General features: G+C 62.4%; 38 protein-coding genes (1 of these 38 running past the window's edge). 26 read left to right on the forward strand and 12 right to left on the reverse strand.

Features of this window, described 5'->3' with window-relative positions:
* Positions 1–152 precede the first annotated feature (152 nt).
* From I2D41_RS07095 to I2D41_RS07110, 4 genes are all read left to right on the forward strand, one after another.
* Complete coding sequence (locus I2D41_RS07095) at positions 153–1,070, forward strand: tetratricopeptide repeat protein (RefSeq protein WP_117564212.1); 918 nt, start codon at positions 153–155, stop codon at positions 1,068–1,070.
* The gene (gene smpB, locus I2D41_RS07100) at positions 1,060–1,530 is read left to right on the forward strand and encodes an SsrA-binding protein SmpB (RefSeq protein WP_195364044.1); all 471 of its coding nucleotides are present in this window, start codon (positions 1,060–1,062) and stop codon (positions 1,528–1,530) included. The genes I2D41_RS07095 and smpB overlap by 11 nt, the downstream gene beginning before the upstream one ends.
* A 206-nt stretch (positions 1,531–1,736) precedes the next feature.
* Complete coding sequence (locus I2D41_RS07105) at positions 1,737–2,240, forward strand: flavin reductase family protein (RefSeq protein ID WP_195364045.1); 504 nt, start codon at positions 1,737–1,739, stop codon at positions 2,238–2,240.
* 89 nt (positions 2,241–2,329) lie between these two features.
* A complete protein-coding gene (locus I2D41_RS07110; protein ID WP_195364046.1) occupies positions 2,330–2,473 on the forward strand; it encodes a rubredoxin-like domain-containing protein in 144 nt (47 codons plus the stop codon).
* 309 nt (positions 2,474–2,782) lie between these two features.
* Here I2D41_RS07110 and I2D41_RS07115 read toward each other — a convergent pair whose 3' ends face one another.
* The gene (locus tag I2D41_RS07115) at positions 2,783–4,039 is read right to left on the reverse strand and encodes an Nramp family divalent metal transporter (protein WP_195364047.1); all 1,257 of its coding nucleotides are present in this window, start codon (positions 4,037–4,039) and stop codon (positions 2,783–2,785) included.
* Positions 4,040–4,114: 75 nt separating this feature from the next.
* The gene (gpmA, locus tag I2D41_RS07120) at positions 4,115–4,888 is read right to left on the reverse strand and encodes a 2,3-diphosphoglycerate-dependent phosphoglycerate mutase (RefSeq protein ID WP_229042249.1); all 774 of its coding nucleotides are present in this window, start codon (positions 4,886–4,888) and stop codon (positions 4,115–4,117) included.
* 379 nt (positions 4,889–5,267) lie between these two features.
* Here gpmA and gltB point away from each other — a divergent pair, with 379 nt between their 5' ends.
* The 5 genes from gltB to I2D41_RS07145 all read left to right on the forward strand — a co-directional run bounded on the left by gltB (position 5,268) and on the right by I2D41_RS07145 (position 15,641).
* Complete coding sequence (gene gltB, locus I2D41_RS07125) at positions 5,268–9,962, forward strand: glutamate synthase large subunit (protein WP_195364048.1); 4,695 nt, start codon at positions 5,268–5,270, stop codon at positions 9,960–9,962.
* 5 nt (positions 9,963–9,967) lie between these two features.
* Entirely contained in the window at positions 9,968–11,449 is a 1,482-nt protein-coding gene (locus tag I2D41_RS07130) for a glutamate synthase subunit beta (protein ID WP_195364049.1), read from the forward strand.
* A gap of 354 nt (positions 11,450–11,803) precedes the next feature.
* Entirely contained in the window at positions 11,804–12,511 is a 708-nt protein-coding gene (locus I2D41_RS07135) for a hypothetical protein (RefSeq protein WP_195364050.1), read from the forward strand.
* Positions 12,512–12,865: 354 nt separating this feature from the next.
* Complete coding sequence (locus I2D41_RS07140) at positions 12,866–13,942, forward strand: hypothetical protein (RefSeq protein WP_195364051.1); 1,077 nt, start codon at positions 12,866–12,868, stop codon at positions 13,940–13,942.
* A gap of 295 nt (positions 13,943–14,237) precedes the next feature.
* Complete coding sequence (locus tag I2D41_RS07145; RefSeq protein WP_195364052.1) at positions 14,238–15,641, forward strand: amidohydrolase family protein; 1,404 nt, start codon at positions 14,238–14,240, stop codon at positions 15,639–15,641.
* Between the two features lie 133 nt (positions 15,642–15,774).
* Here I2D41_RS07145 and I2D41_RS07150 read toward each other — a convergent pair whose 3' ends face one another.
* From I2D41_RS07150 to I2D41_RS10175, 6 genes are all read right to left on the reverse strand, one after another.
* Entirely contained in the window at positions 15,775–16,248 is a 474-nt protein-coding gene (locus tag I2D41_RS07150) for a hypothetical protein (RefSeq protein ID WP_195364053.1), read from the reverse strand.
* A gap of 146 nt (positions 16,249–16,394) precedes the next feature.
* A complete protein-coding gene (locus I2D41_RS07155) occupies positions 16,395–16,667 on the reverse strand; it encodes a metal-sensing transcriptional repressor (RefSeq protein WP_035137388.1) in 273 nt (90 codons plus the stop codon).
* A gap of 48 nt (positions 16,668–16,715) precedes the next feature.
* Positions 16,716–16,937: a heavy-metal-associated domain-containing protein gene (locus tag I2D41_RS07160; RefSeq protein WP_035137387.1), complete on the reverse strand. Its 222-nt coding sequence runs from the start codon at positions 16,935–16,937 to the stop codon at positions 16,716–16,718.
* A 147-nt stretch (positions 16,938–17,084) separates the two neighbouring features.
* Positions 17,085–19,427 carry a heavy metal translocating P-type ATPase gene (locus I2D41_RS07165; RefSeq protein WP_195364054.1) on the reverse strand — a complete coding sequence of 781 codons (2,343 nt, stop codon included), beginning with the start codon at positions 19,425–19,427 and terminating at the stop codon, positions 17,085–17,087.
* Between the two features lie 413 nt (positions 19,428–19,840).
* On the reverse strand, positions 19,841–21,925 hold the full coding sequence (locus I2D41_RS07170; protein ID WP_195364055.1) for a protein kinase domain-containing protein: 2,085 nt from the start codon (positions 21,923–21,925) through the stop codon (positions 19,841–19,843).
* A gap of 171 nt (positions 21,926–22,096) precedes the next feature.
* Complete coding sequence (locus I2D41_RS10175) at positions 22,097–23,059, reverse strand: FHA domain-containing protein (RefSeq protein ID WP_195364056.1); 963 nt, start codon at positions 23,057–23,059, stop codon at positions 22,097–22,099.
* Between the two features lie 507 nt (positions 23,060–23,566).
* Here I2D41_RS10175 and I2D41_RS07180 point away from each other — a divergent pair.
* The 8 genes from I2D41_RS07180 (at position 23,567) to I2D41_RS07215 (ending at position 34,954) form a co-directional block, all read left to right on the forward strand.
* On the forward strand, positions 23,567–25,720 hold the full coding sequence (locus tag I2D41_RS07180; RefSeq protein WP_195364057.1) for a DEAD/DEAH box helicase: 2,154 nt from the start codon (positions 23,567–23,569) through the stop codon (positions 25,718–25,720).
* A 677-nt stretch (positions 25,721–26,397) separates the two neighbouring features.
* Positions 26,398–27,099 (forward strand): 4Fe-4S dicluster domain-containing protein, encoded by a 702-nt coding sequence (locus tag I2D41_RS07185; protein ID WP_271731882.1) that lies wholly within the window; start codon positions 26,398–26,400, stop codon positions 27,097–27,099.
* 340 nt (positions 27,100–27,439) lie between these two features.
* The gene (locus tag I2D41_RS07190; RefSeq protein ID WP_195364059.1) at positions 27,440–29,272 is read left to right on the forward strand and encodes an NAD(P)-binding protein; all 1,833 of its coding nucleotides are present in this window, start codon (positions 27,440–27,442) and stop codon (positions 29,270–29,272) included.
* A complete protein-coding gene (locus tag I2D41_RS07195) occupies positions 29,266–31,077 on the forward strand; it encodes an NADH-dependent [FeFe] hydrogenase, group A6 (protein ID WP_229042251.1) in 1,812 nt (603 codons plus the stop codon). The genes I2D41_RS07190 and I2D41_RS07195 overlap by 7 nt, the downstream gene beginning before the upstream one ends.
* 2 nt (positions 31,078–31,079) lie before the next feature.
* A complete protein-coding gene (locus tag I2D41_RS07200; protein ID WP_195364060.1) occupies positions 31,080–32,135 on the forward strand; it encodes an ABC transporter substrate-binding protein in 1,056 nt (351 codons plus the stop codon).
* Positions 32,136–32,138: 3 nt separating this feature from the next.
* On the forward strand, positions 32,139–33,515 hold the full coding sequence (locus tag I2D41_RS07205; RefSeq protein WP_195364061.1) for an ATP-binding cassette domain-containing protein: 1,377 nt from the start codon (positions 32,139–32,141) through the stop codon (positions 33,513–33,515).
* Between the two features lie 226 nt (positions 33,516–33,741).
* Complete coding sequence (locus tag I2D41_RS07210; RefSeq protein WP_195364062.1) at positions 33,742–33,945, forward strand: hypothetical protein; 204 nt, start codon at positions 33,742–33,744, stop codon at positions 33,943–33,945.
* Between the two features lie 88 nt (positions 33,946–34,033).
* Complete coding sequence (locus I2D41_RS07215) at positions 34,034–34,954, forward strand: CPBP family intramembrane glutamic endopeptidase (protein ID WP_195364063.1); 921 nt, start codon at positions 34,034–34,036, stop codon at positions 34,952–34,954.
* Here the strand turns inward: I2D41_RS07215 and I2D41_RS07220 are convergent.
* The gene (locus tag I2D41_RS07220; RefSeq protein WP_271741677.1) at positions 34,951–37,092 is read right to left on the reverse strand and encodes a YgiQ family radical SAM protein; all 2,142 of its coding nucleotides are present in this window, start codon (positions 37,090–37,092) and stop codon (positions 34,951–34,953) included. The genes I2D41_RS07215 and I2D41_RS07220 overlap by 4 nt on opposite strands.
* Positions 37,093–37,345: 253 nt before the next feature.
* On the opposite strand from I2D41_RS07220, the gene I2D41_RS07225 reads away from it, so the two are divergent.
* From I2D41_RS07225 to I2D41_RS07235, 3 genes are all read left to right on the forward strand, one after another.
* The gene (locus I2D41_RS07225) at positions 37,346–38,062 is read left to right on the forward strand and encodes a YoaK family protein (RefSeq protein ID WP_055310199.1); all 717 of its coding nucleotides are present in this window, start codon (positions 37,346–37,348) and stop codon (positions 38,060–38,062) included.
* 164 nt (positions 38,063–38,226) lie between these two features.
* Positions 38,227–39,393: a lactaldehyde reductase gene (gene fucO, locus I2D41_RS07230; RefSeq protein ID WP_022094861.1), complete on the forward strand. Its 1,167-nt coding sequence runs from the start codon at positions 38,227–38,229 to the stop codon at positions 39,391–39,393.
* A 267-nt stretch (positions 39,394–39,660) separates the two neighbouring features.
* On the forward strand, positions 39,661–40,680 hold the full coding sequence (locus I2D41_RS07235) for a M42 family metallopeptidase (protein WP_195364078.1): 1,020 nt from the start codon (positions 39,661–39,663) through the stop codon (positions 40,678–40,680).
* Positions 40,681–40,816: 136 nt separating this feature from the next.
* On the opposite strand, the gene mnmA is transcribed toward I2D41_RS07235, so the two are convergent.
* Together mnmA and cysK are read right to left on the reverse strand one after the other, a co-directional pair.
* Positions 40,817–42,040 (reverse strand): tRNA 2-thiouridine(34) synthase MnmA, encoded by a 1,224-nt coding sequence (gene mnmA, locus I2D41_RS07240; RefSeq protein ID WP_267471610.1) that lies wholly within the window; start codon positions 42,038–42,040, stop codon positions 40,817–40,819.
* 57 nt (positions 42,041–42,097) lie between these two features.
* Entirely contained in the window at positions 42,098–43,036 is a 939-nt protein-coding gene (cysK, locus tag I2D41_RS07245) for a cysteine synthase A (protein WP_195364066.1), read from the reverse strand.
* A gap of 253 nt (positions 43,037–43,289) precedes the next feature.
* On the opposite strand from cysK, the gene I2D41_RS07250 reads away from it, so the two are divergent.
* Positions 43,290–43,718 (forward strand): RrF2 family transcriptional regulator, encoded by a 429-nt coding sequence (locus tag I2D41_RS07250; RefSeq protein ID WP_055250949.1) that lies wholly within the window; start codon positions 43,290–43,292, stop codon positions 43,716–43,718.
* 136 nt (positions 43,719–43,854) lie between these two features.
* On the opposite strand, the gene I2D41_RS07255 is transcribed toward I2D41_RS07250, so the two are convergent.
* The gene (locus I2D41_RS07255; RefSeq protein ID WP_195364067.1) at positions 43,855–44,220 is read right to left on the reverse strand and encodes a phage holin family protein; all 366 of its coding nucleotides are present in this window, start codon (positions 44,218–44,220) and stop codon (positions 43,855–43,857) included.
* Between the two features lie 323 nt (positions 44,221–44,543).
* Between I2D41_RS07255 and I2D41_RS07260 the strand changes: the two genes are divergently transcribed.
* The 5 genes from I2D41_RS07260 to I2D41_RS07280 all read left to right on the forward strand — a co-directional run.
* On the forward strand, positions 44,544–44,843 hold the full coding sequence (locus tag I2D41_RS07260) for a YerC/YecD family TrpR-related protein (protein ID WP_022094855.1): 300 nt from the start codon (positions 44,544–44,546) through the stop codon (positions 44,841–44,843).
* Positions 44,844–44,998: 155 nt separating this feature from the next.
* Positions 44,999–48,094, forward strand: coding sequence for a PD-(D/E)XK nuclease family protein (locus tag I2D41_RS07265; protein ID WP_195364068.1), 3,096 nt, complete (start codon positions 44,999–45,001; stop codon positions 48,092–48,094).
* Between the two features lie 3 nt (positions 48,095–48,097).
* On the forward strand, positions 48,098–51,730 hold the full coding sequence (locus I2D41_RS07270; protein ID WP_195364069.1) for a UvrD-helicase domain-containing protein: 3,633 nt from the start codon (positions 48,098–48,100) through the stop codon (positions 51,728–51,730).
* A 176-nt stretch (positions 51,731–51,906) separates the two neighbouring features.
* Complete coding sequence (dnaE, locus tag I2D41_RS07275) at positions 51,907–55,710, forward strand: DNA polymerase III subunit alpha (RefSeq protein ID WP_117716861.1); 3,804 nt, start codon at positions 51,907–51,909, stop codon at positions 55,708–55,710.
* Positions 55,711–55,872: 162 nt separating this feature from the next.
* A protein-coding gene (locus I2D41_RS07280) for a DEAD/DEAH box helicase (protein ID WP_195364070.1) crosses the window boundary here: on the forward strand, positions 55,873–57,671 show its 5' portion. The gene runs 1,675 nt beyond the window's last position; 1,799 of the gene's 3,474 nt are visible here — the first part of the coding sequence; its start codon is at positions 55,873–55,875; its stop codon lies beyond the right edge, outside the window.

Raw genomic sequence — 57,671 nt, forward strand, 5'->3', positions numbered from 1 at the left:
GGACGCCGCCCTCTCAAGGCGGAGATCACCAGTTCGAATCTGGTACGGGCTACCAAAATTGAACGCCCGGGCCTCGTAAGAGACCCGGGTTTTGTGTATTGACCGATATTTAAGGCGCGCGTTGAGTCTGCCGCCCGGACCGAGGAGTTGTCATGGACCTGCCTATCAGCTTGGAAGACATCACGTATGCCGAGAACTATCTGGCGCAGGGCGACCTGGCTACGGCGACGCCGCTGCTTGAGCGTCTGGTGGAGCTCGCCGAGGAGTATATCGACGCTGAGTGCAAGACGGAGGAGAAGCGCCAGTACTTTAGCTTCGACAGCAAGTTTGAGCGCCTGGCCTATCGCCGCGTGGAGAAGGATCCGCGCGAGCTGGTGCAGGTCGAGGTTCCCTTTGACCGCCTGTACTCCGACATGGCGTTTGCCTACATTCGCCAGCAGGATTATGTGAGTGCTCGGAATGCCCTGATGCAGGCCGTGCGTTGGGATCCCATGAACTGCAACTATCGCTTGGACTTGGCCGAGCTGTTCCGCGCGCTCGAGGACAAGCAGGAGTGGGCATCGCTCTCGTTCTCGGTGCTGGAGCGCGCGAGTGACGGTAAGTGCGCCGCACGCGCCTACACCAACTTGGGTCAGTACTTCTTGGAGCCCGAGACCGAGAACATTTCGGCTGCCGTGGGCTGCGCACGTCTGGCGCTGCGCCTGGCGCCCAATGATGCGCATACGACGCGCCTGCTCAACAAGATCCATACCACCTATCCGGATGCCGCGGACGAGAGTGACGACCATGTGATGGGTGAGCTCGCCCTGCAGGGCGTGCCGACCTCGCCTTCGGCCGAGATCGCCATCTGCCTGATCATGTGCGCGACCGATGCTGCAAGCGACGGCGACAAGCAGGAGGCTACGCGTCTGACGGTCCGTGCCCGCGACCTGGTGGGCGAGGAGGCATGCGCGGCGATTATCAAGCTGGTGCGCGAGAGCGATGCCGAGCTCAATGCCGAGCGCAGGGCAAAGCGCGAGGCTGCGGGCTCAAACGCCGATGGCGCCAAGGAGGCCGGCGATGCCCAGTAAGCGCGAGCGCAAGCTCATTTCCAAGAATCGCTCGGCACATCACGAGTACTTTATCGATGAGACGTTTGAGTGCGGTATTGAGCTGAGCGGTACCGAGGTCAAGTCGATTCGCGAGCGCGCGTGCCAGATTACCGATACCTTTGCACTGATTCGTGGCGGGGAGTGCTGGCTCGTCGGCCTGCATATCCACCCTTATAGCCATGGTGGCGTGTGGAATCGCGATCCCGACCGTCGGCGCCGTCTGCTGCTGCACCGCAAGGAGATCGACTTTCTTGACGGCAAACTTCGCAACCGTGGTTATGCGCTGGTTCCGTTGGAGCTCTACTTTAATACCGGCGGTCGCGTAAAACTGCTGCTGGGCCTGGGTCGCGGCAAGAAGCTCTACGACAAGCGCGAGGACATGGCCAAGCGTGATGTCCAACGCGAGATCGACCGCGCCCTCAAGGAACGCAACCGCTGACCGTCCTTCATAAGTTGCGGTGGAATACGGACTGTTTTGCCTGTTTGAGGGGCTATTCAGTCCCTATTTCACCGCAACTGCGGGTGTCTTATCTTTCTTACTGTTCTGACACATATGTTTCAAAGGCGGCGTCCGTTATGGGCGCTGCCTTTTTTGTGGGTACATACATCCATGAGGTTCCAACCCGAGTTAGGGGAGTGATCGTTATGGACAAAACTGCGTTCTTTACCATGCCGAGCGGCCTGTACGTGGTGAGCTCCGCTGCAGACGGGCTGCGCGCCGGCTGCGTCATCAACACGGCGGTGCAGGTGACATCCGCCCCGCCGCGCATCTCGATTGCCGTGAACAAGAACAACGTCACCTCGGGCGTCATCGCTTCGGCCAAAGCGTTCGCGCTGACCGTGATCGATCAGACCGCCGACATGCTCTACATCGGTAACTTTGGGTTCCGCACCAGCAGCGATTATGACAAGTTTGCCAAATACGAGACCCGCGAGACGGCTTTGGGCATGCCCTATGTGCCCGAGCACGCGGCGGCCCTGTTTAGCTGCCGTTTGATCGACACTGTGGATGTGGGCACGCATCTACTGTTTATCGGCGAGGTCGAGGATGCCGAGCGCCTGAGCGACGAGACGCCGCTCACCTACGATTACTACCATAAGGTCCTGAAGGGCAAGACGCCTCCGAAGGCGTCCTCGTATCAAGGCTAGAAATGTTTTAAAAAAACTTGCATTATATTATTGAGAATCTATACTAATAGATGAAGTACATCACCAGTCGCGTTCGAGAGGAGAACATCATGACTGAGGAGAAGAAGACGTATAAGTTCGTGTGCATCGTTTGTGGTTACGAGGTTGAGGTCGACACGCCCGAGCTGCCCGAGGATTACGTGTGCCCGGTGTGCGGCGTCGGTCCCGATCAGTTTGAGCTCGTCGAGGAGTAGCTCGTCGGCACGCGGCTCACGGCAACACATAGCTCTGTCCAAGGGTCCCGGTCGGATATCCCGGCCGGGACCCTTTTCCTCCGTCCCCAAGGGATCACGGTTGCTGTTGGCCGATCCTGTCTGTTGTGAGTCCGGCCGACCTTTTGTCTTAATCTGTAACGTCTAACGGTGGAAATTGGGTCCACTTGTTACAGATTGAGACAAACGGAGCTGTCCCTCGGAATGATCTCGATCTGTAACATCTAGACATCAAAAGCGGGTCTAGATGTTACAGATCGAGACGTTTGCCTGGGTAGGTGCCCCGCCCCATTACATCCCTGTCAACAACACGACATCGAGAACCGTTACGATGACGCCGATTCCTACAAGCAGCGCGTTGAGTGGACGCGAGTTGGCGTATTTGCCCATGACGCGGCGTGAGCTGGTGAGCCGTATGAGCACAAAGACCGTAATCGGCAGCTGAAGCGACAGCAGTGCCTGACTCCAGATGAGACCTTCAAAAGGATTTGGGACGACTAGGCACGCCGTCACTGCGCCGACGAAACAGGCCGCCACCCCAATCGATGAGTGTCGGTCGTGGATGTCGTATTCCTCGTCGAACATGCCCGCGGTGATGGTGCCCGCCGCCATGCCCGCCGTCACGCTGCTCGATAGTCCCGCGAACAGCAGCGCTACCGCAAAGATAGTTGAGCTTGCCGGGCCCAAGATGGGGGAGAGCGTGGCCGCTGCGACGGCGAGGTCGTCTACGACAATGCCGTGCGCAAAGAAGGTCGTTGCGGCCAGGATGACCATGGCCGAGTTGATTGCCCAGCCCACGCCCATCGAAAAGAGCGTGTCGAAGAGCTCGTAGCGCAGACGTTCTTCGATAACCTGCTCGCCTTGGCCTTCGAAGTGCATAGATTGGATGACCTCGGAGTGCAGAAAAAGGTTGTGTGGCATAACGACCGCACCCAGGACACTCACGATAATCGCGGCAGAGCCAGTGGGCATACTGGGCGTGATCCAGCTTGCGACGGCTTGCGGCCAGTCGACCTTGACTAGTGCAAGCTCGGCCAAAAACGAGAGTCCTACCACGCCTACGAAGGCGATGATCCAGCGTTCGGCATGCTTGTAGGAGTTCGTCATGAGCATCGCCATCGATACTGCCGCCACGATGACGCAGCCCGCACGCACGGGCAGCCCAAAGAGCATTTGAAGGGCAATCGCGCCGCCCAGGACCTCGGCCATGGCGGTGGCGATGGTCGCGAGATAGGCACTGGCGAGCACCGTGCGCCCGACGAAGCGGGGGAGGTAACGTGTCGTGGCCTCGGCAAGGCAGGCGCCCGTGGCGATACCCAGGTGCGCCGCGTTGTGCTGCAGCACGATGAGCATAATCGTGGACAGCGTGACGATCCACAGCAGCGCGTAGCCAAACTGCGAGCCCGCGGCCATATTGGAGGCCCAGTTGCCCGGGTCGATAAAGCCGACGGTCACGAGCAGCCCGGGGCCGATATGCCGCGCAATGTCTAGGCCTCCGTGACCACCGGTGCGTCGGGAGCCAAAGTGTTGTTTGAGACGGTTGAGCATGGTGCGCTCCTGTGTATGGGCGGCGTGACGTCGCATCTGGGTCGTGCGGCGCCACGCGTCGGATTTGGGTTGGGGCTACTTGTGCGCTTTGCCCTGATTGGCCACGGCGTCGATCTTGGCGGCGATGGTCGCCGGGTCGCCGATGTAGCGCTTGTCGAGGACATTGAAATCGGTATCGAAGGTGTAGACGAGCGGCACGCCGGTGGGGATGTTGACCTTGAGGATCTCCTCGGGCGTGAGGTGCTCGAGCTTCATGACGAGTGAGCGCAGGGAGTTGCCGTGTGCGGCGATGAGTACGCGCTTGCCGGCGAGCATCTGGGGGCGAATCTCATCCTCAAAATAAGGCCAGACGCGGGCTATCGTGTCCTTGAGGCATTCGGTATAGGGCAGCTGGTCGGGCGCGATGTCGCGGTATTGCTCCTGGGTGTGGGGGTCGCGACTGTCGCCCGGCTCGAGTGCCGGCGGGCAGACATCGAAGGAGCGGCGCCAGATGAGCACCTGTTCGTCGCCGTGCTCCGCGGCGGCATCGGCCTTGTTGAGACCCTGCAACGCACCGTAGTGGCGCTCGTTGAGCTTCCAGGATTTGATGACGGGCAGCCACTCGCGATCCATTTGGCCGAGCACGATGTTGAGGGTGTGGATCGCGCGCTTGAGGCGCGAAGTGTAGCAGACGTCAAAGTCGAAACCGGCTTCTTTGAGGGCGCGGCCGCCTGCCGCCGCCTCTTCGCGGCCCGTGTCGGTGAGTTCGACATCGGTCCAGCCGGTGAACAGGTTGAGCTTGTTCCACTCGGACTCTCCGTGACGGATAAGGACGAGTTGCATCGTCTGCTGGTCTGCTTGGTGCGCCATAGGGGTCTCCTTGATCTGGCACGGTGTGCGTGCCGTTTGCTTGACGCCGCAAAGGATACCCGTTTTAGGCCAAAAAGTTAACCAAGACTAACAAAATTGTTCTATTTGAATGGGATGGTGAAGGGGGGCTGCCGAAATGTCTCGATCTGTAACAACTAGGGATGGAAATTGGGTCTTACTGTTACAGATTGAGATGTTTGAAGAGGTGAGTTTGCAGGCCGAACTTGGGGCCTATGTTGTCGCCCTTGAGGTCGGCGGTGTCCACTCGCAGGGCGTGCGTTACGCGATTGTTTCGAAACGGGTGGGAAACACAACGGGTCGGCGATGCTCCTAGTATGCCTATTCAACTGACTGTCTAAATATCTAGGGGAGGATCGCGATGCAGGCAGATTCCGCTCAGCAGCAGGGCCTTTATCGCCCCGAATTCGACCACGATGCATGTGGCATCGGCGCGCTTGCCGATATCAACGGCGAGCGCCATCACCAGATTCTGGACGATGCGCTGTCCATTCTGGTCAACTTGGAGCACCGCGGCGGTACGGGACTCGAGAAGAATACCGGCGACGGCGCCGGCATCCTGTTTCAGGTCCCGCATCACTTTTTCCGCAAAGAGGCTCAAAAGTGCGGCCAGATTCTGCCGGCAGAGGGCGACTATGGCGTGGCCATGCTGTTCTTCCCGCAGGACGACAAGGGCGTAGAGGATGCCCGTCGCGTGTTTGAGGAGGGCTGCGCCGAGGCCGGCGTGCCGCTGCTCTTTTGGCGCGAGGTGCCCGTCGACCCGCACGACCTGGGCGAGACGGCCCGCGCCTGCATGCCTACCATCCTGCAGGCCTTTCTGGGCCGCCCCGACGACACGCCGGCCGGCGACGCATTCGAGCGCCGCCTGTACGTGTGCCGCCGCACCATCGAAAAGAAGGCCGACGCTGAGTTCGCCCTGCGCGACAAGATCTTCTATGTGTGCTCCATGAGCTCGCGCACCATCGTGTACAAGGGCATGCTGGTCGCCACGCAGATGCGCCGCTTCTTCATCGACCTCAACGACGCCGCCGTCAAGACGGCCGTGGCGCTCGTCCACTCGCGCTACTCCACCAACACCACGCCCAGCTGGGAGCGTGCGCACCCCAACCGTTTTATCATTCACAACGGCGAGATCAACACCCTCAAGGGCAACGTCAACTGGATTCGCGCCCGCGAACCCAACCTGTACAGCCCCGTGTTGCAGCACGATCTTGAGCGCGTGATGCCCATCATCAACCGCGAGGGTTCCGACTCCGCGATTCTGGACAACGTGCTTGAGTTTTTGGTCATGAACGGTCGCCCGCTCACGCGTGCCGCGTCCATGTTGCTGCCCGAGCCGTGGGACCACAACGATAGTCTGAGTGAGGAGCGTCGCGCCTACGACGCCTACCAGTCCATGCTCATGGAGCCGTGGGATGGCCCGGCGGCCATCGCCTTTACCGACGGTCGCACGCTGGCCGCCGCCCTCGACCGTAACGGCCTGCGTCCCGCCCGCTACTATGTGACGCGCGACGGTCGCTTTATGCTGGCAAGCGAGGTGGGCACCATCGAGGTGCGTCCCGAGAACATCCTGACGAGCGGCTGCCTGGGACCGGGCCAGATGCTCGAGGTCGACTTTGCCCGCGGCCGCGTGATCTACAACGACGAGCTGCGCGCCCGTTACGCCAAGGAAAAGCCCTACCGTGATTGGATTGCCGAGGAGACGCTAACCGTTGACGCGCTCGATGAGCCCGTTGCGGCAACGCCCGCCGAGGACGCCGAGGTGCCCGCCGCCGTGCGTATGGCCAAGCTTGGCTACCACTGGGATGACGTCGACGAGGTCGTGCGTCCCATGGCCCAGCAGGGCAAGGCACCGCTTGCTTCGATGGGCATCGATGCGCCGCTGGCCTGCCTGTCCAAGAAGACGCGCTCGTTCTACGACTATTTCTATCAGCTGTTCGCTCAAGTCACGAACCCGCCGATCGACGCCCTTCGCGAGCATATGGTCACCTCGACCACGCTCTACCTGGGCAACCACGGCAACCTGCTCGAGGACTCCCGTACGGCCTGCCAGCTGGTGCGCCTGGAGCGTCCGCTGCTGAGCGAGGAGGAGTTTGACCGCATCTGCGCCATCGACCGCGTGGGCTTTAAGACCCGCCGTTTCCGTGCCGTCTACCGCTGCGATGCCGGCGAGGGCGCGCTGCAGGCTGCGCTCAAGCAGCTTGCCGAAGACGTCGAGGCTGCGGTTCGCGATGGCGTGAACATCGTGGTGCTGAGCGATCGCGCCGGAGCGGGCGAGGTGCCCGTGCCGTCGCTGCTCGCCGTGGGCTGCGTGCACAACCACCTGATCCGTGCCGGCGTGCGCACCTTTGCCGATATCGTGGTGGAGTGCGGCGATGCCGTGTCTCCACACGACTTTGCGGCGCTGGTGGGCTACTCCGCAAGCGGCATCTACCCGTACAACGCGCATGCGTGCATCCGCGACTTGGCGGCGCACGGCGATCTGGACGTGACAGCCGAGCAGGGCATCGCCAACTACAACAAGGCCGCGACGGCGGGCATCGTCTCCATCATGTCCAAGATGGGCATCTCCACGGTGCAGAGCTACCACTCCGCGCAAATCTTTGAGGCCGTTGGCTTTACGCCGGAGTTCGTCAACGCGTACTTCGCCGGCACGGTGAGCCGTGTGGGCGGTATGGGTGTCGAGGACGTTGAGCGCGAGCAAAACGAGCGCTACGACGCCGCGCTCGCTATCCTTAAGAGCCCGGCTCCCGATCAACTGCCCACGCTGGGCCTGACCAAGTGGCGCCCGCTCGGCGGCGAGGATCACCTCATCGATCCGCAGACTGTCTACTTGCTGCAGACCGCCTGCCGTGAGGACAGCTACAACACCTTTAAGGAGTACAGCGCCCGCCTGCACCGCACCGGCCGTGCCGTGCGCCTGCGCGACCTGCTGGACTTTGATGCCAGCGGCCGCACTCCGGTGGCACTCGACGAGGTCGAGCCCGCGCTCAACATCGTCCGCCGCTTTAACACCGGCGCTATGTCGTATGGCTCCATCAGCAAAGAGGCACACGAGTGCGTGGCCATCGCCATGAACCGCCTACACGGCCGTTCCAACTCCGGCGAGGGCGGCGAGGATCCGCGTCGCGAGACCCCGTTGGCCAACGGTGACTCCAAGAACTCCGCCATCAAACAGGTGGCAAGTGCGCGCTTTGGCGTGACGAGCCGCTATCTGTGCAGCGCCTTTGAGATTCAAATTAAGATGGCCCAGGGCGCCAAGCCCGGCGAGGGCGGCCACCTGCCCGGCAAGAAGGTCTACCCCTGGATCGCCGAGGTCCGTCAGTCCACGCCCGGTATCGGCCTGATCTCGCCTCCGCCGCACCACGACATCTACTCCATCGAGGACCTGGCAGAGCTGATCTTTGACCTTAAGAACGCCAACCCCGGCGCGCGCGTGTCGGTCAAGCTGGTCAGCGAGGCCGGCGTCGGCACCATCGCCACTGGTGTTGCCAAGGGCGCTGCCGACAAGATTTTGATCAGCGGCCACAACGGCGGCTCGGGTGCCGCTGCTCGCGATTCCATTTGGCACGCCGGTCTGCCGCTGGAGCTCGGTCTTGCCGAGGCCCAGCAGACGCTGCTGCAAAACGGCCTGCGCTCGCGCGTGGTGCTCGAGGCCGACGGCAAGCTCATGGACGGCACTGACGTCGCCGTCGCCTGCCTGCTGGGTGCCGAGGAGTTTGGCTTTGCGACCATGCCGCTCATCTCGATGGGCTGCCTCATGCAGCGCGACTGCCAGCAGGATACCTGCCCCGCCGGCATCGCTACGCAAAACTGCCGCCTGCGTCGCGGCTTCCGCGGCAAGCCAGAGCACGTCGAACGCTTTATGCTCTTTGTTGCCGAGCAGCTGCGCGAGGTCATGGCGAGCCTGGGCTTCCGCACCGTCGACGAGATGGTCGGCCATCCCGAGTGCCTGCGCCAGATCGAGGTCCCGGGCAACCGCAAGGCCAACCTGCTCGATCTATCGCCCGTGCTGGCGAGCGCGACCTGTGAGTTTGGTGCCCACATCCCGGGTGCCGACGGTCGCCACTTCCTGCCCCAGATGGCTGCGGACAGCGAGCTCGACAAGACGCTCGATTCCACGCTGTTTGTGCCCTATACGGCCGATGCCCGTGCGCACCTGCGCCCGATTCGCTTCCGCGCCGACATCGCCAACGTCAACCGCTGCGTGGGCACCATCTTGGGCAACGCGGTGACCAAGGCGCATCCCGAGGGCCTGCCCGCCGGCTCCATCACCATCGATTGCGATGGTTCGGCCGGTCAGAGTTTTGGCGCGTTCCTGCCGCGCGGCATAACGCTCAACGTGTGCGGCGACGCCAACGACTACTTTGGTAAGGGCCTTTCGGGCGGCGAGGTGTCGGTGCGCCCCAACCCGCATGCGACCTACAAGTTCGACGAGAACATCATCGTGGGCAACGTTGCTTTCTTTGGCGCTACGAGTGGCCGCGGCTTCATTAACGGCCTGGCCGGCCAGCGCTTTGGCGTACGCAACTCCGGTGCCACGGTGGTGGTCGAGGGCTGCGGCAACCATGGCTGCGAGTACATGACGGGAGGTCTGGCGCTCATCTTGGGCGAGGTCGGGCAGAACTTCGCCGCCGGCATGACGGGCGGCGTGGCCTATGTCTATGACCAGTACGGCACGCTCGATGCCCGCGTGAATCACGAGAGCGTTGAGCTCAAGGCACCGACGGCCGACGAGCTGGCGCAGATCCGCGAGCTCATCCAGGAGCACGTGGACGCGACCCAGAGCCCACGCGGCATTAAGCTGCTCTACAGCTTTGACTCGATGAGCAAGCACTTTGTGAAGGTCATCCCGACCGAGTACGAACGCGTGCTGGCGATTGTCGCCGCCGCCGAGGGCGCGGGCAAGACGCATGCGCAGGCCGAGGAACTGGCGTTTGACATCGTGACCGGTCGCGCGAGTGCCGAGGATGTTGCTCGCTTTGATGTGGCGGGTGGCGCCGGTGCTGTGGCCGCCGCTGCCAGCTCTGTTGCTTCGACCAAGAAGGAGGCGTAAGTGCCATGGGTAAGCCCGGTGCTTTTCTTGATATCGATCGCGTGACCCACGAGCTTCGCCCCGTGGAGGAGCGCAGCCGCGATTTCGATCCGCTGTACGTGGAGCTCGACGATGACGCGCGCCGTGCTCAGGCGAGCCGCTGCATGATGTGCGGCGTGGCGTTTTGCCAGATGGGCGCGAGCTTTGGCAAGGCGCGCCCGAGCGGCTGCCCGCTGCACAACCTGATTCCCGAGTGGAATGAGCTGGTGTATCGCGGTCGCTGGGACGAGGCGGCCGAGCGTCTGTCGCTCACCTCGCCCATGCCCGAGTTCACGAGCCGCGTGTGCCCGGCTCTGTGCGAGGCCGCGTGCAATCTGGGCTCGGTTGACGGCCAGCCCACGACGATTCACGACAACGAGCGTGCGATCAGCGACCACGAGTGGGCCAACGGCGGTCCGCGCCGCTTTGAGCCGGCGGGGGAGGGCGCACCCACGGTTGCCGTGGTGGGCTCCGGTCCCGCTGGTCTGGTGGCAGCATGGGAGCTTGCGCGTCGTGGCGCCCGCGTGACGGTGTTTGAGCGCGACGACCGCCCGGGCGGTCTGCTCATGTACGGCATTCCCAACATGAAGCTCGAGAAGTCCGTGCTCGACCGTCGCGTGGCGCTCATGCGCGAGCTGGGCATTGTGTTCGAGCTGGGTGCTGACGTTACGAACCCTGCGGTGGCGGCCAAGCTCAATGGCTTTGACGCCGTCGTGGTGGCTGCCGGCGCCCGTGCTCCGCGTGGGCTTTCGGCTGCGAACATTGATGCCCCGGGCGTGGTGTATGCCGTGGACTACCTGACGGCTTCGACCGTCTCGGTGCTCGATGGCGGCGAGCCTGCCATCGATGCACGCGGCCTGGACGTTGTGGTCATTGGCGGCGGCGATACCGGTAACGACTGCGTGGGCACCGCGGTACGTCAGGGTGCGCGCAGCGTGCGCCAGTTTGAGTTCTTGCCGGCGGCGCCTGATGCGCGCGCGGCGAGCAACCCCTGGCCGCAGTGGCCCAACGTGAAGAAGACCGATTACGGCCAGCAGGAGGCCATCGCTGCCATGGGCGGCGAGATGCGCGCTTGGGGTGTGGATACGCTCGAGGTACTGTTGGACAAGAAGGGCGCGGCCGCGGGCCTGCGCGTGGTCGATCTGGATTGGTCGGCTGGCAAGCCCGAGCGCATCGCGGGCTCCGAGCACGAGGTGCCGGCCCAGCTGGTGCTCATCGCCTGCGGCTTTACGGGTCCCGAGCATGGCGTGTTCGACGCCGTTGGCGTGCCTGTTGCCACCGCTGGTCGTCCGCTGCCGGTGATGGCTGCCGAGGGCTCGCACCTTGCGGCCCGTGTCGACGGCGTCGCCGCGGATGCCGCGCCGGTGTATGTGGCGGGTGATGCTCGCAACGGCAGCTCGCTCGTGGTAAACGCCATGGCCGATGCCCTGGCCTGCGCAGCCGAAGTCGCCGATGCGCTGGAGCTGTAACGTAGTCATTTAAGAACGTCCCCAATGACTAGTCATTTTTTTGTCTAGTCGTTGGGGACACTCTTTGCGAGCGATTTGCTCGTTTGTTGACGTACGGGTGTTCATTTGTCGACTTCTTGAGCTGTGGTCACCTGTTGTTTCTGTGGTGGCTGTGGGCATATGGCTCAAAAGGGCGGGTTGGCCGTCTATGTTTACCTGCGGTTTTATTGCGGTGCGCATTTTCGGTCAAGCATCCCGTCAAGTGTTTGGTCAGCAGTTGGTTTGCAGCCGGAGGCCTATTTTGTCCGTGCTGACAGTGGCTGCCCACCCTCCTCGTAAGCTCAAATTGAGGTTCATCAGTTTGAGGAGGATGCCGTGACTGACCACGTTTTAGACCGAGCGCATCTGGCCGAAGCCGTTGGCAACGATATTGCCGACATGGCCCATTTTTGGATGCTGCGGAAGTTTCAGTTTTTGGAGCCGGCGCGCGAACAGTTCGAGATCATTGTCGACCCGTGGCTCGGCTATTGCACCGAGCCTTCCCAAAACGAAATCATGGCCTACAACATGGCATTTACCGATTGGCTGCTCTTCGAGCGCCCCTATCGCCATGGCAAGACGCTGCTCGAGCTGTATGTTGATGAGCCGCCGGCATCGCTTTCGCCTGCCTCGCTCAAGCGGCTCGAGCAGGTATGCGACACGCAGTATTTCTCGCGCTTTGGCATTTTGGACAAGGATCCTGCGAACGGCATGGTTGTGCTGAAGGATACGCGCACAGACCTTCGCTTTGATGTCTACGACCCGCATATCGTGCAAAAGGAGCACTGGAACGATGGCGCGATCGCGGTGCGCCTCGCCTGCGTCGACGATGTCTGGCTGACGGCGGGACAGCTCTATCTGTATGACATCGCGCGCCTGAGTGACACGGCGGTCGATGGACCGGGTGCGGTGCATCCCGAGGATCTGCAGGACGGCTTTGACACCTCGTGCGTCAGCTTCTTTTTGCGCCTGGTCCGCGACATCATGGGCGCCCAGGGGCGGTACGTGAAGTCGCTCAACATCTACGAACAGGAATGGGAGTAAGGGATGGGCTGTCGCAGCGCCGCCGCGTGTCTATTTGTCTCGATCTGTAACGTTTAGGGACAAAAAACCGGTCTACCTGTTACAGATCGAGACGAATGCTTGGGCGCTGCTGATTTGTCTAAATCTGTAACGTTTAGGGCCCTGGAGAACGTCTAACTGTTACAGATCGAGACGTTTGGCACCTGGTTGGGGGAATGTCTCAATCTGTAACATCTACAGGCCAAAACTCGACCTACCTGTTACAAATTGAGACAAAGGTTGGACGCGGTGTCGAAAGATCTCGATCTGTAACATCTAGCGGCCAAAAATCGGTCTTCCTGTTACAGATCAAGACATTTGTCAGCGGAGGCAACGGTGACGATGGTCCATTTGTCTGACGTGGTGGTGATGAAAGTGTCTAATGCCGTTCTCAAACACAAACATGCGACTCGCAACACGTTGGCGCGGAATAGGATGCTCGCGCGGCTCACGGAGACGGCCAAGCAAGGTGCGCTGCTCGCAACGCATGACAATACCGAGCTCATGTGGCTGCGACGCCATGTTGGAACCGACGATATCGCGGAGCCCGAGCCGTACCTGTTCTGTTTTCGGCATGAATGGGATGTGTTGACGCCGACTGAGCGAGCGCTGAGGACTATTAAGGGCCTTGCGGAATTTCATCCCGATTGGGCGTTTTGGGGATATGACGCGGCGCTTTTGTGGGGTCTGGAGGTGCCGAATGATCTGCTCGGGCCGCGTTTTCTTGTTAAGACGGGTTGTTCGGTGACGTTGAGCAGCGGGTGCAGGTTGTTGCGTCCGCAGATGGCGGGCACGCTCGAGCGTGTTGATGGCGTGCGGGTGACGTCGTTTTGGCGCACGGTGGAGGATTGCCTGCTGCGCGCGCCGTTTTCGTACGGGTTGGCGATTGCCGATTCTGCATTGAGGGCAAGGGGCGTATCGCGCGATGACTTTTGTGAGCGGCTTCGTATAGATTGTGAAGGCAAGCACGGGCATCGCAGAGCGCAGGTGATTGCGTCGTATGCGGACGGGCTGTCCGAAAACGGTGGCGAGTCTCGGTTCCGAGCGTTCTTTATTGCGTACGGCTTTCCGGTTCCGGAGCTGCAGGTGGAGTTTCGCGACCCGCTCGATCCGAGCCAGGTGTTTCGCGTCGACTATTTTTGGCGGCTCGAGGACGGGACGTGTGTCATCGGCGAGCTCGACGGGAAGGGAAAGTATACCCTGCAGGATGGTAGGGATCGGGAGTCGGTCGATCCATTCGTGGCAGAGCGTCAGCGGGAATCTCATCTGACAATGCTCGGGCACAAGGTGCTTCGGTTTACGTTTGATGAGCTCAAGAATCCGGGGAAGCTGGCTGAAAAGATGAGACTGGCGGGCATTCCGCAGCGGGTCAATCTGGCGGAGGAATGGAGACGGCAGTGGTATGGGCGCTAAGGGGTGCAACTGACGCGGAGGTGGTTGTTCCTGCCGAGTTTGTCTCAATCTGTAACAACAAGGGACCGTTTGGCCTCGTAACTGTTACAGATTGAGACGGAAGGTTGGCGGCTGCCGAAAGATCTCGATCTGTAACATCAAGGGGCCCAATAACCCTGTACCTGTTACAGATCGAGACATTCCCCTGATGTTGCTGGGGTGGGGCTGCAACGTATTCCGTCCCCCCACATCCCCTCTTCCCTCCGTTAACCGATATGTCCGCAGCAATCCTGCCGCGCTGGATAATAATGGACAGATGTTCAAGTTTTCTGAGGGGGAGGAGCTCGATATAGCGTCTGCCGATCGTTCTACGTTGTTTATCAATGCGACCATTCTGGATGGTTCGGAGCATATGGAGCCGCAACCCGATATGGCCGTGGCCGTTGAGCGCGGTGTCATCACATGGATGGGGCCGAGTGCTGTGGCGCAGGTGCCTGCAGGTGCCGAGGTTATCGACCTGGGTGGTGCGTATCTCATGCCCGGTCTCATCAATATGCACGTGCACCTGTGCGGCTCGGGCAAGCCTGTCTCGGCCGGCGATGCGGGAGCGCTGATGAAGAAACTCGATAATCCCGTGGGCCGTGCCATCGTCCGCCGCATCCTCAAGGGCAGTGCCCAGCAGCAGCTGGCAAGCGGCGTGACCACAGTGCGCGGCGCGGGCGACCCGCTGTTTGCCGACATTGCCGTGCGCGACGCTATCGACGCCGGCAAGTATCAGGGTCCGCGCCTGGTAGCGCCGGGAACGGGCGTCACGGTGCCGGGCGGCCATGGCGCGGGCTTGTTCGCCCAGGTGGCCAACAGCCCCGTTGAGGCAGTCGAGCAGGTGCGAGACCTGTATGCGCGCGGCGCCGACGTCATTAAGCTATTCGTAACGGGCGGTGTGTTCGATGCGACCGAGGTGGGCGAGCCGGGCGTGCTGCGTATGCCGGTGGAGGTTGCCGCGGCGGCGTGCAAGGCGGCGCACGAGGTGGGCCTGCCGGTTATGGCTCATGTCGAGAGCACCGAGGGCGTGAAGGCCGCGCTTGAGGCCGGGGTCGACACGATCGAGCACGGTGCCCCGATGACGCCCGAGATCCTGGAGCTGTACCGTGGCGCCGCGGGCACACAGCTCGAGGGACGTGCGCCCAGCGTTACCTGCACTATCAGCCCGGCGCTGCCGTTTGTGTTGCTCGATCCGGAGAAGACCCATTCGACTGACACGCAAAAGAAGAACGGCGACATCGTGTGCTCGGGCATTATCGAGAGTGCTCGTGCGGCGTTGGAAGCTGGCGTTAAGGTGGGCCTTGGCACAGATTCGAGCTGCCCGTTCGTGACGCAGTACGACATGTGGCGTGAGGTGGCCTATTTTGCCAAGTATGTCGGCGTGAGCAACGCCTTTGCGCTGCATACGGCTACGCAGGTCAATGCCAAGCTCCTGGGGCTGGGCGGCGAGACCGGTGCGATCGAGTGCGGCAAGGCCGCCGATATCCTGGTGACGCGCAAGAATCCGCTCGATGACCTGTGCGCTCTGCGTGAGCCGATACATGTGATGTGTCGCGGTGATCTGGTACGCAAGCTCAAGGTAAAGCGTATTCCCGAGGTGGACGCCGAGCTCGACGCGATTATGGCCATGCCGGCCGAGGCGCTGGCCGAGGAGCTCGCCCGCGACGGTGTGGCATAGGTGTGACAAAGGTGTAGCTCCGTTGCCGCATGTAAAAAGCCGAGGTCTCAACACGAGGCCTCGGCTTTTTTATCGAACAAATACTTAAGATTTGGGACAACCAAACCTGATTAATTTGTCCCGCGTGCGGGCGCTAGGAGCGGGTTTCCATCTTGGCGTGGCACTTGGGGCAGGTGACGCGGATCTTGCCCTTGCCCTTGGGGACGGAGAGCATCTGGCCGCAGTTGGGGCACTTGAGGTATGCCGTGGTCTTGCGACCCTTCCACATCTTCTTGGCCGTGCGCTTGGCACGTTCAAAGTCTTCCTTACTGGTGCCGGCCGCGCGTGAAGTGCTGGCCGCTGCAGCTCCGCCGCCCAAGCTAGCTACAAACTTGCCCAAGCCGGGTACGTTTGCAGTCGCGGCGACAAAGGCCTCGTTCTCCTTGCGACGTGCATCGATATTTTTGGACAGGCCGCGCAGCACGCCAATCACGATTACGGCGATGGCAATCCAGCTGAGCCACTGGATACGAGCCATCGAACCGATCATGGCGATGATAATGCCTGCGAAGCCCATCACGATGGTGAGTTCGTCAGCGCCATTGCGGCCCTTCATAAAGTCATTCATGCAAATTGCCTTTCATTCGATATGCCGCACGCCTTTATACCCGATTTAGAGCAAGGGGGACAGGTTAATCTGCACCAATGTGGTGCAAACGTACCTGTCCCCGGAATACCAAGACGGTGCAAAGAAGTCTGTCCCCAATGCCCCAATTACTTGGAGAGTTTGTCGACGACGCGTTCGATTTCGGCGAGCTTGGCGGCTTTGAGGTCTTCGTCGCCCGATTCGATTGCCGAAGTCACGCAGCCCTCGATATGCGCCTTGAGCACGTCGGCGTTAATGCGCGCGAGGAGCGCCTGTGTGGCCATGAGCTGCGTGGAAATATCGACGCAGTAGCGGTCCTCATCGACCATCCGCAGGATGCCGTCGATCTGACCGCGTGCCGTCTTGAGCATGCGGGTCACCGATTTATGGTCTGCCATCATAGCGGGTCCTCGTTTCTGGTCGATGGGGTCGAATGCTTCTGGTAGCTGCTACGCGGCGGCCACGGACAGGGCGTGGAACTTCTCGCCCGCGGCCTCGACAGCGGCGGCGAGCTGCTCGGCGGTCACGGTGTCGGCGCACTCCACTTGGACGGTCTGGGTCTCGTGATCGGCGTCGGCGTCGGTCACGCCGGCTACGTTGAGCAGCGCCGTCTCGACGGTGGCGTCGCAGTGGCCGCACATGAGGCCGGAAGTCTTGATTGTGAAACGCATGGGTATTCCTCTCTGTTGTGTCGGCTTTCCCAGGCACCCGACCTTGACCTTCAAGCCGTCGCTCGCGTACCAAAGTACGCGTCGCTCCTCTTTCAGGTCAATCTCGGGCACCTGGAAAACCCGTTCTAAATGGACTTAATGGTGATCCTATTTTGCCACTTTGGGCTTAAAGGATTTTAGGCGCAGAGCGTTGCTTACGACACATACGCTCGACAGGCTCATGGCCGCGGCGCCAAACATCGGCGAGAGCTGCCACCCGGTGAGCGGGAAGAACACGCCCGCCGCCAGCGGAATGCCGATGCCGTTGTAGAACAGCGCCCAGAACAGGTCCTGCTTGATGTTGCGGATCGTGGCGCGCGAAAGCTCGATGGCGCGGGCGACGTCCATGAGGTCGCTGCGCATGAGTACCACGTCGGCGCCCTCCTTGGCGATGTCGGCGCCGGTGCCGATAGCAAGGCCCACGTCGGCGCGCGCCAGGGCGGGGGAGTCGTTGATGCCGTCGCCCACCATGGCGACCTTACTGCCCGCATCCTGCAGCTCGCGCACGTGGCGCTCCTTGTCGGCGGGAAGCACGTCGGCGATGACCTGCTTGCTGGTCAGTCCCACGCGGCGGGCGATGGCCTCGGCCGTCACGTGGTTGTCGCCGGTGAGCATGCGCACGTCGACGCCAAGCGAGCGCAGTGCGGCGATGGCCCCGGCGCTCGTCTCCTTGACCTCGTCAGCCACGGCAATGGTGCCGGCAAGCTCGCCGTTCTTGGCAAAGAACAGCGGCGTCTTGCCCTCGGCGGCAAATTGTTCGGCAAGACCCGCGGGCACGGTAACGCCCAGCTCGTCCATCAGGCGTACGTTGCCGGCTGCAATGGCGTTTTGCCCCTCGCGCGCCGTAACGCCTCGCCCGGGCACGGCAGTAAAGTCCTCGACCATGCGCGCGACGATCCCGCGTGTCTCACACTCGGCCATAATCGCCTCGGCCAGCGGGTGCTCGCTCGAGCGCTCCAACGCGGCGGCCAACTTGAGCAGCGCCTTTTCGCTCATGGCGGGCGAGCCGTCAGCGCGCGTGGCTACCACGATATCGGTCACGGCAGGCTTGCCGCGGGTGACCGTGCCCGTCTTATCGAGCACCACGGTGCCCACGCTGCGCAGGTTCTCCAGCGCCTCGGCGCTCTTAAACAGAATGCCCATCTCGGCGCCCTTGCCGGTGCCGACCATAATGGCGACGGGCGTGGCCAGGCCCAGCGCGCACGGGCAGCTGATCACCAGCACAGCGACGGCGGAGGTGAGCGCCTCATTCACGTCGCTGGTCAGTGCCATCCACACCACAAAGGTCACGGCCGAGATCACGAATACCACAGGCACGAACACGCCGGCGACCTTGTCGGCCAGTCGAGCAATGGGTGCCTTGGTGGCGTTGGCGTCCTCGACGAGCTGGATAATCTTGGCGAGCGACGTGTCAGCGCCCACACGCGTAGCGCGGAAGGTAAACGATCCGGTGCGGTTGACGGTGGCGGCGTTGACGGTGGCGCCGGCGGTCTTCTCCACGGGGATGGACTCGCCGGTCAGTGCGCTTTCGTCCACGGCCGAAGCGCCCTCGAGTACCACGCCGTCGACAGGGATGGACTCGCCGGGGCGCACACGCAGCACCTGGCCGGGCAGAATGGCATCGACATCGACGGTGGTCTCGGTACCGTCGACGGCCACGACGGTCGCGGTCTTGGGCGCCAGGTCAATGAGCGCCTCGATGGCGCCGCCAGTCTTGGATTTGCTGCGTGTCTCGAGATATTTGCCTACGGTGACGAGCGACAAGATCGTGCCGGCGCTCTCAAAATACAGGTTGTCCATGCTCGTCATCATGGCCTCGTGGACCTGACCCGCGGCTAGCTGGTCGGCCATGATGAACATGGCGTAGAGCGACCAGGCGATGGACGCGGTGGCGCCCACGGCAATAAGGGCGTCCATGGTAGGCGCGCCGTGCGTAAGCGATTTAAACCCGTTGATAAAGTATGCGTCGTTGACGTAGACGATGGGAATGAGCAGGACGAGCTCGGTGAGCGCGAGCGTCATGCTGTGGGTGTGGTCGGTGAAGACGCCGGGCAGTGGCCAACCGAGCATGTGCCCCATGCCTATGTAGAACAGTGGGATGAGGAAGATGATCGAGATGATGAGGCGGGTGTGCATGGCAGAGGCGGCGGCCTCCAACTTTTTGGTCGGCGACTCCATATGGGCGGCGCCGGACCTGGCTTGCGCGTTGCCGTTTGAGTTGGCGGCATCGGTGCCCGTGCTAACGGGCGAGGCCGAATAACCCGCGCGATCGACGGCGGTACAGATGTCGTCGGGGGAGACCTGCGCGGGGTCGTAGTCGACCAGCATGGAGCCGGCGAGCAGGTTGACCGCGACGCTTTGGACGCCGTCGAGCTTGCTCACGGCACGGTCCACGTGCGCCTGGCAGGCGGCGCACGTCATGCCGCCCACATCGAACTTATCTTGAGCCATGGCTTCTCCTTTCTGTGGCGTAGTGTCGGAAATGTTAACCATCCGATACTATACACCCATACCCCCTGGGGGTGTCCAGTGGAGATTGAAATGTATGACATTCTGGTATTGGTCGAGGTGATAGCCAGGTCGGCGGACCGTAGCCGGTCTAATGTCTCAATCTGTAACAACTAGACCCGTTTTTGTCGAGTAACTGTTACAGATCGAGACATTACATCGAGCCACAACTTAACGTCTCAACCTGTAACGCCTAAGGACCGTTTTTCCTGCTAGATGTTACAGATCGAGACAAACCGTCCGCGGTCAACTCAAATGTCTTGATTTGTAACATCTAGAGAGGTTTTTGACCCCTTACTGTTACAGATCGAGACAATTGCCGGGGAGGGGTCCCGTCACGGCAAGACGCCCGCCGCCTAGATACAGAACCCGGGGATCACACAGGTTAGCTTGCTTGGCTTTTCCGCAGGCGTTGCGTACGTAAAGACGTCGCCGTCGTGCCCCACGCGGTTCATATAGAGCGTGCCTTTGCTCTCCGATGTGTCGGGGCTCACCGTGCGCTCCCACCAACAGGTGTCCTTGCCCTTCCACTGGCGGACCATCGTCTCGTTCGTGGAATACGGGCTCACCTTGAGCTCGCGGAAGAGCTGATACTCCCTGCCCTCGCCGTTGTAGATGTCTGCCAGGTAGTGATAGCCCTCGGTAAACGAATCGGGCGGTTGCGTACCGCACAGCTCGACCATGGCGGGCAGCCAAAGGGTTGCGGGCAACTCGCTCAGGCACGATGCGCTGTTGGCGGCGCCCACATTGTTCGAGACCTTCTTGACCCCTTTAATGAGTGCGCGCAACTCGTTGGGCAGCAGCTTAAGGCCGTCGCCGTTGAGCCATTCCCGCAGCTCGCAATCTGCCCAGCCGGCGCTCGGCGGTTCAGCCGCAGCGTTGCGCTCGGCAATACCCGCGTCGAACATAAACGTTAGTCCGGCCTTGCCCGTCCCGTCCAGAAGCTCATCGTGGCGGATGCCCACAAGCTGCGCGCCAACCTGCAGCCCGTTGGTGAGCGTGACACGCTTGGTACACGGATAGGGGATATGCCCATCGGCATCGAGCAGATGATAGCGCCTGGCAATCTCGCGTGCCTCGCTACGGGTCTCGGTGGCCTTAATCTTGAGCGAAATCTCCTGCAGCTGATCCCAAGTGTAGTCGTCAAGTGAACTGCGGATGCCGTCCAGGTAGTCGGGGATGCCAAAGCCATGGGTTGCCGCCCCGATAACGCCTAGCCCCGCAACGGCTGCGACAACGCCACCGATAATAAAGCGGCGGCGGGTCATGGCATCGTGCCGGGCCTGCTCCAGGATCTCTCTCGCGCGCTCGCCGGCGACGTCGACCTTAAGGTGCGTACCGGAGTCGATGTCAATTGCGGTGTCACTGCCCGTGCCCTCGCGGCCCTCGGATTCGGCATCGGTGAGGTATGCCGAGAGCACCTCGAGCATCTGCTGTTCGGTGGGACGATCACGCTGCTCGACTGAGATGCCTTTCATGATGATTTGGACGAGCGCCTCGTCGTCACTGCATCGCGGCTCGAGCGGCGCCGGCTTGGTCTTGGTCTTTATGAGGTAGAACGAACCGGTTGCCGCGGCACCCGTCGACTCCACATCGAACGGTTTGCGACCGCTGTAGAGCTGGTACAGAATGCTCGAAAGCGCGTAGACATCGATTGCGGGCGAGCGGCGAAGGGCCGCGATGCCTTCGATATCCTGCGTGAGCATCTCGGGCGCGGCGTATGCGGGCGTGGCAAAGCGCCAGATGTCGGCGCGCCGGGTGATCGTGTCATCGCCGAGGGCCATGGTCGCGGAGCCCATGTCGATGAGGCAGGGGTCAAAGGAGCAATCGACGATCTGCTGCTCGAGCGTTCGACTGGTGGTACGGAACATGATATTGGCGGGCGACAGGTCGCGATGGACGACCGGATTTACGAGTCCCTGGGTCATCAGGAGTGCGCGAAGCACGGCGTTTCCAACGGCGGCCACCATCTGGGTGGTTAGCCCGCCCGAGGCATCGTGCGGAAGCAAGGGCAGCGCCTGCTTGAGCGAGGTGCCCTCGACCCACTCCATGAGGATGAGCGGGTCGTCCTCGCACGATCCATAGCCATAGACGCGCGGAAATCCGCGCAGGTGCGAGACAGTGCACAGATGACGGTACTCCTCGAACAGCGCGGCGGTATTGGCCAGGTGCGCAGCCGCTTGCTCGGCGGAGCGGTCGGGGGCTTGGCCGGAAAGGATGGCGTTGTCCTTGAGTAGCTTGACGGCAAAGACCTCGCCGCTCGTGTTGGTCGCGCGCAGCACGTGCCCGATGTTGCCGTTGTTGCGGTGGGCCGTCTGGAGAATAAGCGTCATAAACCGACGCTTGGCGTCGTCCTCGGCGCTGGGGTCGACCGCCACGGCGGTATCGAACGTATCGAGACGGACGAGTTTGTCGCCATAGGCGCTATCGGTAGTATCCATGGCGTTCCTTTGTCTGGCATGGGTTGCCGCACGTTTACGCGAGCAGTGCGGATATCGGTAAAGTACCATGATAGCCGCACTGCCCACGTATACCGCTGAGCATTGTCGTTTACGACGCAGAAGGTAGAAGACGAAAGACGGACGGCGACCGTCTTCCGATCGCTGTCCGTGCTAGTCCACAATGACAAGGAATGTCGTGTAGAGACCCAGATGGAGCCTGTCGCTGTTGGCGATTTCCACGGGGGGATAGACTTTGCCGGGTTCGCGTTGGTCGCGCGGCGGCTCAATCACAATATCGCCGTCGCCCGCGCCCGATTCGAGCACTGTGCCGTTGGTCGATCCAAGGCCCTGGGCGTACCAGTGCTCACCCTCGAGCCAAATGCGAAGATGCTCGCGCGAGGCGTCGGCGCCTACATCGGTGATGCTGGGCGAGGTTTTGGGCAAAGAACCAATCACGGTGCCGCGCGGATCGCGTGTGAGGGGATGGATTTGCATGTCGGCGCAGTTGTCGGCATGGGTTCTGAGCAGACCGAGGTTGGGGGCGACGGTGTGCGGCTGCTCCAGGCTGCTCATAAAGCCGCGTCCGACGGTAGTTTCGGTGGTGCCGAAGTGCCCGCCCGTCTTGCTGGCGCAAAAGCGCTCGACGGTGGTCACGCCCTGAACGGGATCGGCGAGCGCCCCCGTTGCCACAAAGAGCATAAGGTAAAGCGTGCTTTTCTCGCGCACGGCATTGCCGTCGAAGTTGTCGATGCGATTGAGGGCATTTGCATATAGGCGGCTGTCCAGCTTGTAGCTGGCGAGAGCCGACATCATTTCGTTGGCGGCCGGACCGCGATAGTGCTCGGCGATTGCCCGATAGGCGGACTCGCCGCCGCCGAGCTTGCTGCAGATTGCCGAGGAAAGGTTGAGCGTGGTGACGGTAAAGTCGCTGTAGATGGAGGGCGCGCACTGGTCAGGCTTGCGATGGACGATGTAACGGGTGAGATACGAGCGGTTGGAAGAGCATTTCTCGAGCAGGGTACTGCCGAGATAAGAGTTTCCATTGATGAGCATTCGGGCGATCTCGAGATGTTTAAGACCGCCGAACGAGCGAATATCGTTATAGAGGACCGAGCAAGGCGTCTCTGCTGCCACGGATACCTCCTTTGATTGCTTCCTAGCCAATATGGCGATAGGAATTAATGGCCCCCGGTGGGCGACGTATTAAATGGCTGCGCAATATATAGCGTAACCAAAGCAACATTATAGGCCACATGTTCGAAATTGCAGGAAGACCGAGAGATTTTGGTTGGACTGAACGGAAATCCCCCTCTGTCTTGTTCTATAACATTTGGACCCGGTTTTGCCCTGCATCTGTTACAGATTGACACAATCGGCCAGGCCCACCTCGTCCGCCTCGTCATCTGTGGTTTACGTGGGGGCATACGGAGTGCGGGTATACTAACCGGCGGCGAATCTGCTCCATCGCTTAGAGCTGCTGCGTCTGGACGGCGCGTGATAGGGCTGCCAAAGCGATCGCCAGCGTGCTGAGCAACGTCCTCTCTGTGCGCACCTGTTTTTGTATGTATTAGCGCACTACCAAGCACGCCCGCGCGGCCGCATGCCGCGCTCATGACGCGTGCAGATAAGGAACAACAACATATGCGTAATTCTGTATCCGACGTCACCGACGCCGAGATTCTGGACGAGGCCCGCGAGGCCATGACCCAGGCTGCCTTCGATGCCGCCGATGAGGCCAATGCTGCCCAGGCCGTCGAGTCCGCTACCGAGAGCCTGCCCGCCTTTGACGAGCTGGGGCTTTCGGACGAGATACTCCGTGCTATCGAGAACCTGGGCTACACGGCGCCGACGCCCGTGCAGGCCGGCTCGATCCCCGTGGTGCTCGAGGGTCGCGACCTGCTTGCCGCCGCCCAGACCGGCACCGGCAAGACGGCCGCCTTCTTGCTGCCGACCATGAACAATCTGGAGCACATCGCTCCGCCCAAGCCCGTGCGCGAGCGCGGCGGCCGCAACCGCCGTCGCGGTGCCAAGAAGCCCGAGGGCAACGGCCGCGGCCCCGTGATGCTCGTCATCACCCCCACGCGCGAGCTCGCCCAGCAGATCGACGAGGTCGCGAGCAAGATCGCCGACGTCACCGGCCATGTCGCCGTGACCGTCGTGGGTGGCGTGAGCTACAAGCCGCAGACCGCGGCACTCAAGTACGGCTGCGATATCCTGGTCGCCACGCCGGGCCGTCTGGTCGACCTGATCGAGCAGGGCGCCTGCCACCTGAACGAGGTCAAGGTGCTGGTGCTCGACGAGGCCGATCGCATGCTCGACATGGGCTTTTTGCCCGCCGTCCGCCGTATTGTGCGCGAGACGCCGGCCGAGCGCCAGACGCTGCTGTTCTCGGCGACGCTCGACGAGGAGGCCGTGGGCGAGATCACCGACCTGGTGAGCGACCCGGCCCGCGTGGAGATCGCGCCCGCCACGTCGACCGCCGACACCGTCGACCAGTTTGTGTTCCCGGTGTCCATCGAGGCCAAGAATAACCTGTTGCCCGAGTTTCTCAAGAAGGAGGGCCCGGAGCGCACCATTGTCTTTATGCGCACCAAGCATCGCGCCGACAGCTGCTGCCGTCGTCTGGAGCGTAAGGGCATCAAGGCCGCCGCGATTCACGGCAACCGCAGCCAGGCCCAGCGCGAGCGCGCGCTTTCTGCCTTCCGCGACGGCACCGTCGACGTGCTGGTGGCAACCGATGTTCTCGCCCGCGGCATCGACATTAGCGACGTGCGCTACGTCGTGAACTTTGACGTGCCGGCCGAGCCGACCGACTACATCCACCGTATTGGCCGTACGGGCCGTGCCGGTGAGCTGGGCTGGGCCATCACGTTTGTGACCGAGCAGGACGTCGACGAGTTCTACGAGATCGAGAAGCTCATGGACAAGACGGCCGATATTTACGAAGCCGGCGACCTGCACGTGGGTCCCAACCCGCCCGCCGTTGACCCCGAGCGCGATCCTGCCGCCTTTAAGGTGAAGAAGAAGACCAAGCGCGGCAAGTCCAAGAGCAAGAAGAAGCTTGAGCAGGCGCGTCGCGACGGCAAGCGCAACGGCGACGATTACGGCGATGTGGCTGGTCGTTCCAACCGCGGTCGCGACGAGCGCCGTGGCGATGGCGAGCGTCCGAGCCGTCCCAAGCGCGGTGGCAAGACCCGCGTGCGCGAGGGCGTTCAGGCTCGCGTGGACGAGGCCGTGGAGAGCGTGGCCCGCGAGGTTGCTGCCGAGGAGCGCGGCGGTGCTGACGCCGTCAAGCAGGCCCCGCGTGGCAACCGTGCCGAGCGTCGTGCCAAGCAGTTCCAGGGCGAGGCACATCGCCGCCGCCGCGAGGACGAGGATCGCGGTGGCCGTCGTCGTGTCGAGCGCGAGGACGAGGGCCGCGGTTCGCGCGGTGGCAAGCGCGGTGCGGGCGACCGCCGTCGTTCCGGTCGTGATGACGAGCGCGGTGGCCGTGATGAGCGTCGCGAGGGCGCTCGCGGCAATGGCGGCCGCGGCGGCGCTGGTCGTTCGAATGAGTCGCGCGATCGTCGTGACCCGCGTGCCAGCCGCGATCGTCGCGATGACTGGCGCAACTACGACGATACCCGCGAGGAGCGTCGTGGCGGCTATCGTGGCGCTCGTGGTGGCAACCAGGCCGGCTCCCGTGGCGGCCGTGCCGGCGGTCGCGATAACCGTGGCAGCTATGGCAACAGCCGTGGCGGCAAGCGCGGCGGCAGCTCCCGTCGCCCCGGTGACGGCGGCGGCAAGCGCAAGTAACATACACATCGCACGCTAGCGTGAGACAAGCTAAGGGCCCGAGCAAACAACGCTCGGGCCCGTTTGTTTGCCGTGTCCATCGCTAATTCAAACGTGATTTTCTCGGGAATGCATCTGGGGGATGCTGAGGACCTATTTTCTGCCATGCAGCAATGGGCCCCATGGGGTGCGCCGTGCATTTTTTGGAGTATTCTGCAGTTCGAGTTGTCTGCATATGATCCGACGTCGCCAACGGTGGCCTTCGGATATCCCTGGCGAGCGTTCTGAGTCAGATTTCGCCGTTTTCCGGAGCAGGGGCGCGTCATTCTCGCCATGTCGGGACTTAGAATGATACGGCGCCCTACAGTTTTGCCCACCCGCGGCGGTGCTGGCGTGGTTACGTTGCAGAATACTCCGTTTTTTGCACGGGCTAGGATGGGGTACCTCAGGAGAACACAGCGGTATCCCGTAAATATATACAATTTGTACCGTAATTTATACAAAACGAAGAGGCAGACAGCGTAGGGTGGGTGCATTGGGGTGCTTGGTGCATTAAAACGGGGACCCCACGTGCCGTATACTCTGGCTGGATGTGAAAGCGGCTTGACGCGTTGCCAGGCGTAGGGGAGGGTGCCTCGATGAGCGTATTCGAAATTGTGTTTAGTCCGACGGGTGGAACGCAGAAGGTGTCAGGCCTTGTGGCCGGAGCACTGGGCAAGAATACCGTTACCGTCGATCTGACCGATAGCGGGTTGGATTTCAACGCTGTCTCGATGACTGAGGACGACGTGGCCGTAATCTCTGTGCCGGCGTATGCCGGTAGAATCCCGGCTGTGGTGGCTGACCGGTTGGGCATGGTGCGCGGCAACGGGGCTCGGGCTGTTTTGGTTTGTGTATACGGAAACCGCGCGTTTGAGGACACGCTCGTAGAGCTGGAGGACGTTGCGAAGCATGCGGGATTCCGGGTGATCGCGGCAGTTGCAGCCATTGCAGAACATTCCATTGCGCGACAGTTTGCTGCCGGTCGTCCGGATGCGCAGGATGCGGCGCAGCTTGCTGAGTTTGCTCAGCAAATTCAGCAAAAGCTGTTGGCTGAGGATGCGTCCGAGCCCTCTATCCCCGGCAATCGTCCTTATAAACAAGCTGGAGGTCACCGCATGGCACCCGAGGCAACAGAGGATTGCGTTTCCTGCGGTGCATGCGCCGCGGCGTGCCCCGTTTGTGCTATCGACAAGGGTGACCCCAAACGAGCAGCTGGCGAGGCGTGCATCTCCTGCATGCGCTGCATTGCCGTATGTCCGCGAGGTGCTCGTAAGGTTGATCCCAACAAGCTATCCGCTGTTTCCCAGATGCTGAGCAAGGTTTGCGTCGTGCGGAAGGAATGCGAGCTCTTTATCTAGCGCAAGTGAGATTGGTGCAAACAAACCTGGCCCTTTTGCACCAAAAACGATCCGTTTTCCTCCGTTCCCAAGGGATCATGTGATCCGAAGGGGACGGAGGAAAACGGATCAAAAAGGAAAAATAGTAAGGCGCTCTTTTTCACATTGAATAATGCAATTTGGTAACGCGTTTTATCAAATATGGCATTTATCTGCGGTAATGTTCTATTTCACCGCTGAGGGTGACATTTTATACCGCCTGCCGAACCGTATGGAGACCTCACAACTTTTTAGGTCAGTGTTGTGCGTGTAGCAATTTCGCCCGGCCTCGCCTCCGGGCTGCCATGTGAGAGGGGATCTTATGGCTCGACTGCACGTAATGGAACGCAGCCACGCTCAGGCCGTCATGGACGACCTGCACGATGCACTCGGACGTCGTCTGGCGGTGAGTTCGCTCGCCCCGTGCCCCGTCGAGTTTACGGCGGCGCTCGTCAACCTGTGCTCCACCCAGAGCTGCGGCAAGTGCACGCCCTGCCGCGTGGGCCTGAGCGCGCTGAGCGACCTGCTCGCCGATGTGCTCGAGGGCCGCGCCGACGAGTCCACGCTCAACTTGATTGAGCGCACGGCCCGCACCATCTACCTTTCGAGCGACTGCGCCATCGGCTACGAGGCCGGCGCCATGGCACTCACCGCCATCCGCGGTTTCCGCGATGATTTTGAGCACCATATCCGCGAGCACTCCTGTGGCTTTGACCGCGAGGCCCGCGTCCCGTGCGTCTCGGGCTGCCCGGCGCACGTCGACATTCCCGGTTACATTTCGTTGGTCGAGGCCGGCCGCTATGCCGATGCCGTCAAGGTCATCCGCAAGAACAACCCGCTGCCGCTCGTCTGCGGTCTGGTGTGCGAGCATCCCTGCGAGATGCACTGCCGTCGCGGCATGGTCGACGATCCCATGAACATTCTCGCCCTCAAGCGTTTTGCCGTTGAGCACAGCGACCTCAACGATCACAAGCCCAGCGTGGCCGACAACACCGGCAAGCGCATTGCCGTGATCGGCGGCGGCCCGGCCGGCCTTTCCTGCGCCTACTACCTGGCTGTGATGGGTCATAAGGTGACCATCTTTGAGCAGCGCCACCACCTGGGCGGCATGCTGCGCTACGGCATTCCCAGCTACCGTCTGCCGCGCGAGCGCCTGCAGGCCGAGATCGACTGGATCTTGAGCGCCGGCATCGACGTGGAACTCGACCACTCCGTCAATGGCGAGGAGCTTGCCCGCCTGCGCGACGAGTTCGATGCCGTCTACCTGGCCATTGGTGCCCATAGCGATAAGAAGCTCGGCCTTCCGGGCGAAGAGGCGCCCGGCGTGGAGTCGGCCGTCAAGATGCTGCGCGCCATCGGCGACGACGAGCTGCCCGACCTGAGCGGTCAGCGCGTGTGCGTCATCGGCGGCGGCAACGTGGCCATGGACGTGGCGCGCTCTGCCGTGCGCTGCGGTGCCGAAAAGGTGAGCATCGTCTACCGCCGTCGCATCTGCGACATGACGGCCCAGGATGCCGAGATTGCCGGCGCCCAGGCCGAGGGCTGCGAGGTTCTTGAGCTCACCGCACCGCTCGCTATTGAGACGGGCGAGGAAGGTCGCGTGAGTGGCCTGCGCGTGCAGCCGCAGATTATCGGCGAGCCCCGTCGTGGGCGTCCGGCCCCACGTGCCGCCGCCACGCCCGAGCGCGTCATTCCCTGCGAGCGCGTGTTTGTGGCCATTGGCCAGGACATCGATTCCAAGCCGTTTGAGGAGATGGGCGTTGCCTGCAAGTGGGGCTGCATCGTCACCGATTCGGATGGCGCCGTGCCTAACTTCGACGGCCTCTTTAGTGGCGGCGACTGCCAGACCGGTCCCGCCACCGTCATCCGGGCCATCAACGCCGGCCGCGTTGCTTCGGCAAATATCGACCGCTATCTGGGTTTTGACAACAAGATCAAGCTCGACGTCGAGCTGCCGACCGTGCAGTTTAAGGGCAAGCACGAGTGCGGCCGCTGCGAGCTGGGCGAGCGCGAGGCCGGCGAGCGCATCCACGATTGGAATCTGGTCGAGCAGGGCCTTACCGAGGAGGAGGCACGCCAGGAGGCAAGCCGCTGCCTGCGTTGCGACCACTTTGGCTTTGGCGCGTTCCGCGGAGGGAGGAACCTGGAATGGTAGAGCCCAACAACCCCACTGTCAGCGACAACACCGAAAGCGGAGCACTCAACATGGTCAAGCTCACTATCGATAATTGCGAAGTCGTGGTGCCCGAGCACACCACGATCCTGGACGCAGCCAAGTCCGTCGGCATTCAGATTCCTACCCTGTGCTACCTGCGCGATCTAAACGAGATCGGCGGTTGCCGCGTGTGCGTGGTCGAGGTTGAGGGCTGCGACCAGCTGGTTGCCGCCTGCAACAACTACGTGCTCGACGGCATGGTGGTCCACACCAACAGCCCCAAGGCCCGCGAGGCACGTCGCACCAACGTGCAGCTGCTACTGTCCCAACACGACTCGCGCTGTACGAGCTGCGTGCGCAGTGGTAACTGCAACCTGCAGACCATCGCCAACGACCTGGGCATCTTCTATCTGCCGTACGAGCAGCACCTGGCGCGCGAGGGCTGGGACTTCGATTTCCCCATCATCCGCGATAACGACAAGTGCATTAAATGCATGCGCTGCATCAAGGTGTGCGAGAGCGTGCAGGGCTTAGGGATTTGGGACCTGACCAACCGCGCCACGCATACCGCCGTGGGCACCCGCGGGCGTGCGCCGATCGGCAAGACCGATTGCGTCGCGTGTGGTCAGTGCATCACGCATTGTCCGACGGGCGCCCTGCGCGAGCGTGACGATACCGAGACCGTGTTCGACGCCATCGCCGATCCCGACAAGATCGTGCTGGCGCAGATTGCGCCGGCCGTGCGTAGCGCCTGGGGCGAGGAGCTCGGCATTCCGCGCGATGAGGCCACCGTCGAGCGCCTGGCCTGTGCGCTGCGCCGCGTGGGCTTTGAGTACGTGTTCGACACCGATTTCTCGGCCGACCTCACCATTATGGAGGAGGGCTCCGAGCTGCTCGAGCGCCTGGGTAAGGCCGCCAAGGGCGAGGGCGACAGCCGCAGCTGGCCCATGTTCACGAGCTGCTGCCCGGGCTGGGTACGCTTTGTGAAGGCGCGTTACCCCGAGTTTGTCGACAGCCTGTCCACGTCCAAGTCGCCGCAGCAGATGTTCGGCGCCATCGCCAAGACCTACTACGCCAAGGTGCTGGGCGTGGAGCCCGAGCGCCTGTTTGTGGTGTCCGTGATGCCGTGCACGGCCAAGAAGGCCGAGTGCGCGCTGCCGAGCATGGTGGGCGAGGACGGCACGCCCGATGTGGACGTTGCACTGACGGTGCGCGAGATGGTGCGCATGGTCCGCGCGAGCCACGTGAGCGTGGATACGCTGGTTGAGGAGCCGCTCGACACGCCGCTGGGCTTTGGCACGGGCGCAGGTGTGATCTTTGGCGCCACGGGCGGCGTGATGGAGGCCGCCGTGCGCTCGGCCTATTACCTGGTGACGGGCAAGAACCCCGACGCCGACTTCTTTACCGATGTGCGCGGCCTGGACGGCTGGAAGGAGGCCGTGGCCGATATCGATGGCACCAAGGTACGCGTCGCCGTGGCGCACGGGCTGGGCAACGCCGCCCGCCTGCTCGACGCGATTCGCGACGGCCGCGTGAGCTATGACTTCGTTGAGGTCATGGCGTGCCCGGGCGGCTGTGTCGGTGGCGGCGGTCAGCCCATCCATGACGGCTGTGAGCTGGCAGCCGAGCGCGGCCAGGTGCTGTGGGGCTTGGATGCTGCTGCGGATATTCGCTTCTCGCACGAGAATCCCGATGTCCAGGCATGCTACCGCGAGTTCTTGGGCGAGCCGCTCTCGCCGCTGGCCGAGGAGCTGCTGCATACCGACCATCACGCATGGACGATGCCTAACGAGGGGACGTGCTAGCGATGCGCGCGTTTAATGTTGAGATGTCGCGCCGGGGGTTTGCCTCGGCGCTCGCTGCGGGCGCCCTGTCGCTTGCGCTCGCGGGCTGTGGCGGCGGGGCTGCCGGTGCCGGGTCCGCCGCGGGCTCGGCTGCCACAGACGGCGCCGGTGCTGCTGCAGAGCCGGTCGAGGTGCACGTCGCCTCGCTCAAGGGGCCGACCTCGATTGGTCTGGTGCAGTTTATGGACCGGGCGGCCGATGGCGAGACGGACAATGAGTTCGACTTTGCGATCAACACCGCCGCCGACGAGATTGTGCCCAAGGTCATTCAGGGCGATATCGACATTGCCCTGGTGCCGGCCAACGTGGCGAGCGTGCTCTACAACAAGACCGAGGGCGCGGTGCAGGTCATCGACATCAACACGCTGGGCGTGCTGAACGTGGTGACGGGCGACGCGAGTGTGACCTCGTTTGGCGATCTGGCGGGTCGCACCGTCTACATGACGGGCAAGGGCACCACGCCAGAGTACGTCATGAACTACCTGCTGGAGCGCGCGGGTCTGACCGGCCAGGTGGCGCTCGAGTTTAAGAGCGAGCCCACCGAGGTGCTGTCGGCCCTGCTTGCCGATCCGTCTGCCGTGGGCGTGCTGCCGGAGCCGTTCAAGACCGCTGCCATCGCCAAGAGCGAGGGCAAGCTGTCGGCACCGGTGAGCCTGACTGATGTGTGGGACGAACTGGCGGGTGACACGGGCTCCCGTTTGCTGACGGGCGTGACCGTGGTGCGCCGTGCCTTTGCCGAGGAGCATCCCGAGGCCGTGACGGAATTCTTGAGCTGCCATGCGGCGAGCGTTGAGGACGTGAACGCGGCGCCGGCGGACTGGGCTCAGGCCGTGGTCGATGCGGGTATCGTGGATAACGCCGCGATTGCCGAAAAAGCGATTCCCGGGTGCATGCTCGTGTGCCAGACGGGGAGGGATATGAAGGCGGCGCTCGGTGGGTACCTGCAGGTGCTGGCCGATGCGGACGCGAGCGCCGTGGGCGGCAAGCTCCCGGCTGACGATTTCTACTACATGGAGTAGCCCGTGCGTGCGTTTGCTCGACAAATGGCAGAGCGTATGAAGGCGGTGGCGGCAGCAGGTGCCGTTGCCGCCTTTTGGCTTGCCGTGTGGGTGCTGGTGGCGGGTCTCGTGGCGCAGCCGTTGATTTTGCCGGGGCCGGGCGCTGTCGTGGTGGCGTTGCTACGACTGGTATGCGATGCCGGCACATGGGCGATTCTGGCAGGCTCGGGTGCGCGTATCTTGGGCGGGCTGGCGCTTGCCGCGGTGTGCGGCGTCGTGATGGCGGGAGCCTCGGTGCGGTCGCTGACGTTTGCCCGCTTGGTGGCGCCTGCGCTTTCGTTTGTTAAGGCGACACCGGTTGCCTGCGTGGTGGTCCTGCTGCTCATTTGGTTGGGGTCGGCGCGCGTGAGCATCGCCGCGGTCTTTTTGATGGCGCTGCCGGGCGTGTATTTTTCGCTGGTCGAGGGTTTGACGCAGGTTGATCAGTCGCTGGAGCAGATGTTTCATCTGCATGGCGTGCGGGGTTGGCGTCTGTTTTGCGCCCATACCTGGCGCGAGGTCCTGCCGTTTGTGCTTTCGTGCGCGCGTGCCGTGATCGGCATGAGCTGGAAGGCCGGCGTGGCGGCGGAGCTCATCGGCATGGCGACGGGCACCGTGGGCGAGCGCATCTATCAGGCGAAGCTGCTCATCGAGACGGCTGACCTGCTGGCGTGGACCGTGCTGGTCGTGGCGGCATCGTGGGCATGCGAGCGCGTGCTGGTGTGGTTGCTGCGGGCTTCGGGGCCCGTGGTGTGGCGCGCGGCCGTGCGGGCGCATGGGCATGGACTGCGCGGGCGTGCGGGGGCTGCGAGCGATGGCGCTGCGGCGGAGCTTGCGCTTGCCGTGGGCGATCGCGCGCCGTGGGCTCCGGCACTGGACGGTCTGGCGCTCAACGTGCCCGCGGGCGGGCGTATCTGTGTGATGGGTGCTTCGGGTGCGGGCAAGTCGACGTTGCTTGCGCTGGCGGCGGGGGAGTGCGCACCGTGCTCCATGGTGTTTCAGGATGTGCGCCTGGTCGAGGACGCTTCTGCCTTGGATAATGTGCTGGTGTGCGCCGACGCGCGCGTGGATGCCTCGAGTGCCGCAGCCCTGTTGCGCCTGCTGGTACCGGGGATCGATGTGCATGCACGCGTGGCTGAGCTCTCGGGTGGGCAGCGTCGTCGCGTCGAGATTGCCCGAGCCCTGCTGTGCCCGGGCGGCGCAGTGATTCTGGACGAGCCCTTTACCGGTCTAGACATCGCTGCGCGCGACGCATGCGCCGAGGTCGTGCTCGACTTGCTCGACGGCCGCATGCTGTTGCTTGCCACGCACGATGCCGCTGACGCTCGGGCCCTCGATATCTCGGATATCATCACGCTCTAAAAGCCATTTCAGGCGCTAACTCAACAATAAAATGATTCGTTTTCTTCTGTCTCCATGGGGTCGGGTATGGTATTCAATCTACGGGGTAATACTTAGGATTACCAAGTAATACCAACGCCGTAGAACAAACTCCAGATGCGGGCCAATCGGGTTGCCTTCACAGCCCGTCGCCCAGCCGCGTGGCCCGCATCCATCCGCACCACCGTCGTTTCAAGAAGGAAGCGCCATGGCAGAACACATGACCCCGGTTGTCGCGAAGGCTTGGCCCGAGGAAAAGGCGGCCTTCGCGGCGGCAACCCAGCTCGTGGGCACCACACCGTCCAACGCCATCCGCATGTTCATCGCCGCTTTCAATCGCTGCGGCACCTTCCCGTTCGACATCTCGCCGAGCGGGGCTTTTGGCGCTGCGCCCGATTCTCATCAACAATGACTGTCCCAAACTGCCGGCACTTGGGGACGTTCCTTTTCAGCCGGCAGTTAAGGAACGTCCCTAAGTGCCGGGTTTTGAGGAGGTTGGCATGCTCAATGCGATGGCGTGGGCGCTTGCCTGTTTTGGCGTTGTCGCTGCCGATATAGCCCTGAGCGTGGTTCTGTTTTCAGTTCTCGATGCCGTGTCGGTGCTGACGGGTTTCCCGATCGACAACCTCGATATTCAATGGTTCCAGGCTGCCGCTCAGACGGCGTCATTTTTGATGGCGCTGCTGTGGTGGCGTTATCTGTGGCCCCGCTCCTTCATGGCACGCCGGCAAGGCGAGCGCCCGCTCGGTGGGGGAGCAAGCGCGGCATGGAAGCGCATTGCCTGCGTTGTCGTGATCGGCCTATCCATGCAGGTGGTCATTAGCTACCTATGCGACGGCGTGCTGTCGCTGCTGCCCGAGGTCGCGGCAGACTATAGCGAGCTCGTCGAGGAAACGGGCATGGGCGATACCAGCCTTCTTGCCGTCCTGACCACGGTGCTCGGCGCTCCGTTTTGCGAGGAACTGCTGGTGCGCGGCATCATCTTTGAGTTTTCGCTGCGTGCGTTTAATCCACAGTGCCGTTCGCTCTGGAAGCGCCGGCGCCGCGCGAACGCGCAAGACGGCGCCATGGTGCCCTGGGCGGCCCCAAGCACGTGGGGTATCGCCGCGGCAATCGTGCTGCAGGCGGCCATCTTTGGCTTTATGCATATGAACTGGGTGCAGGGCTGCTATGCGGGCGCTGCCGGCCTCATTTTTGGTTGGGTGTTCGTGACCACCGGAAAGCTCCGCTACACGATCCTGCTGCACTTTGCCTTTAATGCCGGGTCGTATCTCATGGGGCTGCTGTGGTTTGTGAACACGCCGTTCGACGTGGCAATTACGGTCGCGATCGCCGGCGTGATCCTGGTGGAGGCAATGCGCTCGCTGCGCCAAGCGTGCCAGCAGAGCGCTGTGAGCACATCTACCGCATTCCCGCACTAATTGCGGCGTCCGCCTCCGTTGGCACCCTGACGCCCCTGAGCTGCACGGTTGCGCCCGGCAGTGTTCTGCGCGCGCGACATGCCGCTGTGCCCCTTGCTGCCCTTAGGCCCCTTGCCAGCGGCGCCACCGTGGGCCTTGCCGCCCTTCTTGCCTGCGCCATGCCCACCGCCAGCAGACGTCTCGCCCGGGCGCGGCGGCACGGGACGGATCAGGCAATGCTTGGTGTAGCCGATCAGGTCGCGACGGCCAGCCTTTTCCAGCGCCTCGCGTACCAGCTTGTAGTTCTCGGGCTTGCGATACTGGATGAGCGCGCGCTGCATGGCCTTCTCGTGCGGGTCGCGCGCCACATAGATCGGTTTCATGGTGCGCGGGTCCACGCCGGTGTAGTACATGCACGTCGACATGGTGGACGGTGTGGGGTAGAAGTCCTGCACCTGCTCGGGCATGTAACCCATGTCGCGCACGGCTTCGGCAAGGTCCACGGCTTCCTTCATCGTTGAGCCGGGGTGGCTCGAGATCAGATACGGCACCACGTACTGCTTGAGTCCGTATTCGCGATTCAAGCGTTCAAATTTACGGCAGAATGCGTCGTAGACAGCTCGGCTCGGCTTGCCCATCACGGACAGTACCGCGTCGCTCACGTGCTCGGGCGCTACGCGCAGCTGGCCCGAGACATGGTGTTCCAGCAGCTCGCGCAAAAACTCGTCCGAGGCATCGGCCATGGTGTAGTCAAAGCGGATGCCGCTGCGGACGAAGACCTTCTTGACGCCCGGCAGCTGGCGCAGGTCGCGCAGCAGCTGCGTGTAGCCGGTCTCGTCGACCACCATGTTCTTGCACACGCTCGGCCACAGGCAGCGCTTGTTCTTGCACACGCCGTGCTTGAGCTGCTTGTCGCAGGCGGGGCGGCTAAAGTTGGCCGTCGGTCCGCCCACGTCGTTGATATAGCCCTTAAACTCGGGATCGCGCGTGAGCAGCTCGGCCTCGCGCATGATCGAGTCGTGGCTGCGCATCTGCAACACGCGGCCCTGGTGGAAGGTGAGGGCGCAAAACGAGCACTCACCAAAACAGCCGCGGTTGGAGCTTATGGAAAACTTGATCTCAGCAAAGGCCGGCACGCCGCCCGCCGCGTCGTAATCGGGATGCCAGTCGCGTGCGTAGGGGAGTTCGGCCACCTCGTCCATCTCATCGGTAGTGAGCGTCGCCGACGGCGGGTTTTGCACCACATAGACGCTGTTGGGGTAGGGCTCTACCAGGCGATGCCCGGTGATGGGGTCCATATTCTGTTGCTGCACGTTAAAGCTGCGCGCGTAGTTGAGCTTGTCGGCGGTAAGGTCGTCCCAGCTGGGCAGCAGATCGTAGTCGTAGACCTCGTCGAGCGAGCCTGTGCGGTAGACGGTGCCGTTGATATAGGTGATCTGATCGACGGGCAGTCCCGCGTCGAGCGCGTCGGCGATCTCGACGATCGCGTGCTCGCCCATGCCGTAGATGAGGATGTCGGCGCCCGAGTCGAGCAGTACCGAGCGCTTGAGCTTGTCCTGCCAGTAGTCGTAGTGGGCCAGGCGGCGCAGGCTCGCCTCGATGCCGCCGATGATGATGGGGGCGTCCTTGAACGTCTGGCGGATGAGGTTGCCGTAGACCGTGACAGCTCGGTTGGGACGGTGCCCCTCCTCGCCGCCGGGCGTGTAGGCGTCGGTGTGGCGGCGGTGCTTGGTCACCGAATAGTGGTTGACCATGGAGTCCATGTTGCCGGCACTGACGAGAAAGCCCAGGCGCGGCTCGCCGAGCACGGTGATGCTGGCGGGGTCGGTCCAATCGGGCTGGCAGATGATGCCCACCTTGTAGCCGTGTGCGTCGAGTACGCGGCTGACGATGGCCATACCAAAGCTGGGATGGTCCACGTAGGCGTCGCCGCAGATGTAGACAAAGTCGCACTGGTCCCAGCCGCGCGCATCCATGTCGGCGCGGCTGACGGGGAGGAACTTATCGCGGCCCGGTCGCCAGGGGCGGGCGGGCGTCGCTTGGGAATGCTTGGTGCGGGCGACCGTGGCCTGCGCCTTACCGCCACGCTTTTGCTGCTGGCCCTGTTTGCCCTGTTGACTGCGCTGGTTGTTCTGAGCGTGCTGAGGCTTTTTTGCCACGATCCCTCCCGGTGTTTGTATGCTGCACGTAATTGTAACCAGTCTTTTTGGGACGGGGCTAAAAAGACTGGTGGAGTACATGAGCTGGCGGATCGGCGCGTCGATGCGGGTGTTGTTTGTTTCCAGACTGTGTATCTGCGCGTTGGAGAACCCGTCTCGCGCGCACGCCATGTTGTCAATGGGTTACAGTATGAACGGCGGCTATGTTTCCGCCAACGCACGAGAGAGTCGTCAACAAGGAGGATGCACGACGATGCAGCGTGCCAAACAGATATCGGAGTCTATTGAGCTGGGCATCATCTTGGCGCTCGCCGGTGGCTTTATGGACGTGTATTCGTACATTGGGCGCGACCATGTTTTCGCCAACGCGCAGACAGGCAACATCCTGCTCGTGGGCGTGAGCATCTCGGAGGGCAACTGGGCGCTGGCGGGACGCTATTTCTTCCCCGTGGTGTCGTTTGCCGTGGGCATTATGCTTGCCGACTTGGTGCACGAGCGGTTTGGCAGCGTGATTCACTGGCGCCAGGTGACGGTGTTTTTTGAAGCCGTTATCTTGCTGGGCGTGAGCTTTATCCCCGGCGGCAATTTCAACCTGCTCGCCAACTGCCTCACCTCGTTTGCCTGCGGCATGCAAGTTGAGAGCTTCCGCAAGATCCACGGTCACGGCATCGCTACGACCATGTGTATCGGCAACTTGCGCAACGCGCTGCAAAACGTGGACGATTACATCATCACCCACAGGCGCGGCTTTTTGGAAAACGGCCTGCTGTACTTTGGCGTGATCTTTACCTTTGTGTTTGGCGCCGTGTTGGGCAACTGGTGCATTGAGCGCATGGGCCTGCACGCCATCGTCGTGGCGAGCTTGCTGCTGTTTGTCGCGTTTGCCATCATGTTCATCGACCGCGAGCGCGACTTGCGCTTACGCTGGAAGGTTGCGGCCGAGGCTTGGAAAGAGGGCTGCCGAAAGTAACCGAATGCGGCAAAGGGGCTGTCCCGTTGCCGCAATATTTTTCATCATCTGTTGAAACGCTTTAACAATTATGACGTTCTCACGCGTTTTTCGTTTCATAAGCGTTAGGATGGGACTCATAGCGTGGGGCGTATGGGTGCCCCGCACACGATGGGAGGCTATCAATGGCTAATCGTTTCGTTCTCAACACCATTTCTTATCATGGTTCCGGCGCCATCAAGGAGATTCCCGGCGAGCTCCAGCGTCGCGGCTACAAGAAGATCTTCGTCTGCTCCGACCCCGATCTGGTCAAGTTCGGCGTTACCGCTAAGGTGACCGACGAGCTCGACGCCGCCGGCATCGCTTGGAGCCTCTACTCCGAGATCAAGCCCAACCCCACTATCCAGAACGTCAAGGACGGCGTCGAGGCCTTCAAGGCCGCCGAGGCTGACGCTATCGTGACCATCGGTGGCGGCTCCTCCATGGACACCGCTAAGGCCATCGGCATCATCATCAACAACCCCGAGTTCGCTGATGTCCGCAGCCTCGAGGGCGTTGCTCCCACCAAGAACCACGCCGTGTTCACCATCGCCGTGCCGACGACCGCCGGTACCGCTGCCGAGGTGACCATCAACTACGTCATCACCGACCCCGAGAAGGTCCGCAAGTTCGTGTGCGTCGACACCAACGACGCCCCCGAGGTCGCCGTCGTCGACCCCGACATGATGGCTTCCATGCCCGCCGGCCTGACCGCTTCCACCGGTATGGACGCTCTGACCCACGCCATCGAGGGTTACACCACCAAGGGCGCCTGGGAGCTTTCCGACATGTTCCACTTTGAGGCTATCAAGCTGATCAGCGAGAACCTGCGCGACTCCGTTGCCGAGGCCAAGTCCGGCCAGCCCGGCTCCGGCCGCGAGGGCATGGCTCTTGGTCAGTATGTCGCTGGCATGGGCTTCTCCAATGTCGGCCTGGGCATCGATCACGCCATGGCTCACACCCTGTCTGCTCACTACGACACCCCGCACGGCGTCGCTTGCGCCATGCTGCTGCCGATCGCCATGGAGTTCAACAAGCCGGTTTGCGCCGAGCGCCTGGCCAAGGTTGCCGTCGCCATGGGCGTTGACACCACGGGCATGAGCACCGACGAGGCCGCCGATGCCGCCATCGCCGCCGTCAAGCAGCTCTCTGCCGACGTGAACATCCCGCACGTCTGCGAGGCCATGAAGGCTGACGAGATCGAGGTCCTGGCCAAGGACGCCATGGCTGACGCCTGCTTCCCGGGCAACCCGCGCGAGGCGACGCTCGACGACGTCATCGAGCTCTTCAAGAAGATCTGCCCGGCTGCCTAACTTGGTTCGGCGGGCCCCTGCCCGTTAGCCCCACAATCGTCCTCGGACATGTCGGAAGCCCCCGCTGCGCACTTCGTGCGGCGGGGGCTTCCTCCGTCCTGCGGAAAGATTGTGGGGCTAACGGGCAGGGGGCCCGCCGGCTCGTTATCGTGGCGGGCGCAGTTCTGAAGAACTCAATGGGTCATCTCGCTAGGTAAAAAGATGGTTCGCGGTGGTATCGTTGCTGTGGGTTTAATTCGATATGAAAGGGTGACTTTGGTGTCCAAGATGGATTCTACGCTCTCCTATATTACTGACCAGTTGAAGGCGCTGACTTCTATTGCCTCCCCTACAGGCTATACCCGTGCGGCGACTGATTATCTGATGGAGACGTTGCGCGATATGGGCTTTGGGCCCGAGCGCTCCAATAAGGGCAATGTGCTCGTTGAGCTTGGCGGCGAGGGCGAGCCGCTTGTATTGGCGAGCCATGTCGATACCCTGGGCGCCATGGTACGCTCCATTAAGGACAATGGTCGCCTGCGCCCCACGACGCTCGGCGGGCACCAGTGGTCTACGGCCGATGGCGAGAACTGCACCGTTTACACGCGCGATGGCAATGTCTACACGGGCGTGGTCCTCAATACCGAGCCTTCGGCGCATGTGGCCGATGAGCCGGTCAAGACCATCGAGAAGAACATGGAAATCCTGCTCGACGAGAACGTTGACAGCAAGGACGATGTGCTCGAGCTGGGTATTCAGACCGGCGACATCATCGCTATGGATCCGCGTACCACGGTGACGGAGAGCGGCTACATCAAGAGCCGCTTCCTGGATGACAAGCTGTCGGCGTCGATTCTGCTGGGCCTGGCCCGCGCCGTTGCTGGCGGCGAGGTGACGCTTTCGCGCAAGGTGTCGCTGCTCTTTACCGTGTACGAGGAGGTTGGCCACGGCGGTGCCTTTGTGCCGGCCGACACGCGCGAGATGATCAGCGTTGACATGGGCTGCGTGGGCGACGACTTGGGCTGCACCGAGCGCATGGTGTCGATTTGCGCCAAGGATTCGGGCGGCCCCTACAACTACGATCTGGTGACCACACTGTCCAATATTGCGCGCGAGCTGGAGCTCGATTACGCCATCGACGTGTACCCGCATTACGGTTCCGACGTCGAGGCCACGCTTTCGGCCGGCTATGACATTCGCCATGGCCTGATCGGCCCAGGCGTGTATGCGAGCCACAACTACGAGCGCAGCCACATCGACGGTGTGCGCAACACCTACGAGCTGGTTCGCGCCTACGTCCAGCGCTAACGATGTAGCGGCCTCGGCTGACACAGCAGTGCCGACCGAGGCCGTCCTCTCTAAGTTGCGGTGAAATAGGGACTGTTTAGCGGCCTGAAACGCTTAAACAGTCCCTATTTCACCGCAACTTATGAAGGGGATGGGACTACTTGATAGCTGCCGTAACGGTGCCGCCGCCCAGGACGATGTCGCCGCGGTAGATAACGACTGCTTGGCCGGGGGCGATGGCTCGCTGCGGCTCGTCAAAAGTCAGCAGCATTTGTCCGTCTTCGCCGCGCGTAAGGGTCGCTGCCTGGTCTTTCTGACGGTAGCGGTACTTGGCACCTACGCGAATGCCGCCGGCGTCGAGCTCCGCCTCCATGCGCTCTGCCGGCGCGCTCCAGATCCACTCATCGGCCGTGAGAGCAGCGGCGGTCAGGTCCTCGGCCTCGCCCAGATGCACGGTGTTGTTGGCGGCGTCGACGCCCGTCACATACACGGGGTGCGCCATCGCGACGCCCAGGCCCTTGCGCTGGCCGATGGTATAGCGCAGCGCGCCATTGTGGCGCCCGACCACGCTGCCGTCGCGCCATACGATGTCGCCCGGTGCAGCGGCATGTCCGCAGCGGCGCTCGATATAGCCCGCGTAGTCACCGTCTGGAATAAAGCAGATATCCTCGCTTTCGGCCTTCTTGGCGTTGATGAAGCCCTGCTCGGCGGCAATGCGGCGCACGTCGTGCTCCTTGTCCAGGCCTGCCAGCGGAAAGATTGTGCGTGCCAGGCGCTCTTGCGTGAGCGAATACAAAAAGTAACTCTGGTCCTTTTTGGGGTCCTCGCCGCGGTGTAGCTGCCAGGTTCCGTCGGACGCCTGACTCGTTTTGGCGTAGTGGCCTGTGGCGATGTAGTCGCAGCCCATATCGAGTGCCGCATCGAGCAGCGCGCCAAACTTAATATGGCGGTTGCAGATGATGCACGGATTGGGCGTCAGCCCCTCCTGATAGGCGGTCACGAAGCGCTCGATAACATTGCGGTCGAAGGTCTGCTGCAGGTCGAGCACATGGTGGGGTATCCCTAGGCGCTCGGCGACGGCCTTTGCATCGGCGATGTCGCGGTCGACCTTACTCATGCCCGTGGCGGAGTCGGGTGCGGGACAGGTGAGGCGCATGGTGGCGCCAACGCATTCGTAGCCCTGGCTTTTGAGCAGGTACGCGGTCACGCTGGAATCGACGCCGCCGCTCATGGCGACGAGCACGCGCTTGTTGTGCATGGGGAGGTTCTCCTTGGTGGCATGTGGCCAAAAAAGAAAAGCGGCGCGGGAGGCTGGTTCCGCGCCGCAGACATTGTAGCAAGTTCGGGCGTCTCGTGGGACACCCTGATTGGATGGGCTCAGGCTGCCGGGAGAGAGGAGACCGGCTCGTCCCTGAGCTCAACCTATGGGCGACAGACCTTAGTCCTGGAAGAGTGCCGTGGACAGGTAGCGCTCGCCGGTGTCGGCAAGCAGGGCCACGATGGTCTTACCCTCGTTCTCGGGGCGCTTGGCCAGCTGAAGCGCGGCCCACACGGCGGCGCCGGACGAAATGCCCACGAGCACGCCCTCCTTGTGGCCCACGGCGCGGCCGGTGGCAAAGGCGTCGTCGTTCTCGACGGGGATGATCTCGTCGTAGATCCGGGTGTCGAGGACGTCGGGCACAAAGCCGGCGCCGATGCCCTGGATCTTGTGCGGGCCGGCTTGGCCCTTAGAGAGCACCGGGGAAGTGGCGGGCTCAACGGCGACGACCTGAATCTCGGGGTTCTGCTCCTTGAGGAACTCACCCACGCCGGTTACGGTGCCGCCGGTTCCAACGCCGGCGACGAAGATGTCGACCTCGCCGTCGGTGTCATCCCAGATCTCGGGGCCGGTCGTGGCCTTGTGGATGGCGGGGTTGGCGGGGTTCACAAACTGGCCGGCGATAATGCTGTTGGGGGTCTCCTTCTGCAGTTCCTCGGCCTTGGCGATGGCGCCCTTCATGCCCTTGGAGCCGTCGGTGAGCACGAGCTGTGCGCCGTATGCCTGCATAAGCTTACGGCGCTCGACGGACATGGTCTCGGGCATGGTGATGATCACCTTGTAGCCGCGGGCAGCCGCCACCGAGGCGATGCCGACGCCGGTGTTGCCGCTCGTGGGCTCGATGATGGTGTAGTCGCCACCGCGCACGAGCTTGCCGGCCTTCTCGGCCTCGTCGATCATGTTCTTGGCGACGCGGTCTTTGACGGAGCCGGCGGGGTTGAAGTATTCCAGCTTGACGAGCACGCGGGCCTTGAGGTCCTCATCGGCCTCAAAGTGAGTGAGCTCCAGAAGCGGGGTGTGGCCGATAAGCTGATCGATGGACGTGTAAACGTTGCTCATGGTGAACCTCCAAAGTGTTCAAATGACTGGATACCGTGTGGTTTTACGGTGTGTGTAGCAGCGAAACCCACAAACCGTATAGGTTGTTCGTTTTGCTGTTGGCAAGCATAGTAGACACTAAAGCCTAGTAACGCAATAGGAAATAGAAGATTATTACGAGTCGATTAACCATCTTGACGGGAATGGGTATTTTCAAAACCAATTTTTCGGCTAGAATTTCTACGGACTAAATGACCGAAAGGCAGCACTATACATGTTGGTTTCCACTAAGGGCAGATATGCCCTGCGCGTTATGGTTGATCTGGCCGAGCACCAGGCGGCAGGCCGCATTCCCCTCAAAGAGATCGCCGCGCGTCAGGGGATTTCGGAGAAATATCTGGAGAACATTTTGGCCACGCTCGTGCGTGCCAATATGCTCTCGGGCATGCGCGGCAAGGGCGGCGGCTATGTGCTCACGCGCCCGCCCGAGCAGTACACGGTGGGCGAGATTTTGCGCCTGACCGAGGGCAGCCTGGCGCCGGTCGCATGCCTAGACGGCGACTGCAAGGGCTGCTCGCGTTCGGACGAGTGCCCCACGCTCGACGTGTGGAAGAACCTGGACAAGCTCATTAACGACTACCTCGACGGCGTGACGCTCGATGCGCTCGTAGCCCCCAACGAGGGCTACGACTACGTCATCTAGCCCCACCTGTCATTTGGGGACGGGGCAGAAATGCTGGATTTTCTTGCCCTCTGAGGCTCGACAAATGATAAGGCCGCCCATCGTTGCGATGGACGGCCTTCTTTAGGTGTGTTGTGGCGGTCCGAATCCGGTCGCTTTAGTTCCTGGCGACGCTGTCGAGAATGCTGCGCATGATGGATACCAGGATGCTGCCCATAAAGGCCGATCCAAAGCTGGCAATGGAGATACCCGCGCCCAGCAGATTGACCGACAGGTAGCTGGCCAGCTCGAGCATAAAGCTGTTGACTACGAGCTGAAAAATACCAAGCGTGATAATAGTGAGCGGCAGCGAGATGACCGTCAGGAACGGCTTGACGAGCGAGTCGACGATGTTGAGGAACAGTCCCACGAAGGCAAAACACACCCAGGCGTCGGCTATGCCGAAGGGCTGAATGCCGGGGACGAGAAACGTTGCGATCGCGATGGCGATTGAGGTAAAGAGCCAGTTAAGCATAAAGCGCATGGTGGAAATCCTTTCTTGCGCAAGACGTGGCAAAGAGGCGTGAGAGGCACGTGCCTTTGCAACTCGGATAGATGCGCGGGCACGGCCCTGTTTGGGCGCCCATTGTCTCAGATATTCATGGAGCTTGCGTGCGTATTCGGTTTCAAAACGGCGTTCGTCCTAGAAAACGCGCCGCTGGCAGAGAGTCTTGTCGCTTTAGTTTGGTGGTGTGCTACACTGCTACGGGCAAAAGCCACAAGCGTTGCCCTATTGCATAGAACGGGCGAACGATGTCCGATGTCAGTATCAACTTCGATGCCTTTTGGCGGGTTTGGCGGTGATCGATGAATATCGAGAACATGTTTGACAAGCCTGATGTCAAGCAGCTGGTCCACGCATTTAGCCTTTTGGACGACGAGAAAGATATCCAAGCGTTCTTGACCGATATCTGCACGCCGCGCGAGATTTGTGATCTATCGCAGCGTCTGCAGGTCGCGCGTTACCTGGACGAGGGCGAGCCCTATGTTGAGGTTCAGGCGCGTACCGGCGCTTCGTCCACCACGGTGAGCCGTGTGTCCAAGGCACTCAACGGCGAGTACGGTGGCTACCGTAAGATTCTCATTAAACTGGAGGATGGCGAGTAGGCCGCGCCAAAAACGAATTGTGCAAAACCGCTCCTCCGGGGGCGGTTTTTTGATCCCCTGGGGACGGAGGAAATCTGTTGGCGTGGGTCAAATCTGTCCGCTTGGGCGGGTAGGATGGATACATTGATTATTGCGAACAGTTTGAGCGGAGGACCATGCCTGTTCGAATCTATACCACCAATGCCGGCACGGATTTGAGCGATGCCGAGTCGGCGTTGCTTGCCGACCTTATTGCCCGCCACGGACGTGCCGTGCTGCTGGCGCCTACGTTTGCCGAGCTCGACCTGTGCCGTCATGATGCGGCGGAAGCCGGGGTTTCACTAGGTATCGACTACAAGACGCCTACATCGTGGCTTCGCTCGCTTTGGGAGCTTTTGGGCGACGGACGCGGTTTCGTGGACAACCTGCAACGCCAGATGCTGTTTTCGGACATGGTAACGCGTCTCGACGATGCCGATTTGCAGCCGCTTTCGCGCAGTCAGGGCACGGTGCGCATGCTCGCGCGCATGGCCCGCGACGTGCTGCCGGGTGTGGCGGGGACGACGGCCGAGCGATGCCGTGGAAACAATTGCCAGCCTGAGCCAAAAAGCGATGCCGAGGCTCGTGTGTTCGAGCTTTTGCGCGCATATGCGGACGGTTTGGACCGTCGAGATATGGTCGAGCCCTGCGAGGCAGCCGACATTATGGCCGGTGTCCTGGCCGATAGCCTGCCGGCGTGCACCCGCGCCGTATGCGTGCGCGGTATCACGTCGTTTACGTACGCACTGCTCGAGCTACTGTCTGCCGTGGCGAACAATGGGGGAGAGGTCGTCGTGCTGCTTGCCCGCGAGCAGGCGGCGATGCGCGAGGAGCTTGCCGTGGCATTTGATGCCCGCGGTGTGCTGTTTGAGGTCGCGCCGCTGGGGGAGGACGCCGTCGCGTCTGATGCCGCTTGCGGGACCGCCGCTCAGCCTGCCTTTATTGAGGTCGCTGGCCCCCATGCCCGTGCTCATGCTTATGCGGACGCAATTGATGATCTGGTAAAAACGTGCCGGGGTTCCGAGGTCGACGGCGTCGCGACGCCTGCCGACCCTGTGCGCGTGCTCGTTGTTTCTGCCCGGGCACCCCAGCTGTTCGTTGAGCTCGCCTCTCGTCTGGCGGCTCGTCATATCGCTTCCGAGACAACTGAGTTCACGGCGTTTTCCCAGTCCATCGCGGGCAGGCAGTTTACGGCGCTCGCCGGCCTGATCGAGCGCATGAAGGCCGCCGATGAGGGCATGGCGTCAAAGACCGAGTGGTGGCCCGCGCCGGAGCTTACCGACTGGATCTACAGTCCGCTTTCGGGTGCCGACGCCGCGAGCGCCCGCGGCTTCGACAAGAACATGCGCCTGTCGCGCAGCAAGACCGCTGCGGGCGTCAAGAGCCTGCTGCAGAGCGTGCAGGGCCAGGTGAGGGGCGCCCGCAAGGCCGCCAGCGACGATAATTGGTTTAAGAATGTGCCGTGCGTGGTCTCGGACGTGTTTCAGGCGCTGTGGCGCGACAAACCCGTGACGGCGCTCAAGGCCATGCTCGCCGTTGCAGAGGCGCTGCCCGATCGCGCTCTAGGCGGTCTTGACGGCCAGGCCCGTCGTCAGGCAGAGACGGCTTTGCTGCGCCATGCCATCGACATCCTTATGAACGATGCTCGCGCGCTCGACGTGTCGCAGGCCGCGACCGTGCCGGTTCTCGACGGCGTTCGAACTAAGGTGGACAAGCGCAGCACCGCCTACGATTACGAGACCTACGAGGTCGATCGCACGCCACGGGCGCAAGTGCGCTTCGTGTCGCTTGCCGATGCGTCGGTTTTGCGTCCTGGCGGCTACGATGCCGTGCTGTTTGCCGATGTCGACCTGGACAGCTATCCGCTTTCGCACGAAGAGGGCCCGCTTGCCACGTTGATGGCCGAGCTGCGCCGCGACGGCGTGTCTTTGGAGCCCGCCGCCCTGCTGCGCGTGCGCTTTGGCCGTGCAATGCAGGCGACGAGCGGTCCGGTCGCGCTTGCCCGCGTGACACACGATCGCCAGGCGCGAGAGTGCTACCCGGCAGCCGTATGGACCGAGCTGCGGGCACATGCCGAGGCCGCTGGCGCTGCCAAGCCCACGTGCGTGGGCGAGGGCGATATCATCGCCGACTTTGATCCCGCGGCAGGTGAAGGCCTCAAGCGCGAGCGCGTGACCTGCGAAGCCCCTCAGCACCTGAGCGATGAAGCCATTCCGTATCTGGTTCTGCGCCGTCGCGATGGCGAGGGCGAGAACGCGCCGCTCGTGCCGCGTCTGACGTCCGCCTCGCAGATCGAGGCCTATTCTACCTGTCCACTGTGCTGGTTCGTGTCGTATCGCGTCAAGCCCCAGTCTATCGACGCGGGCTTTGACAACATGGAGAAGGGCAACTTTGTCCACGACGTGCTGGAGCATCTGCATGCCCGTCTGCCCCAAGAAGGCATGGAGCGCGTGACGCCCGAGAATCTGCCGCGTGCACAGGAGCTGCTGCACGAGGTCTTTGACGAGACGTTGGCCGAGCACGCTGGCAAGCGCGGCACGGAGGGCCCGCTGGTGCCGCTCTCCCCGGTGGAGGAGCGCCAGGTGGCCGAGATCTTGCCGCAGCTGGAGGGTGTGCTTGCCTACGAGTCCGAGGCACTTGCCCCCTTTGCCCCGCGCTACCTGGAGTTCGCCTTCAACGAGCTCAAGGTCGAGTATGCCGGTTGGCCGCTTGGCGGGCGCATCGACCGCGTGGACGTGGACGCCGAGAATCGTGCCGTGGTGATCGACTACAAGCATCGCACGGGCGTTGAGGAGTTTAAGCTCGCCGACCCTACGGTGCGCGACGAGGAATCGGGCACGGCACCCATCGACGATCCGCGCTGGTTGCCACCACATACCCAAACGCTTATCTACGCCCAGGCCATGCGCCGGGCGCTGGATTTGGACACCCGCGCGGCGCTCTACTTTTCGACCAAGGGCGGCAAGCCGGCGTTGCGCGGTGCCGCGAGCGCCGAGCTGCTCGAGGAAGAGCGCGGCGACGGCCGCATCCCGGGCCTTAAGAAAGGTTTCCCCGGCGAGGGTGGCAGCATGGACTTCGACGCCCTGCTCGATCGCGTGGAGGCCGGCATCGCCGAGCGCTTGCGCGAACTCGAGGCGGGCAACGTCGCTGCTGTCGACCCGGCGTCGACGCAGGCCGCGCATGCCCGCTGCTCGTATAACCACGAAGGAACGTTTGTAAGGAGGGACGTGTAGACCATGGATCTTTCGACTTTGATGCCGCAACAGCTGCAGATTGTCAAAACGCTCGACCGCCCGCTGTTTGTCTCGGCGGGCGCCGGTTCGGGTAAGACCTTTACCCTCACGCGCCGCATCGTCTATGCGCTCTCGCCCGAATCCGGTCCGTTCGTCGAGCATCTGGACCAGGTGCTCGCCATTACCTTTACCAAGGATGCCGCGGCCGAGATCCGCGACCGCGTGCGCCGTGCGCTTATCGACGAGGGTATGGACGAGGAAGCACTGACCGTCGACGACGCGTGGATTTCGACCATTCACGGCATGTGCTCGCGTATCCTGCGCGCGCACGCGCTGGAGCTGGGCATCGACCCCGAGTTCACGGTGCTCACCGATACCGACGAGCTCATGGATCAGGCTGTTGAGCATGTGCTGGGTCGCGCGACGGCACCCGATGCCGCCCCCGAGCTCGCGGCATCGCTCAAGGCCCTCTATGCCTGGTATCCCATGGCGGGCGAGGGCGGTTCCTTTGGCGGCGGTGCGACCATCAAGGGTCTGGTGCGCGACCTGCTGGAGCTGTCGAGCCAGTTGCCGGGCGGTATGGACGACGTGCGCGTGGCGCGCGGCCAGGCCGATACCTCGGCACTCGCCGATGCCTATCGCGCGGCGCTGGGTGCGAGCAAGGCCTCGACCGAGAAGGCGCAGGCGGCGCTCGATGCCATCGACGCGTTCGAGGCGAGCGGCAAGACCATGGCCGATGCGGCGCGACTCATGATGTCGTGCACCATGCCGCGCGCGAGCAAGGCATTCCCTAAGGAGCAAGCCGAGCTGCTCAAGGCCGAGGCCGCCGATGCGTTTATCAATATCGTGCTTGCCTGCGGTGGCCCGGCGCTCGATGCGCTGGTGGGCCTGGCCCGTTCCGTGGAGGCGGAGTACCGTGCGCTCAAGGCCGACCAGTCCGCGCTCGACAATAACGATCTGCTGCGCATGGCATATGAGGCGCTGCGCGATTATCCCGCCATCCGAGCCGCCTACGAGGGCCGCTTTAAGATGGTCATGATCGACGAGTTCCAGGATACCGACCAGATGCAGGTCGACCTGATCCGTTACCTGACCGGCGCGGGGGAGCGTGCGCTTTGTACCGTGGGCGATGCGCAGCAGTCGATCTACCGCTTCCGCGGCGCCGAGGTCGAGGTCTTCCGTCGCCAGGAGCGCAAGGTGGGCTCGTCTACCGCGCCCGAGGCGACTGCCGCGGCCGACGCCCCTGCTGGCGAGCTCGTTAAGCTCGTGCGCAACTTCCGCAGCCATGACGAGGTGCTGCGTTACGTGGCGCGCGTCTTTGATGGCGACGATGGCGGCCTGATGCAGGGCTTTTTGGATCTTGAGGCGAGCGACGGCCGCAAGGACACGCTGGTGGCGGACGCCTCGCGTCGCCAGGCCCTCTTTGTTGCCGGCGGCAGTACGCAGGAGCGCACGCAGGCCAAGGCCCGTGCGATCGCCGAACGCTTCCGCGCACTTGCCGATGCCGGCCAGCCCCAGGGCGGCATGGTGCTGCTGCTGGGCCGCATGACCAACGCAGATGTCTACGCGCAGGCTTTCCGCGATCAGGGGCTCGACTGCGTCATCGCGGGCGGCTCGGTCTTTGCCCAGGCTGCCGAGGTGCAGACGGTGCGTGCCCTGGTCTGCGCGCTCGCCAATCCGGCCGATACGGCGCAGGGCCTTATGCCGCTGCTCGCCTCGCCGATGTTTGCGCTCGGCGCCCAGGAGTTCCTGGCGCTGGCGACCAAACTCGACGAGCAGACAGGCGAGACGTCGCGCCGCAACATCGATGCGGGCATCATGAGTGATTTCGACGTGCCGGGTTTGCAAGACTTGCCGCTGGTGACGCGCGCCCGCGAGGTGCTGCGGTATGCGCTTCGTCGCGTGGGCCGCGATTCGTTCGCCGCCATCGCGCGCGACGTGGTCAACGCCTCCGGCTGGTTTGTGCGTCTGGCACAGCGCGGTCCCGAAGGCAAGGCCATTGCCGCCAACGTGCTCAAGGCGCTCGACGCCGTGGCCGAGGCGGAGGCCGAGTTCGGTAACTCGCCGCGTTCCATCGCGCTGGCCTTCGACCGCTTCTTGGCGGGCAAGGAAGCCCCGGGTGCCCTCAACGAGGAGGGCGACGGCGCGGTGCGCATCATGACGGTTCACGCCTCTAAGGGTCTGGAATATCCGGTCGTGGCGGTCGCCGAGTGCTTTGGCGTGCGTAAGCCCTCGGGTGCGGCACAGATGGGTCGCGTCGAGGGAGGAGCGCAGGTCGTGGCGCTGCCGGCACGCTTCGACGGCGTTAAGCTCACCGACGGAACCTTTGTGAAGGGCGACGACGTCAAAAAGCAGTTTGAGCACGCGTTTAAGGGCAAGGGCACGTCGCTGTGGCTACCGCCGGAGCTCATGGAGGATGTCTGCGCGACGGGTTCTCCCGCCGAGGCATTCGTTCGCCTGCGCAACGACGACCTGCAGCTTTCGCTCGAGGAGCGGGCTCGTCTGCTCTATGTCGCCATGACGCGTGCGCGCGAGCTGGTGATCTTGGCGATGGATGCCGGCGTGAGCCGCGGCAAGGTGGCGGCGCCGACCTTCGATGTCGAGACGGATCTGACCTACGATGTCCTGCGCCGCATTCTGCCGACGGACGCTCTGGACATGCCGCAGCTCGATAGCGACCGTTTGGTGTTCGACAACTCCAAGCCGGGCGACTACGAGCTCATCTCGCTCGCGGGCTTTACCTTTGGCGAGCAGGCGTTTGAGGCCAACGCTTCGCTGGATGTCGAGGGCAGGCTTGTCCGCGGCGATGCCGATGCAGATGCTGCCGACGATTCGGCCAGTACAATCGTCCCTGGTCCTGCCGACCCCAAGCCCGATTCGTTTGAGCTTGTGTATCCCCAGGCAGTGGGCGTGCGCATGGGCATCTGTCCATTTCCGGTGCGTGACTCGTATAGCTACTCGTCAATCGCCGCGGCGCTCCATGCCGAGACAGAAGACCGTGCCGCCGAGGCGCGTGTGCCCATGGACGAGGCTGGCGATGATGCGGAGTCGGATGGTTCCGAGATGACGGATGCGGACGTGGCCGCTGTCGAGCCCGCCGGCAACCCCATGGCGCTGGGCTCGGCGTTCCATGCCGCCTGCCAGTGGCTGATCGAGATGGGTTCCGATGCGCTGCCCGCTGAGCGTGCCGATGCTCTGGCGCGCCTGTGGCGCCTGACGCCGGAGCAGCGCGAACGCTTCGACGTTGCCCTGAACCGCTGGCTCAAGTCGGCTGTTCGTGCCGATCTGCTCGCGTGGCCGTGCGTTCGCGCCGAGGTGCCGCTCTTTTCGCTGGGCTGCGAGGACGAGGACATCGCTCGCTACGGTGCCTATGCCGAGGGCGCCATCGATGCACTGGCCACCGACCCGGCCGATCCGTCGCGCGCCCTGGTCATTGATTACAAGACGGGCGGCACGCCGGACGAGACGCCGGACCAGCTGCTCGAGAAGCACGCCCTGCAGGCGCGCGTTTACGCCGACGTGTTGCACAAGGCGGGCTTTGAGGCCGTGACCGTCAAGTTCGTCCGCGTGGAGCAGCCGGATCCGACCCTCTTCGTCGAACCCGCCGAACCTCAAGTGGTCACCTACAACTTCTAGCCCTCAGATAACTTGCGGTGGAATACGGACTGTTTTGGCCAAAAAAGCCGCCAAACAGTCCGTATTTCACCGCAACTGCAAGAGGAGCCGTGTTGGTTTGGCTAGGTTCGGGTGCTGTCCGTGCCGTGCGGTAAAATCGTTCAGTCAGAACACGAACCCGCATCGGAGCTCATCACATGGCATTCGTCCATCTGCACAATCACACTGTTTTTTCCATGCTCGACGGCGCAACCCGTATCCAGGATATGGTCAACCGTGCCGTTGAGCTGGGTATGCCCGCTGTGGCCATTACCGACCACGGCTACATGTATGGCGTGCCCGACCTGGCGCTGGCCTGCGACGCCGTCAACCACAACACGCCCGAGTACAAAACCTGGAGCCACGACAAGGCCTTCCTGGAAAAGGATCGCCGCGACGAGCTGGTGGAGCCCGATCCCGAGGAAAACCCGCGCGAGCATGCCCAGTATGTGAAGGACATGGCCATGTGGGACGAGAAGGGCAACATCGACGAGCTCAAGCCGCCTCTGGTCATCAAGCCCATCTTTGGCTGCGAGGTCTACTTTACGCCGGACGAGACCCTTGCTCGCGACCATAAGCCCGAGCTCTACCACATGATCCTTCTGGCCAAGGACCAGGAGGGCTACGTCAACCTGATGCAGACGGTCTCCGAGGCAGCCGTGCAGGGCTTTTACTACAAGCCCCGCGTGACGCTCGACAACCTGCGCCGCCACGCCAAGGGCATGATCTGCACCAGCGCCTGCATCGCCGGCATCATTCCCAAATACATCGACCGCGGTGACATGGAGGGCGCCATCAAGTGGGCCGAGACCTTCCGTGATACCTTCGAACCTGGCGACTTTTATATCGAGATCCAGGAACACGGCATCACCACCGACAACGGCCTGACCGATGAGCAGATGGACCGCACGCTCATCGACATCGCCAAGCAGGTAGGCGTCAAGGTCATCGCCACCAACGACTTCCACTACCTGCGCCGCGAGGACGCTCCCGTGCAGGACGTCATCATGTGCATCGGCATGAACGCCAAGGTCGACGACCCCAACCGCATGCGCATGACTGGCTCGGAGTTTTACATGAAGACCGAGGAGGAGATGCGGGCGATGTTCCCGTATTGCCCCGAGGCCTGCGACAACACGCTCGAGATCGCCGACAAGTGCTACGTTGAGCTGGACTGGGATTCCATCATCCTGCCGCGCTTCCCGTTGCTCGACCCCGGCGAGACGCACGAGAGCCAGTTCCGCCGCGAGTGCGAGAAGGGGCTGCGCCAGCACTACGGCGACGACTGGGCCACGCGCGAGATCGGTGGCGTTAACATCAAAGAGCGCTTTGAGTACGAATACAAAGTCATCTGCGACAAGGGCTTTGCCGCCTACTTTTTGATTGTTGCCGAGTACGTGCAATGGGCCAAGGACAACGGCATCGGCGTCGGCCCCGGCCGTGGCTCGGCTGCCGGCGCTATCGTCGCCTACGCCATGAACATCACCGCGTTCGACCCGCTCGAGAACGGCCTGATGTTCGAGAGGTTCCTGTCCCCGCAGCGTACCGAGATGCCCGATATCGATATGGACTTCGACGATGAGCGGCGCCTCGAGGTCGTGGAGCACGTTCGCCAGCTCTACGGCCCCGAGAAGGTCACCCACGTCATCACCTACTCGACCATTAAGGCCAAGCAGGCCATCAACGACGCCGCTCGCGTCCTGGACTACCCGGTCTACATGGGCCAGCGTCTGTCCAAGATGGTCTCGAGCGACCCCAAGGTCAAGCTCAAGCAGGTGCTCGAAAAGCAACCCGGCAAAGAGGATCTGTTTAACCCCGATTTTGCCGAGGCATATAAAAAGGACGACGACGCCCGCCGCATCATCGACACGGCGCTCTCGATCGAGGGCCTCACCCGTGGCGAGGGCGTGCACGCGTGCGCCGTTCTGATCTGCCGTGACCCCGTCAACGAGCACGTGCCCACCAAGCTCGACACCAAGGGCGGCGTCGAGATTACCCAGTACGAGGGCCATACCGTTGCCGACATGGGCCTGCTCAAGATGGACTTTTTGGGCCTGCGCACGCTGACGGTTATCTCCAAGGCCAAGGCAAACATCAAAAAGAACTTCGGCATCGACATCAAAGAGGAAGAGATTCCCTTTGACGACCCCGAGATCTTTAAGCTCATGGGCTCCGGTCACACCGCCGGCGTCTTCCAGGTCGAGTCCGCCGGCATGACGGCCACGATCAAGAACATGAAGCCCACCGAGTACAAGCACGTCGTAGCATTGATCGCTCTGTACCGCCCGGGCCCGCTGGGCGCCGGCATGGTCTCGTCCTACATCAACCGTATGAACGGCAAGGAGCCGGCCGTCTCCTACGACGACCGTCTGGACGACATCCTGGGCGAAACCTACGGCACCATGGTCTACCAGGAGCAGGTTATGCTCATCTCCGTCGAGATGTGCGGCTTCTCCAAGGGCGAATCGGACTCGCGTATCCGTAAGCCCGTGGCTAAGAAAAAGATCAAGCTGCTCACGTCGACGGTGCTGCACTGGGAGGATGGCTCGGACGAGACCACCTACGACCACTGGATGAACGGCGCTATCAAGAACAACTACACGCGCGAGGTCGCCCAGAAGATTTGGGACGATGTTCTTGAGTTCGCGTCCTACGCCTTTAACAAGTCGCACTCCGCCGGCTACGCCATCCTGGTTATGCAGACGGCGTGGCTCAAGGCGCACTATCCGCACGAGTACATGGCGGCCGTTCTGACGTCCTACACGGGCAAGACCGACAAGATCGTGCACTACGTCTCGGCGTGCCGTCACGACGGCATCCCCGTGCTTTCGCCAGATGTCAACGAGTCCGGTACCGAGTTCACGGCTACCAAGGAGGGCGTGCGCTTTGGTCTGGCCGGCATCCGTGGCGTGGGTACCGGCGTGGCGCAGGCGATTATCGCCGAGCGCGAGGCGGGCGGTCCGTTTAAGACGCTGCACGACTTTGTCGAGCGCGTGGACTCGAGCCAGGCCAACCGTCGCGTGATCGAATCGCTGATCAAGGCAGGCGCCTTCGACTCCACGGGGTATCCGCGTCGCCAGATGATGCACTTTGTGGACAAGAACAACCCCGAGAACATCATCGATGCCGCGGTAAAGCGCCAGAAGGACCGCGCGAGCGGCCAGACGTCGTTCTTCGATATGTTTGGCGACGTTGAGGGCTCGGGCTTTGAGGTGAGCGTGCCCGATCCGGATGGCCAGGAATGGGACCGCCACCTTAAGCTGAGCCAGGAGAAGGAGGTTCTGGGCATCTACGTCTCGGACCACCCGCTGCGTCCGTTTGAGTATGCACTAGCCAAGGCGCGCGACTTCTCGTTCTCGCAGATCGATACCGGCTACGAAGTTCAGAACCCCACGGGCGGCACCATCAACCAGGAGATTCCCGAGGGCAAGGCGCTGTGGTGGGCCGGCATGGTCTCGAGCGTGTCCAAGCGCGTGACCAAAAACGGCGATCCCATGGGTATCGTGCAGCTCGAGGACATGGAGGGCGAGGCCACGGTCGTGGTGTTCCCCAAGACCTACAAGGAGGCCGAGGGGTACCTGTACGGCGAGGTCGATCCCGAGACCGGCGCGCAGCTGTCCGATGCCTTTGTGCGCATTAAGGGCAAGCTCGAGCGCTCGGACCGCGGCGACCAGATCATCGCGCAGGAGATCGTGCCGCTCGAGCTCAACGAGGAGAACAACAAGCCCAAGGTGTTTGAGGTCATGGTGCCCAACAGCCGCTTTAGCCAGGGCAATATGGCGCGTCTTGCCACGGTGCTTACCGCCAACCCGGGCGGCGACCGCGTGGAGATCTTTATCGAGCAGGTGGACGGGCGCGTGCTGCGCGCCGAGGTGCCTGCCAAGGTCAACGCGCGCTCGATTCCGCTGCTGGCTGAGGCAAAGGCGATTGTGGGTAACCAAGGCAGAGTGACGGTAATTTAAGGACGGCGTTGGCGGGGTAGCTAATTTGGGACGGGGCTATTTTAGCTACCCTTTGACTGACGGCGAATGAGTCGGGGTCGGAATGCATCTCAACCGACATATGGGGGTAGCTAAAATAGCCCCGTCCCAAATTAGCTACCCCGGGTGAGATTGGAGGAAGTGATGGCGCAGGGGACGTTTGTGCAGGCGCTTCGTAAGGAGGCGGCGCTTAGCAGCACCTTTATGAAGGGGCGCTCGCTCATGCTCAACGGTGCCGTGCTGTCGTTTGAGGACTCCGGCTCGCGCTTCTCCAAAAACGTGAACATCGAGGGCACGGTGCGTGGCTCGCGCGGCGACCTGTACAAGACGCACGTGGCGCTCGATATGGACGAGCACGAGGTTATTGACTACGACTGCGATTGCCCCGCTGCCTTCCGCTATTCCGGCATGTGCAAGCACGCCATCGCCACGGCGTTGGCGTATCTGGATGCCAGTGGCGCCGAGCCTGTCGAGGGCCTGCGTACGCCGGTCCGCACGTTTACGGCACCGCCCGCACAATCCAAACAGTCCGCACGCCCCGCGCCTAGCGCATCTTCGGTCAACCCCAACTTTCCCTTTCCGGCGCCCGTCCCCACGAGTCCCAGCCTCATGGCGGCGCTCTCCGATCTTTCGGACGCACGCATGGATGAGCTGGCGAGCATGCGCCGCAAGCTCGCTGGCAGTGTGGATCCCGATGCCCCCAAGGCGGTGTTGGAGCCCTCGTTGGTGCCGTACTACAATCCACTGTTTGCCGACCGCTTTAGCTGGGCGCTCGAGCTTCGCATTCGTTGTGGATCGGTCTCCTACGTGGTCAAGGATATCGACGGCATGGCCGACGCCTATGTCCGAGGCGGCACCTTCTCGTACGGCAAGAAGCTCACGTTTGTCCATACGCCCGAAGCCTTCGAGGACGTGTCGACAAAGCTGCTCAACCTTGTTGTGACGACAGTTGCCTATCTCGATGACATCACAAGCTCGCGTTCGGCGTCGTACGACTTTGCCCGCAGCGGTTTTGTCGCCGAGCGTCAGTTGCCGCTGTCCGAGCATAGCATCGTATATGTGCTGGACCTGCTGCGTGGCCAGCCCATCTCCTTTGAGCCCGCCTGGTCACGGGGGACGACGACGCATCGCACCTATGACGTGGCGGTTGAGATGCCTCCGGAAGGGGAGGACGAGGCTCTGTCTAAGCGCCCACCGCTCCTTGCCGCCAAAATCGCGCCGGCGGCTGGCGGCAGCTACGATCTACGCCTGCCGGCCGATGCATACTGCTTTGCTTCGGGCGACGTTGCCTATCTGGTCGACACCCGCCGTGCGCGCCGCGCCGATGTAGCGTTTGCCCAGCATGCGGCGCCGTTCCTATCGCGCTTACTGCCCTGTCGCACGCCGATCCATATCGCTGTCGACCAGGTGGGGGAGTTCTGTCGTATGGCGCTGCCCATTTTGCGCGACTACACCGACCTTACCGCGCCCGCCGTGCTCGACACCGTGGCGCCCGAGCCGAGCTTTGCCATGGCAATCGGTGTCGAAGACGGGCTCGTGACCTGCAAGATTACGGTTTCCTACGGCGACTGGTCGGCAGATCTCTTTAGCCTGGGTGCTCCGGGAAGCCCCTTCGAAGAACAACGCCCGGGCGTGCCGCCGCGCGACGAGATAGCAGAGTTTCGCGTTATGGACACGGCGGCCCTGTATTTCGACTTTTACGAGGGCGGCCTGGCGTTTGAGGAGCGCGACGACGAGAGCCTGTTCTGCTTGCTGACCGAGGGCCTGTCTGCCCTGTCCGAGCTGGGCGAGGTCATGCTCAGCGACCGCCTGCGCCAGATTTCGGTCCGCCCTGCGCCCAAGCTCTCGGTGCGCGCCACCGTCAAGAGCAACCTGCTCGACGTCGAGCTGGGTACGAGCGGGCTTTCGGCGGCCGACCTTGCCATCTATCTCGATTCGTATAA

It is taken from the genome of Collinsella aerofaciens, from assembly GCF_015552075.1.
GTDB classification, from domain to species: domain Bacteria; phylum Actinomycetota; class Coriobacteriia; order Coriobacteriales; family Coriobacteriaceae; genus Collinsella; species Collinsella aerofaciens_Y.

Coding starts and splice junctions, on each gene's coding strand:
- I2D41_RS07110 (WP_195364046.1), top strand. CDS start 2,330: ATGACTGAGGAGAAGAAGACGTATAAGTTCGTGTGCATCGTTTGTGGT.
- I2D41_RS07165 (WP_195364054.1), bottom strand. CDS start 19,427: ATGGCTCAAGATAAGTTCGATGTGGGCGGCATGACGTGCGCCGCCTGC.
- smpB (WP_195364044.1), top strand. CDS start 1,060: ATGCCCAGTAAGCGCGAGCGCAAGCTCATTTCCAAGAATCGCTCGGCA.
- I2D41_RS07130 (WP_195364049.1), top strand. CDS start 9,968: ATGGGTAAGCCCGGTGCTTTTCTTGATATCGATCGCGTGACCCACGAG.
- I2D41_RS07155 (WP_035137388.1), bottom strand. CDS start 16,667: ATGATGGCAGACCATAAATCGGTGACCCGCATGCTCAAGACGGCACGC.
- I2D41_RS07105 (WP_195364045.1), top strand. CDS start 1,737: ATGGACAAAACTGCGTTCTTTACCATGCCGAGCGGCCTGTACGTGGTG.
- I2D41_RS07210 (WP_195364062.1), top strand. CDS start 33,742: ATGGCAGAACACATGACCCCGGTTGTCGCGAAGGCTTGGCCCGAGGAA.
- I2D41_RS07115 (WP_195364047.1), bottom strand. CDS start 4,039: ATGCTCAACCGTCTCAAACAACACTTTGGCTCCCGACGCACCGGTGGT.
- I2D41_RS07215 (WP_195364063.1), top strand. CDS start 34,034: ATGCTCAATGCGATGGCGTGGGCGCTTGCCTGTTTTGGCGTTGTCGCT.
- I2D41_RS07235 (WP_195364078.1), top strand. CDS start 39,661: ATGGATTCTACGCTCTCCTATATTACTGACCAGTTGAAGGCGCTGACT.
- I2D41_RS07270 (WP_195364069.1), top strand. CDS start 48,098: ATGGATCTTTCGACTTTGATGCCGCAACAGCTGCAGATTGTCAAAACG.
- gltB (WP_195364048.1), top strand. CDS start 5,268: ATGCAGGCAGATTCCGCTCAGCAGCAGGGCCTTTATCGCCCCGAATTC.
- I2D41_RS07160 (WP_035137387.1), bottom strand. CDS start 16,937: ATGCGTTTCACAATCAAGACTTCCGGCCTCATGTGCGGCCACTGCGAC.
- I2D41_RS07180 (WP_195364057.1), top strand. CDS start 23,567: ATGCGTAATTCTGTATCCGACGTCACCGACGCCGAGATTCTGGACGAG.
- I2D41_RS07095 (WP_117564212.1), top strand. CDS start 153: ATGGACCTGCCTATCAGCTTGGAAGACATCACGTATGCCGAGAACTAT.
- I2D41_RS07250 (WP_055250949.1), top strand. CDS start 43,290: ATGTTGGTTTCCACTAAGGGCAGATATGCCCTGCGCGTTATGGTTGAT.
- I2D41_RS07265 (WP_195364068.1), top strand. CDS start 44,999: ATGCCTGTTCGAATCTATACCACCAATGCCGGCACGGATTTGAGCGAT.
- I2D41_RS07195 (WP_229042251.1), top strand. CDS start 29,266: ATGGTAGAGCCCAACAACCCCACTGTCAGCGACAACACCGAAAGCGGA.
- I2D41_RS07170 (WP_195364055.1), bottom strand. CDS start 21,925: ATGGATACTACCGATAGCGCCTATGGCGACAAACTCGTCCGTCTCGAT.
- I2D41_RS07260 (WP_022094855.1), top strand. CDS start 44,544: ATGAATATCGAGAACATGTTTGACAAGCCTGATGTCAAGCAGCTGGTC.
- cysK (WP_195364066.1), bottom strand. CDS start 43,036: ATGAGCAACGTTTACACGTCCATCGATCAGCTTATCGGCCACACCCCG.
- I2D41_RS07225 (WP_055310199.1), top strand. CDS start 37,346: ATGCAGCGTGCCAAACAGATATCGGAGTCTATTGAGCTGGGCATCATC.
- fucO (WP_022094861.1), top strand. CDS start 38,227: ATGGCTAATCGTTTCGTTCTCAACACCATTTCTTATCATGGTTCCGGC.
- dnaE (WP_117716861.1), top strand. CDS start 51,907: ATGGCATTCGTCCATCTGCACAATCACACTGTTTTTTCCATGCTCGAC.
- I2D41_RS07145 (WP_195364052.1), top strand. CDS start 14,238: ATGTTCAAGTTTTCTGAGGGGGAGGAGCTCGATATAGCGTCTGCCGAT.
- gpmA (WP_229042249.1), bottom strand. CDS start 4,888: ATGGCGCACCAAGCAGACCAGCAGACGATGCAACTCGTCCTTATCCGT.
- I2D41_RS07255 (WP_195364067.1), bottom strand. CDS start 44,220: ATGCGCTTTATGCTTAACTGGCTCTTTACCTCAATCGCCATCGCGATC.
- I2D41_RS07150 (WP_195364053.1), bottom strand. CDS start 16,248: ATGAATGACTTTATGAAGGGCCGCAATGGCGCTGACGAACTCACCATC.
- I2D41_RS07190 (WP_195364059.1), top strand. CDS start 27,440: ATGGCTCGACTGCACGTAATGGAACGCAGCCACGCTCAGGCCGTCATG.
- I2D41_RS07200 (WP_195364060.1), top strand. CDS start 31,080: ATGCGCGCGTTTAATGTTGAGATGTCGCGCCGGGGGTTTGCCTCGGCG.